This window comes from Intestinibacillus sp. Marseille-P6563, assembly GCF_900604335.1.
GTDB lineage: Bacteria > Bacillota > Clostridia > Oscillospirales > Butyricicoccaceae > Butyricicoccus_B.
Genome location: NZ_UWOD01000001.1, coordinates 510,868 through 567,161, shown reverse-complemented (window position 1 = coordinate 567,161; position 56,294 = coordinate 510,868). Strand labels below are relative to the sequence as shown.

Below are 56,294 nucleotides of genomic sequence, written 5' to 3'. Positions count from 1 at the left end.
CCATCTTCCGCTGTTTTCAGCTCGTAATGATCGTACCGCACCCAATGGGAACGGGACTGTTCAAACAGATTTTTCATCATACACGCCCTTTCTCCTTAATCGTCCCAATTATCAGGGGCGGTTTTTCTTTTTTCTGCGCTTAGTCTTGTTCTCCCGTCGGATCACAGCATCCTTACCCTGTTTTCTTGCGATTTTCGAGTATTCCTCCAAAAACTGGCGTTCCCGCAAGGTAAAGCTGCCGCCATGCTCCTGCTTGCCGCCCAGATGGTCATACATCTGGCGCTGCAATTTCTTGTGGATGGTTTTCCGCAGCTTGCGGATGTTGCGGTCAGACTGCCCACGCACAGTGGCAAGCCGGGTGGTGCTGTACAGCCGCAAAGAGAGGAAATACAGAACTTCCTTATGTTCCTCGCTCAGTTCCTCCACCATGCGGGAAATAAAGGGATTAGCGGTCAGGTTGTGCATCTCATAGGGGCAGTCAAACAGGATGTCCAGAAAGTTTCCGGCCATCAGCTGCCGGTATGCAGGGTTGTTCATCCACCGTGGAATGAGTTTCGGTTCAGGCACCGTCTGATATTCCAGCGGTACATCTCCCCGAAGGTTTTCGTGGTCCCGCTCCCGGCGCTCCCGGTTTCGATCCAGCCTGTCCCATTCCCCTACTACGACTTGAAAATCCTTTTCAGTGCGGGCTGCTTCCTCCAGCCGCCGCATGGCTTCCGCCCGAATCTCCCGTTTCAGTCGCTTTTCGCTGACCGGGGCGGATTCTTCTTCCTCGTTTTCCAGCTCCGCTTCATAGTCGATAGGATGCTCGTCCTGCTCCAGCTCGCTTTCCAGCTCTGCCAGACGTTCTTCCGCAAGCGCCTGTTCCAGCGTTTCCTCCGCCACACCAGTGCCTGTCCCATCGTCCCATACGGTGAAGCCACCCTCGGTATCCAGAAGCTCGTCATCAGACAGATACGCCATGACCTCACCTCTTTCAAAAAATATTTTGTGCTTTTTCAAAAAATGGTTCCGTTTTACACCCCGGATTTCTCCTATTAGTGAAAGGGTAATCTAAAATCGGATTACTTTTTGGGGAACTACAACAACATTATATAGCGACTGCGCCGGAAGCGCAAGAAAGAGAGGTTCTATGGTAAAAAACGGCACCCAGGATTTTCTTTCGGAAGGGAGTGAGCAGTAATGACATGGTTTGAGCTGATAAAACAAGTTGTCCGGGTTCCGGAGGCTGCGGCCTATTATGGGCTGCAAGTCAGTCGAAATGGCATGGTCTGTTGTCCGTTCCATGATGACCGACACCCCAGCATGAAGCTGAACGAGCGGTACTTTTACTGTTTTGGCTGCGGAGCCACCGGCGACGTGATCGACCTTGTGGCGAAGTTGTTCGGTCTGAGCAACTATGAGGCAGCGCAGAAGCTGGCTCATGACTTTGGCATTGACCCAGATAAGCCACCAGCGGCAATCGCCCTGCCCAAGCCAAAAAGTCCTCTGCTGAAAGCATACCGGCAGGAGGAAGTGCGCTGCCTGCGGGTGCTGTGCGATTATCTGCATCTTCTGGAATGCTGGAAGGTGCGGCACGCACCTAAGGCGCCGGAAGGTACTCTGGATGACCGGTTTGTGGAAACCTGCCAGATGATGGACTATGTGGAGTATCTGGCGGATTTGCTCATTGCCGCCGAGCTGGAACAGCGGGTGAAAATCGTAGAAATACTGAACAAGGATGATCTGATTGCCAATTTGGAGGGACGGTTAAAAAGATTGAAAAAGGAGGAAGTCACCTATGAAGAAAAACAAGCAGCCTGACGGAATGCCCGTTTGGTTTGATGGAAAAAGTATCAACGAAGCCCTGTTTTGTGAGGAGTTCTTGCAGACACACAAGATCATCTTCACAAACGGGGCTTTTTTCACGCCCGAAGGCCGTGTAACCGATGAACTTCCCCTGCGAGGAGAGATTTTTGAGGGGATGAAATACTGTGCGGTTAGCAACATTCCCCGTAAAATCAGCAACATTGTGGAGCTGATGAAGCTGGCAGCACTGGTGGAGGATTTTCCCCCGCAGGCGGACCGGATTCATCTTTCCAACGGGACGCTTTTTCTGGATGGGAGGTTTGTGGAGGGAAAAACTGAAATCGTCCGCAACCGCTTCCCTATGGCCTATAACCCCAACGCCCCGAAACCTGTCCTCTGGCTGCAATTTCTGGATGACCTTCTCTACCCGGAGGACATTCCCACCTTGCAGGAATACATCGGCTACTGTCTGATTCCCAGCAATAAGGGCCAGCGAATGATGGTGATTAAAGGCAACGGCGGCGAGGGGAAGTCTCAGATCGGCGCTGTGCTGGGAGTTTTGTTCGGCTCCAACATGAAGGATGGCAGCATCGGGAAAATATCCGAGAACCGGTTTGCCCGTGCTGACCTGGAGCATATCCTCCTGTGCGTGGATGACGATATGCGGATGGAAGCCCTGCGCCAGACCAATTATGTGAAATCCATCGTCACCGCCCAGGGTAAGATGGATTTGGAGCGCAAGGGCAAGCAGAGTTATCAGGGATGGATGTGCGCCAGGCTGCTGGCTTTCTCCAACGGAGATTTGCAGGCGCTATTTGACCGGAGTGACGGATTTTACCGCCGCCAGCTGGTGCTGACCACAAAAGAAAAACCGGCTGGCCGTGCGGACGATCCTGACCTGGCCGAAAAGATGAAAGCCGAGGTGGAGGGCATCCTGCTGTGGGCTTTTGAGGGATTGCAGCGGCTGGCCGCCAACAATTTCAAGTTTACCGAGAGCCAGCGCACAAAAGACAATCGGGAGGCCGTCAAACGAGATAACAACAATATCTTTGATTTTCTGGATTCGGACGGGTATATTCGCCGGAAAGCCGATCTATCTGCCAGCTCCAAAGAGCTGTATGAGGCATACCAGATTTACTGCACCGAAAATAATCTGCCCGCCCTGAAACCCCGCAGCTTCAGCGAAGCCCTGATTGCCTGCCAGAGCCGCTACAATCTGGAATACTGCAACAATGTGACCAATGCAGCCGGACGGCGGGTACGTGGCTTTCTGGGAATTGAGGTTCTGGTAAGAAATAATATGTCGGTGTTTTCCGGTGATTCGATGCGTACGTACGTACCGGAAGATGTGCCGGAAGAATGGCGGCGCTAATATCGGGGAGCGGACGCTGTACGTACGTACACTTTGATTGACCGCTGTACGCTCTTTATAGCAATTCACACAGTAATTTGAGAAACGGAAAAAGGAGGACAACATATGAGTAAGACGCAGTATGCCATTCTCCGCTTTGCCAAGTACAAGGGACCGGAGATCGGGAATATTGAAGCCCACAACGAGCGCACCAAAGAGAAATACGCCAGCAATCCCGATGTGGACATCAGCAGGAGTAAGTATAATTTCCATCTGATCGAGCCGAAACGAAAATATCGTGCGGAGGCGGAGCGGCAGATCAAAGAAGCCGGTTGCCGTACCCGGTCAGACAGTGTTCGAGTCGTGGAAGCCCTAGTAACGGCCACACCGGACTTCTTTCGAGGAAAGAAGAAATCTGAGATCAGAGCCTATTTTCAAGAGGCGCTGACCTTTCTCCAGCAAAGCCAAGACCCCAAAACAATCATATCAGCTGTGGTGCATATGGACGAGAAAACGCCCCATATGCACCTTTCTTTTGTCCCGCTGACTGCGGATGGCAGGCTCAGCGCCAAGGAAATCGTGGGAAACAAGAAAAAGCTGACCCAGTGGCAGGACAAATTCTGGGAGCACATGGTGCGGAAATATCCCGACCTCGAGCGTGGAGAAAGCGCCAGCCAGACCGGACGTGAACACATTCCGCCCAGAGTGTTCAAGGAGATGACCCGCCTGCTCAAACAGAAGGCCAAGCTGGAGGAACTGCTGGCCGGTATTGGAGCCTTTAACGCAAAAAGCAGAGCTGCCGAGATTGCCGCTTTTATGGATCAGTATATCCCGGCTGTGGAGCGGATGTACAACCTCATGAAGAAATATCAGGTGGCATTTACGGAAACCACCATGGAGAACAAAAAGCTGAAACAGGAGAATGCTCAACTGGAGCAGTCTCTGGAAAAAGCGACTCAGGAAAGCACTTTAAAGCAGCTGGCCGATGCCAAGCTGCGGCGGGACTATGCTGACGCTGTGGCGGTTCTTGATCGTATCCCAAAGGAAGTTCTGGATGTGTATACCCGCGGCTCCGGGAGAAAGGAGCGGCCTATTGAGCAAAACTTGTGACCGCCATATGTGGCGGCTTTTTCTTTGTACGTATATGCAAATCTATTATGGAGGTACACCATTTGGCAAAAAAGAAAAAGGTAAATGATTACGGTACCGGGATTCCGCAGCACGAGATGGAGGCTTTGGCTCGCGTGCTGCTGCCGGAGATTGAAAAGTTTTACGCCAGCGAAGAAGGACAGCGTCAGTTTGCCCAGTGGAAGGAGGAACAACAGCTGAAACAGCATATGGCTAAAGCTGGATAAAACGAATCAATCTCCGATCAAGTGCTCACTTCGGGCACTTGATATACATACTGCCAAATCATCTTTATGCCAAAGGGGACTTTCAAACAATATTTACTATATGAGATGTTTACACACGAAAAGGCGGGCTTTCCTCAAATCAACGAGGAAGGCCCGCCTTTTTTCCGTTTATCGGATTAAATCCAGATTTTCTGTAAAAAGAAGAAATCCGAACCCATCTCCAACTTGGAAGATTAAGTTCGGATTTCTATCTTTTGGTCCGAGTGACAGGACTTGAACCTGCGGCCTCTTGACCCCCAGTCAAGCAAAAATTACGGGAATACCTGATTTTTTTGCGTATACATTAGCAATACATTAGCAATAAGAAAATACTTGGTTTTCGGGAGTGTATCAGGCGGTATGTTGGCGTAAAAAAACTTTAAAAATGAAATGAAAAAATGGTTGACTTTCGCCAGAAGAAGGAATATAATACAGTTACAGACGGCGCAATCCGCGCCAAACCGCACTAAGTACGTGTGTAATGTACTCGTAGTGTGATTTGGTGGGGATTGCGCCGTCTTTTTTCTGTATGGCGCAACCATACACGCTTGGGCTACATGGATACATGCTGCCATGTGGTTCAGGCAATTCCCCGTACCCCAAAAGCGGGGACAGAATTTCCTACCTCTTTTTCTTTCTCTTTTCCCTATCTTTCACCTCCCCAGCAGCCGGGGAGGAATATGCGCCAATGTATGGCAAACATGTAACGTATAGTTGCGATGTGGAGTTCGATTCTCTAATGGCGCAATCCATATTCAAGCCTGTCGCTAGTTTCTGCGACAAAATATCTCCTTTCCTTATCATACCCATACCCTCCCCGCAGACGCGGGGAGGAACACGCAGCGTTGGTCAAGCGGGCAAGACTCTTGGTTGATCGCCGGATTTTTTCGTGTGGAGACTGGGCATCGCGGGTTCGAATCCTGCACGCTGCAATAAGGAGTGGTACCCAAGTGGTAAGGGAGCAGTCTTGAAAACTGTGAGGCGTGATGAACGTGCGAGGGTTCGAATCCCTCCTGCTCCGCCAGGATAGCGGCTCGATACTTTGTGTCGGACACGATGAAAACCCGTGGTGACAGCTGGAAGAGACGGCAATATGCCAATGTAGTTTAATGGTAGAACATCAGATTTCCAATCTGAGTGCGCGAGTTCGATTCTCGTCATTGGCTCCATTTAGGTATTGAGGGTATAGAATACGCCAAGGAACGCGGATGGAGGGAAGCTTCCAAGCGATGGGAGCATCAGTAAATACCTAATTTAATACAGCTATCCTGGTATATGACGATGTATGTTTTCGCAACACCCTCTATATTGGGATAACGGTTCCAAGCCCGTGTAAATGTAGATGAAGCTGTAAATGTTCTGATGCCGAAGGCCAAGGCTATAAACAGAAAGGAACGTCCTTAACACAGCACAGCCCTTGTATGCCGTTTATATACGGTATGCAGATATACTGAGGATAACTGTAACGATGGAGTCTGTGTATTTGCAGCGAAAGAAGATGAAAAGACTGCCTTTGGTGAACCTGCTCCCCTGATCTGGCACCGAGTAAGAGAAGTTCGATGCCGACAGGAGTAGAAGATGGTTAGCAGGCTGGCAGAAGTGACCTATCCAAAAGCGAGGTTCGATTCATATAATGGTCATGCCATTTAAGGTTGCTCAGCCAAAAATGAGTGTATGATGGCACGGTAAAATTCCGTGGGACAAGTGTTAAAGGCATGGAAACATATCCAAATAGTGTACACAGCTTGTCTAACGCTTATAACCAAACGGTCAGGTATGCGTGGCTCCATTCTCGCTTGGGTTGATCGCCAACATGAGATATAAAAAAGCTGCTGATTGTTTGGCGTAGTAGTCACACGATATAGTGATAGATGGGTAAGTGCTGACCTGTCGGTGGTAGAGTATATAATGTGCACCCTTTGGAAGTTGGGGTCTACTCGATGTAGAGTAGATAGGAATGCTGGTGAGAGAAGCGTTCTGAGGTTAAACTTATCCGCCACTAAATATGTCGCTATGCGGTTGAGTTAGACGATAGCGGCTCTGTATAGAGGTGATAAAAAATCATCAGATGCCGGATGCGATTGTGTGCGCTATCGTCCCATTGGAACGGCTGAAAGACGGAATACACACAGAATTTGTGCGGTGGCGGAAATAGACGGCCTACGTACCGCGTGGGACGGTAAAACCAGACGGGCGACAGCCTGAACGGTAATAGTAGACGCTTGACCGGAGGATGTGTAACCTTTTAAGGACACAAGACGGCTTGGATAAGTAAAAACATCCATCCAGGGTGCAAATCCTTGGCCGCATAATATGCCCGTGTAGCTCAGATGGCAGAGCAGGTGATTTGTAATCATCAGGTCGTGGGTTCGAGTCCCACCATTGGCTCCAGATGTATGATACCACAGGCGAAAAACACCGCGAACGGGTCTTGCGTGTGCGCTGTGCGAAAGCGGCACGTTGAAAATTATATGGGTTAACCTCAACCGAATGGGATAACGGTTGCGACATATGCACATGCGCGAGGTTGAAAAGTACCGTGATGAAAAGGGTGATTCCTGATTGCAAAGTATGTGAGGTGTGGAAGCAGAGTTTGTGTGTGGCAACGCAGACCAACACGGGAAAGTTCAGCTAATAGCATATAAGCTGACAAAAATAATGTGCGTCTAGGCGTTAAGTAGCAAAAATGTGAACAGGTTGTAGATTGTAATATCATCCTTTTTATTGTATTAAAAATGTAAGAGGTGAGGAAATGAGAGAAGCGATACCAAGAAAAGATATTCATGGTATAACGTTACGAGAAGGCGATATCATTGCCGAAGGTGTAGTTGGAAAAGAAATTTGGGATGGACAAGCAATATTGTTAAAAAGACCAATTGGCTATGTTATTGTTTATAAACAGCAACATAGCACAGAATGTATTTCACCAGAAGAAACAGACTGCTACAACATTATCCAATTGCTTCCAGGAGAAATTTCTCTTACTAAAAAGGCTGATGAATGGATGAAACAAAGATTGAACAAATCAATTCATTTAAGTAGGTACGATGGCAGGTTTTACGCATGGGAAAACATTGAAATAGTAGGTAGCTTATACGATTTGCAAAAGTAATCATGTCAGCGTAGCACAATGTTCGATCAAATGATTTACAATCCAGTATTGATTGTAAAATGAAATGGAGATTGATATGAAATATCGCAAGAAACCTGTTGTAATTGATGCAGTTCAATGGAATGGGTCAAACCATGCAGAAATATGCGAATTTATTGACCCGGAATCGTTTGAAATCATACCGAAAGTAGGTTTAGTGATTCATACACTAGAAGGGAACCTTCATGCAAGTGTGGGAGACTATATCATTAAGGGTGTAAATCGAGAATTTTATCCATGCAAACCGGATATATTTCAAAAGACATACGAGCCTGCGTGAAATACGTGAATAAATATGATCGCTTAGTCTGCATGAGGACGCGGCGATAGGTTTTACGGATAAAAGTCCGGGAAAGAAAGGTGAGAAAAATGAAACGATGTAGTCAGTTTGTTTGTGACGCAAAAGATATGAAGATGTAAGTCGGCTGCGGCGGGCCAGCGCGTATTTGCCAGATACGACAAATTCGCATTTCGCCAGAAGATTCATTCTAAAGTTTTGTAAGGAGGTAATCCGTGAACAGGATTAGAGATCAGGGTTATTTGAACACCGTTTGATTTTTGCTGCATACAGTTTTTGTGAATGAATATGGAATGCCGTTCCCGAAAAACGGATGACAGCCGGGAAAGACCGGCACATGCACGAATCGTACAGCGGTAGTACACCGGCCTTCCAAGCCGGGAACGCGGGTTCGACTCCCGTTTCGTGCTCCAATATGCGGTGGCGGAATAGAGCGTTAGTGTGTGGCGATGTAAAGCAACCGAATGGCCTGAACACACACAAATGGCGTGGTTGCAAAAGTAGACGCTTAAACGGAAGGTTCGATGAAAGTACGCTCCCGTACCCTGATGGGGTCTAGCAAATCCACGGGCAGTATCAACCATGTGATGTGCAAATCATCACCCGCATATAACAGAGAGGTCCGGTGGATGCCGGACGGGGAGTCGAGTAATGTTGACTCCCCACACATGTCATTGTAGCTCAGTAGGTAGAGCAATCGGCGTAAATGACCGTATGTCACTGGTTCAAGTCCAGTCAATGGCACCATCCGCCAAAGTACACGGCGGAGCTAGTTGACGAACTACCCGTGAAAGCCGGGCGGATAAAAACCGATAGAGCCGTCAGAATTTCGAACGTGGCGAATGAGTGGGTAAACGGCGATTTTTGAGACCCACAAACCACGGAAGGTCAAAGTTAGGACACTAGGCGGAATGAGCAACCGCCTATCCACAACAAATTTACCGTTCTGCTACTCAATCTCCCGTAAGGGATTTAAGGCACGAATGCGAATGGATGATAACGTATTACGGCCTGCACGCGTCGCCTAGCATCCTGAGTGGCGACACCAAGTACCGACCAAAAAGGGTCGGAAACCGAAAACAGCATGACTGATAATCGACTGTTTTTCAATTTCGTGGAAGCTGAGAACCCCGTTAAGCCGGGGCGCTGGTGGGCGTAAATCACGCATACCCCGCAAGGGGTATATAGGAGCACATGTTCCAAGGCTGGCGATGCGGTCTCCAAAACCGCGTGGTGAGGTTCGATTCCTCATGCTCATGCCATATATTGCGCGATAGCCGAATTGGGAGAAGCTTGCGTGGTTAAACGTAGAAGAAGGTTTCTGCTCAACGCCAAGCCGGATAGACGTTGAAATGCAGTTTCCTGTGTTGGTTCGAATCCAACTCGCGCAACCATGGGAGATACGGCCAAAGATAAATCGCGTGTCTTGTCGGTTCGACTCCGACCACTCCCGAATAGATGCGCCAAATCCGTGACGGAACACGCGATCTGACACCGGATGGCGCATATCTGGTTCCATAGTTCACTAGGCGAGAACAGGTGGCTCATAACCGCCCGGGCACGGTTCGAATCCGTGGGGAACCACCAATTTAAGATCGACTGTTATAATTTGCGCTGATTTTAACTCGGTGAAGAAGGAATAATCACCCTGCCGAGAACATGGGGTAATTCATGGAGTGGAAGCCAGAGGGATACTTTTGGTGAAAACTTTGAACCGATAGCGATACCGATTCAGAAGGCGTGAGAGCGCCAACTATGTACTATGTGTGCGAATTATATCGACATCAAAAGCAGCAACGCTGTGGCATGGATAATAGACGCTTCCTGTGGGAGAATAACCCTAGTTAGGGACGGCGTGGAAAACCGTTCAAACCTAGGGAATCCAATAACCATGTTTGCCGTGAACCTTAGAAATAAGGGTATAACATGGCGTTGCGTACCCGGCACAAGGCAGAAATAAAACAAGAATTATGTTTCAATTTCTGAATGATGTGTAAGGGCTGCGGGTGACAATCCCGCACGAGATTAGGCGGCTTGCCGCTTGGGTAAGAAGTGTGTGATCGACGGGTTGCATGCTCAGACTTATTCACTCGCTGGCTGAATATGGTGGCAAATATGATTTGTAAGGCGAAGGTCTAAAATTAGTGCAAATTATAGCAGCCGATAATATGGGAATGAGGATTGATAGAGGAATGTTTGAAACGATTATTGATGTTACAGGTATGGTTATGATGATTTCGCTGGCATTGGTGATGGCATGTCTTGCAGCAGGTTGCATCTTTTCTATTTTTTATTGTTTATGGAAGTGCAGGTAGAAAACATGAAAGTATCCGGAATTACGGTTACATACTGCATAAACAATATTAGACTTAGAATCAAAAAGCGGTATAAACTTGAACCATTCTAAATTTATATGATGTGATTTAGACGGAGCGGGGGTAAAACAATGGCAGAACTTGCAACTCCAAAACTGCAAGAAAAGAAAAAAATAATGACAAGATATGCACAAGTCATTGCAACAGAAAACAAAATCGGTACATACTTTGAAATTCTTTGGTATAACGAAGGAAAAAACGATTTTGATATTGGGTTTGGTTCTTATGAACTTGATTTCGTTCTGGAATGGCTAAAAGAAGAATTTGAGTTTACAGAAGATAAAACAATATTTCCCGTTGTTTGTGCAGAATGGAAAGATTTTAGAGGAAAGCCGCAATGTTCTCATTGCAAAAAAGTTTTCCAAGAATATTATTTTTCTCATAAGTTTTGCCCTGAGTGTGGCGCAAAAATGGGAATGTAATACATGAACTGACTACTACCTGAACTGCATAAAATCTCGCACAACATTGAGGAATGAAAGACAATGGAAAAGCGTAAAACGATTGCGTTCCCCACATTCAATGTATCCGACGGAATGGCAATCGACATTGTAAAAGATAAACTGAACGATGAAACAATTCCGTTCCAAACAAGGATTTTAGCGATTGACAATGTTGCAAATATGGCAACGCACAACAGCGTGTCGAAAGATGAACTTGTTTCTGCGCTAAAATGGATTTTTGAGCATTACGATTTTGAATGAGCAGATTGATTTATGAGTGTGATCCAATATGAACAAAAAAGAACTATGTAAAAAGGTATCTGAGCAGACAGGTGCATCGGCCTATGCAATCGAGAATATTGTAGACAGTGTATGCAAGTGCATTGTTGAAACAATATTTAACGGTGAAAAAGTACATATTGCAGATTTTGGAGTTTTTGAAGTGGCACAAACTAAGGAAAGAATCAGACAAAATGTATATAAAAATGTTCCGATCATGGTTCCAGCCAAGAAAATTCCAAGATTTCGCTTCAATGCTCAAATTAAGAAAGCAGCGAACGAGCCGAAAGAACAATAAATATTGGGGTATAGCCAAGCGGTAAGGCACGGGACTTTGACTCCCGCATGCGCTGGTTCGAATCCAGCTATCCCAGCCATGAAGAAAGGTAAAAAAATGATTAAGAAGAATGTGGTAAAAAAATGCTTTGAAGTAAATCTGGAAAATGATATTGGTGAAACGTGCAAGTTACGAATAGATGCAGAAACAGAAACATCTGCGCGTCTGAGATGCCAGCGAGATGGATGGCATGTGCTTTCTATATCGGAGGTGAAAAGATGAAAGTTGAAATTTTATATGAATATATCGAAAACATGATAAAAGAGGCAACAAGAGAATGCGTAAGTATGCCGATTCCTGTAATTGCGCACGAGATTTTGGGATTCAAAATTTCAGATGCGCATATATATGATGAGCAAAAGCGAGAAGTGGAAAAAGAACTTGGATTTACTTTATATCCTTGGCAATTAAACTATATATGGGGAAATGGTACTTTGCAATTCCCCATTGAAAAAGATTTTTTTATCCAAATAAGAGGAGCCGGAAAAACCACTGCGCAAATTTTAAAGCAACTTCTGGATGAAAAGAAGGTGTATGACTTTAGCACCAAGTTATATGAAGTTGCGACAGGAAACAGTATTCAAGAAATGAAATATTATAAAGAACTTGCAAAAGCGATTTATGATAAACTAAAACAAAATAAAAATATACCTCTTGCAAAGTGTATTTTTTAATATAATACATCATCCAGAGTGGAGGATGACGATAGCCAATCGGGGCTGTAAATCACAGAAATGTGGTTTACAGCCCCTTTTTTGTGTTTTTAGGAGGAAAACGGAGGACAGGATGTTAAATCGGGAACAACAGGATGCCGTCCAGCGTGGGAAACCAATCATGTGGAATGGCCTAACCCTGTATCCAATATTGGTATCAGACTATCTACAATTCTCTGATGCAAAAATGGGGCTTATGGTAGCGCAGCAAACGCTCCCTGTCAAATATGTTTGCATGCGATTCCTTGAGGCCTTGTACGCCATGGACTATGACGCGCGTATGAACGGAGAGCAAGAACGCGGATTGTTTTTACGCCTATTGATTTTTTTGAGACTGGCAATGCGGCTGCCTATTAAAAAATCAGAGGACGGGAAAGAATACGTGGAAATGTACATTGCTACTAGCCGTGACGAACCGCGCAAATTGGCATCCATCAAAGTGAAGCAAGGGGATGTGAATGCAGAGATCACCCCAAAGAACTTCGGGCAACTGCGTACTATCCTTGCTGCGCAAAATGGAATTGATCTGCCGGATGAAACGGACAACCCCGAACTCATTCAAGCAGAAAAAGACATTGCGGCGCATAACGCGCCAAATTTAAAACCTGACTTTGAAGCCCTACTGTATTCTGTCGCTGTCAAAACCGGAGCGCAACCAGAGGATATTTATGACTGGACAGTGCGCCGGTTCGCGCTAACCGAAGAAGCGATAACACGCACAACAGGACATTTGATTGCAGCGCTTACAGAAGCAAACGGCGGCAAATATAAGGAAGGCAATCCATTCCCATCGTGGAAATATGACCGAAACGAGGGAAGCCATGCACTGATAAGCTTTGAGTCGTTACAGGGCAGGCTTTCGGGTTCGGTAGAAAAACGTTAATAAGGAGGACACAAATGAACGTTTCTGGTACTATTAACGGCTTGACCGTTTATGCAAAAGGTACAATGTACCTCAAGTGCTTTGATCCAACCACAAACGATCTTATCTTCTATTCGGACAAGATCGTTACAAACCAGCTCCAATCCACTGTGAACCTGGGTGCGATCAATGCAGGCATCGGCAACCCGGTTGTTATCCAAATCCCCGACACTCCGTCCCTGACGCAGACGATTACTGCCGGTGACTTCTCTCTGCAAGGCCGCGCGCTGTCTGTTGGTTCTACGGTTGCATATAACGGCGTTGTGCCGGTTGATGAAGCTGTCGCTGCGACTGGTACTACACTGACCGTTGGACAGACTCCGTGTGCACCGCTTGGCGGATGTGACATTGTATGTACCATCAACAATGACAGTACGGCATATCTCATTGATGTTGAGTCTATGCAAGTACAAGGCTTCACAGCAACCGAAGGCACAACCTATTGCGTGCACTACTACACTCAGTCTGCAAATGCGATGCAAATGAGCGTCGATACCCTCATGTCCCCGGCGGTTGTCCGTTCGCTGTATACCATTCCGCTGTATGCAACCGAAGCAGGGCAGGGCGCAAGCAACAAGGGTTCGCATGTCGGTAACTGCTACATCACTGTACCGCGTATGCAGTTCAATGGCGATGTTTCGACCGAAGGTTCGCAGACTACGGCAGCAACCACCAACCTGACCGGCACAGCACTTTCTTACAACGAAGCGTGTGATGCTGGTATTCAGTGTGGTTCGTCTGCTTCCCCGAAGCTGGCATACATGGTTGTTGAAATTTTTGGCAACCCCGATCAGTTTGTGGAAAGTCTTGCGGTTGTAGGCGGAAACGAACTGGATGTTGCCTATGATGAAGGAACTACAATCCCGGTCAAGTATGTTATGCCGGATGGGTCCCTGGTTACTCCGCTTATGAGCAACCTTACCTTTGCGGTTGCAGATGGCAGCACGCAGTATATCAGCGTTTCGCCGCTCGGCGTTGTGACCGGTCTGTCCAACGGAACGGGCACGGTGAACATCACTTCCAACTACAATGCCAATCTGACCACATCGGTTCAATGCACTGTAACCGGCGCACCGACTCCGCCGACTGAAAATGTAACCTTTGCGCTGACTACACCGTCTGCTGGTGGTTCCAACACGATTGAAGGCGGCGGAGCAAGCATGACGGTAACAGTAAATGTTGAAAACTCCACTTCCAGCGTCGTTCTGACCGCGACCAAGACCGCTGCACAGAGCGTTGAAATTGGAGGAACCGACTCCGGCGATGTTTCTGCGGGTGGCACAGAAACCAACCCGACCTATACCGTGAACACCACAAGCGTTTCTTCCGCTGGTGGCAGCAAGTCGTTCACACTCACCGTTTCGGAAAGCAACAAGACATCGATTACATACAATGTGACTGTTACTGTGGCGGGGAGCTAATTGAAAAAGAGGGAATATTTAAAAAATATTCCCTCTTTTCTATTGACTTATCCGAATAAAAGAGTATAATATAATTATATCGGCGGCGCAGCACGCGCCAAAAAACACAAGTGTTATTCAGTGATATGCTGAATAATATGCTTGGTTGCGTTTTTTGGCATGTGCTGCGCTTTTTTTGTTTTTTCAATCGAGGTGAAGCTATGCAAAAAGCCACTATGGAAGCAGTGGACAAAGTCCTTGACCAAGGAAATGATGCGCTCATAAAAAAAGACAAAAGAAACGGAAAGGAAAAGGTATATTCCATTAAACTAGAATACATCCACGAACCGAAAACGAAAGGTTAAATTTTTCATTTTCCTCTTGACTTTTTGAGCCACACAAACCACAATATTGCTGTGGCACAGAAAGTGGGTGATGATATGTCGCCACGTACAGGGCGTCCAAAATCAGAGAAGCCAAAGAGCATCGAAGTAAAAGCCCGAATCGATGAAGATACGGACAAACGGCTACAATCATATTGTAAGAAATATGGTAAAAGTCGAACAGATGTTGTCAGAGAAGGATTAGAACTGGTTTTGGGACAAAAAAAGTGAAGTAGCCCGCCACCGTCGAAAATCGCGGACTACTTCACAGCACCACACCCGGAGGAATGGTAAATCCATTCTATCATTCCTCCCGGTGAAAATCAAGGAGGAAAAGCAAAATGAAAAACAGACCCTTTCCAGAGATCATAAACGCGCACCATGCGGATGCACTAAGCCGGATGGAAGAAGATGCGGAACTGAATGCGTTGTATGAAGCAGAATGGTCATTGCCGTGCGAAGATGTTCGCAGCATGCTAGATAGCGGCGACGTAAACACGGCTTCCGACTTCATCGCAATGCACCAAGTCAAGACCGAGCGCATGGGGTTCCTGCTGGGCTACCGCTACGCCATGCAGCTTGCACGGGAAATTTTTGCGTAAAAGAATGGAGGTAACGTTTTGGAAAACAAAATTGAACTGTTCAGAAATGAGGAATTCGGAGAAATCCGAGTGGTTGAAATCGACGAACAGCCGTGGTTTGTCGGGAAAGATGTAGCAAGTATTTTGGGGTATGCAAAACCACTCAATGCACTAGCTACACATGTTGATGATGATGACTCCCTAAAATGGGGACTCACCGACAGTTTGGGAAGAATGCAAGAAACTATCATCATCAACGAAAGCGGGCTATATTCTCTGGTGCTTTCGAGCAAGCTTCCCACAGCAAAGAAGTTCAAGCGCTGGGTGACATCCGAAGTCCTCCCCTCTATCCGCAAGCACGGCGCATACATGACGGATGACACCATCGAACAGATTCTTTCCGACCCGGATACGATTATTCGGCTGGCAACCGATTTGAAAGAAGAACGCGCCAAGCGCAAGGCGCTGGAATCTGAGAATGAGCAGCAGCGCCAAGTCATCAAAGACTTTGAGCCGATCAAGCAGTACGTGGATACAATCTTGGAAAGCACAGGGACACTGGCAACATCCCAAGTCGCGGCAGACTATGATCTCAGCGCCCGGATGCTGAACAAGATTCTGCATGAGGAAGGTATTCAGCATAACGTCAACGGACAATGGATTCTGTATCGCAAGTATATGGGCATGGGATACACAAAATCCAAAACCATTAATATCACGCGGTCAGATGGTTCGCCGGATACCAAACTGCACACACAATGGACGCAGAAGGGTCGAATGATGATTCACGAAATTCTGACGCGGCGCGGCATCCAGGCTGTCATGGACAGAAACATTGCATAAAAACTGAACATTGCTTTCTTAATCGGTAGAAAGTAAAAGCCAATCGGGGCTGTAAATCACAGAAATGTGGTTTGCAGCCCTTTTTTGTTTTTTAGTCCAATGGTATGAAGTCAAGTAGGTGATGCAAGAAAATTTCAAATGGGAATGAGTAAAAAGGACCATGTAGGCAGGAAAAAGACAACACCAATCCAAGCCCTGTCCCTGAGTTTTTTGAAACAGGGCCTATGCGCCAGAGCGGCAAGCGGTACGCTCAGCCCTCCGGCAGGATATACAGGCGGTTGTCCTTCAGCAGCCGAAAGATCAACCGAACCAGTTTTCTGGCAGTGAGAGCGAGTGCGCGTTTATGCTGATACTTGTTGACCTCTTGATACTTGAGGTCATAGTAGCGCCGGAACTCGGAATCGCATCTTCTCACAGAGTTGGCGGCTTCCAGCAGGTAGTAGCGGAGATAGCGGTTGCCGGACTTGATCATCCGGGAGTGTTCAGCCTCAAATTCACCGGACTGGTGCTGTGTCCAGACAAGGCCGGCGAACTTGGCAACCGAGGCTTGAGAGCTGAAACGGTGAATGTCGCCGATCTCGGCGATGATCCCGGCGGAGTAGACCTTGCCAATCCCGGGGATAGAGGTCAGGGTGTTGGGAATGATTTCAAACTGCTGTTCAATGGCCTTGTCCAACACCTTGACCTGCTTTTCCAGAGCCCGCATAGAGGCAATAGAGACTGCCATCGCCTGATTTACAGAATTGTTCACAGTAACAGGCAGGCGGTAAGAGTCTCTGGCGGCAGTTCGAATAACCTTGGCTTTGGCAGCCGGGTCAGCGAAGTTTCTGCCCTTCTCATCCAGAAAGGCAGTCAGTTCGTCCAGGTCGGCGTTTGCCAGATCATCCACAGTTTCAAACCGCTCCATGAGCGCGATAGTGGTGGCGCTGGTGTTCTGGATGTCCTTGTCCTGGGCTATGCCGGAGCATTTGAGGAATAAGTAGTTAGCGAATCTCTGTTTCTCCCGGGTCAGGTTTTGGATCACGTCAAACCTGGCCCTGGTAAGGGTCCTGAGCGCCTGGTAGCGGTAGTCGTCCATATAGACCTCCTTGGCGATCCTGCCGAAACGGAGATGGTCGGCAATCACAAAGGCGTCCACAAAGTCATTCTTGGGCAGGTCGGGATAGGCTTCCTTGAACTTTTTGACCTGCTTTGGATTCAGGACATGGATCTTCCGCTGGAACCGGCCCAGGCTGCCATCCTCCCGGAGAGCGTAAACCAAGCTGTCTCCGTAGATGGAGGTGGCCTCCAGGCCGATCACCACATCGCTGAGCTGCATGGAACGCAGTGCCGACACGATCTTCTCTGATAACAGTTTAGCACCACCCAGGTTGTTCTGTATGGAAAAGCTGGAGTGCTTGCTGCCGTCGGGTTTCATCAGGTAGGCCACATTGTTTCTGCTGCTCACATCAATGCCAACGAATAGTGGGTTCATAATTTTCACCTCCCCACATGGAGATTTCAGGCCAGCAGGCTTTGAGATACCCATGATAACCGAAGCATCCGCAACCTCGCGTATCAGAATCATTCCGGGGCAGACCAATGCGAAAGCCCTCACTGCTGAAAGGGCGGCCTTGCCTCCGGCAAACAGCCAATGAGTTTGCAGCTGACTTCCGGCTCAGGGGAACAGACTAAAAATGAAGCAGCCTTGTGGCTCAACAAGGAGGTGGAGAGCTTGACCCTGCTGTCCTACAGCTATTGTATCACGGGCATCTCAATGCCTGCTGATGCCTGAAATTATTAACTTTGAATCTTATTATACGAGGAGGTGAACAAAATTGAACGCAGAAGAAATGGAGCTTGATGTTGCGGTGCATTGCGTGCGATGCGGTGAAGAATTAACCGATGAAACCGGACGTGTGGCGTCACCCGAATGGTACGGTGATACACGATTTGTTCATTACTGCAAAAAATGTCAGCGAGAACAGTTCTCAGAATTTGCGTTCCTTGTATCTCCATATATGGCATTCTTCCTGTGCTGTGCTGCATATAACATTCCTTTCATTCCTGAACTCGTACCAAATATGGAACAAGTGTTTGATGATTATTCGTGGGATGTATACCTAAAAAATATCGATGCTGCGGAAAAAGGAACGCGAATTGATGGCGAACCGTGCGCGTTCTCAGATGGGATTACCGATGTGGAAAAACTGTTCGGAATCACGCAAAAGGTAAAGCTGAATCGTGAAATTGTTTCAGACAACTTGCAATATGAGAAGGCCGGAACAAAACGGCAGCGACGCGACTGGGGCGAGCGCGATGACTGGACAAAGGCAGATTACAACGAACTGGATCGGCTTTATTCCATCCAATCGAAATCATACGAAGCAAACGGCATTGATGCCGAAATGGAATTCAATATCCGGGAAATCTGCAAACTGCTTTTGGACTATCAAAAGCAATGCGCTTCCAGAAATACAAAAGAAGCGAAAGAAATCTACGGCATGATTTCCAAGATGAAAGCTGATAACCTGATGCGCAAGCGCGATGAAGCACCGGTTGCAGCAGTAAAGATTGATACATTGATGGCGGCTCTTGAACGAAATGGCTATGCGAAGAACGGAAAGTTGTTGCCTTACGATCAACTTCTTCCGATTCTACGCGCAGATCATCCGGTATACCCAATGGGGAAGGACATTATCGATCAGATTTTACTTGCCATTTGGAACGCATACCGTCGAAATTCGGGTATGAGCGAGACAGACACTTTGCCGGTTGAAATGCAAATTGATCCTCAACAGGGCGAATTTCAGGAAGGAAGCACAGAAGCCGAAAAGAAACTGATTGAAAGCTTGGAGTTGCCGCCCATGAAATATGAAAGGCCTGATACGTAATGCCTGCGGGTAAATACTGGAATCCAACATTACATAAATGGGTAAAAAGAGGGCAAGCGCGAGCTGCTAATTATGATGAAATCAGTGGCGACAACTGGGCACTCTTACTCTCATATTGGCGATGGTATCCCGATAGAATGCTTGCCGTTCTGGAAGGGGAGGATAGCGATTATACACTGGCGCTGATTCAAGCGATCAATATTCGTGTTATGGCACGGTATCAGCAGGTTTTCATTACTGGTTCGCGTGGCACAACAAAGACTTATTCATCCTTCTTGTCAAAAATGAGTGAAGGCGTTTTGTGGCCGGGGGAATTGATGCGATATTTCGGACCATCGCTCAAACAAACAGCAGAAATTGCAGATGCTACATTCACTCAGATTCGAAAAAATTATCCGGCTCTCGCTGACCATTGGTTGAAAACACAGAATGCCAAAGAGACATTCGAGATGAAAACCGAAACCGGTTCGGAATTCACCATTACTACCATGCGTGGCGATAACTCGCACCAAGTTTTGTGTGAAGAAGTGGGGCAGGAAGAACAGCCAGTTTTCGATCACCGAAACTATCGAAATATTATCCTACCATCTATCCGCTTGCGCCATCAGGTGGACCGCCAACCGGACCCGATGCACATTGACTTTAAAAAGCAGTATATTACATCTGCGTGTCGGCAACAGAATGAAACATACCAATACAGATGTGATGTGTTAAAGGCAATGCAAAATGGAGAAAGCGCATTTATAATCGATTATCCGTGGGAAGTGGCGGTTTTATCAGGTATACGCGATTTGGCATGGGCAGAAGATTTGCGCCGAAAGCTTACCCCCGAAGAATGGATGCGCGAAATGGAGAGCAGATATACTGGCGTAAGCGAAAACTCTGTAATTCGTGATGAAGTTCTGACGGAATCAAAAAAGATCATGGTCATGGAACGCCATCATTGCCAAGACCCGAACGCCATATACATTATTGGATATGACGTATCCCACGAAGAAGGTGCGCGGCACGCAATGTGTGCAGCAGCAATCGTAAAACTGACGACCCAGCATCTTCGCGGAAAGCAAGACACGTATCTCAAGCAGCTTGTGTATGTGCAGGATATGCGTCCGAAAGAAGCTTCTCTACAAGCACAATATCTGAAAGAACTATGGCGTCGATACTCCATGGAGGGCGGCGCTGGTACGTTTATTGCAATCGATAACAAACAGTACGGAAAATCGGTTACAGAGCAGCTAATGAAGGACATGGGAGATGGGCAGCCAATATGCTGCTGGAACCATGATTATCCTGAATTGGAGCAGCCGGACGCGCTTCCGGTTATTTATCCTGTTGTCGCAAGTAATGGTTATCGTGAAACAGGACATGGCGACCCTGACGGCGAAATGCTGAAATATGCAGAAGTGCAGTTTGAACAAGGGAATGTCCAAATTTTAACTACGAACATCTATGAGGGCATAGAAGCCTATAAAACATATCACCATTTGCAAACTTCGGATGAAGATGCGACATTTGCTATCCCCTATGCTAAATGTCGAGAAATGTGTGGACAAATTTCGAATTTGAAGAAAAAGCAAAGCGCAATGAACTGGTCAGAAACGCGCATTTCAAAATCAATTCAACGCGATATGTGGTCAGCTTTCAAATATGCCTTGCGTTTCGCTCAACTTTTAGAGCGAAAAAAGCTTATTGAATCTGTGCGAAAAGAATCCGACTGGACGCCGATGATCGAAAAGCTTGCAAGGCAGAAGAAATTTGCTCCGCAATACCAGAACTATCACCCACGAGTGCTGCATAAACGAGGAAGGTTGTTTTAATGCCTACACAGTATAAGATTTTTCTTCTGCCGACAACGCAGAACAATATTATGTATGCAAAAAAGCAAATATACAGCTTAATATCCCCTGATTATATCCTAATCTATACACCAAACAAACGTGTGCGTGGAGGGAAAAGAATATCAGGAGAAATGTTGAACGCGCGAGATCAATCGTGGGTGCAGCAATGTAATGATGCAATCATCCAGAATGCCATAAAAAGCAATCCAAATATAGCGGATTCGATGATGCGATTTTTGGATTGCTTTGAATCGGAGTTAAGTCAAATACAAAAATCAAAGGGGGTGACACATGTTGCCGAATCAAAGTGATGCACCACAGACGGTATATGAAAAAGTGCTTGCACGATTTAATGAGATAACAAATCAATATTCCCAGCTTCCTATGGGATGGATTATGCAAGCATATGACCGAGCTTCAAACAATCCTTGGATACAAAATCGTCGTGTCAAGCAGATTTCGTCACTTCCCGCAGAGTACAGCAAAGATGATGTAGCAGACGCAATCAGATCACCCGGAGAACATGAATTGATGCTTCGGCAGACGCACCATGCGTTGGAAGCGACTGCATATCCTATGCTCAAGATTCGGAAAGTATATACAGATATTATGACATATCGATATTATACTTCTCCCCATTATATCACTGAAACCGATGCGAAAGACCCAATGTTTCAACGGGAAATGCAGCTTTTGGATAAATTCAATCAAGAGATGGACCCGAAAGCGACAGCGCACAAGATGGCAGGACAGGCATTGCAGGAAGGGAAAGCCTTCTATGCGATACGATACAGTGTAGACAAGGCACATAATAAGGTGAATTATGTTTTCCCGCAACAACTGCCTTCAAACTGGGTAAAAATCATAGGGTTTAACAATATTTCAGGGTATACAGTATCTTTCAATATGTTCTATTTCCTGCAACCGGGCACAGACTGGCGGCAATATGGAGATTTGTTAGAACCGTATATCGGAGATTTTAAGAATGTTGTAGAAAAAGTTCCGTCCAAAGTGGTTTATGCGTCTCATGGCTCATATAGGATCAATTTGGAAAGATTCAACAAACTCAAAAAGAATGCACAAGGTGGCCTTGCCGGAAACCCTGATCCATACATGCAAAATGGACGCTGGGCATACTGGGTGACGTTGCCGGTTGACCGTGTGTTTGTATTCGAGATCGATGATACAAACCCGTTCGCATGTTCTCCAATGACTGGATTGTATTTGTCTATGCAGGCTATTGCTCAGTATGAGCAAGTGCAGCTTGAATTAGTACAGAACCCCCTTGTATCGGTTATGACCGGTGAAATTCCATACTCCAATGATAATACAAGTCAGCAAAAGGACTTGTATAAACTGTCAAACGGCGGACGAGAACTGTTTGAGTATCTTTGGTATCAAATGCTTGCGCAGAACAATACGTCCGGAATTGGACTGTACTTGGCACCGGCGGCGAATTTGAAACTGCATCAGCTAACCGAAGCACCAAGCGCCACTGAGATTTCAACCAACGGATATGCATACACAGTGGAAAAATCTGGACTGGCCGGTCTTATTCCGATTAGCGATAATCCGCGTGCGGGCACGGTAAACATTTCAATTCAGATCGAAGCGCGTTACTGCCTGAGAATCTATCAGCAGTTTGAAAAAATGATGAACTATCTATATTCTCGACTGAACTTGAAATATGAATGGCGATTCCACATGTTTGGTGACATCTATAACGATGAAAAAATGCGGGCGGAAATGCAGAAATCTATGACACTAGGATTGCTTCCAGATTTGTATGTATACAATGCGTTGATGGATAGATCGCTATTGGATGATATGAGCATGAGCGCCGCAGTAAAGGCAAGTGGAATTTTGGATAAACGAATGCCGCTGATTTCTAGTTATACAGCAAAAAATGGCAATCCGAAACTTCCTCCATCGCCTACGGATGATAAGGGTGGTCGCGCCCAAGTTGATGTATCTGATATGACGAGCGAAGGAACCGAAGATTTCAAAGACGCAGAATAATGCGAAAGCAACAATTCAATATTGAACCCTCTCTTACATTGGATTGAGAGTAGAGCCAATCGGGGCTGTAAATCACAGAAATGTGGTTTGCAGCCCCTTTTTTCATGCACAAAAGGATGGTGAAAATGACAAAACGAGACTATTTCAACTATGAAAACCCAAAGTTTTACGCTTTGCGCGACCCGATGCGTGAAGTCATGAAAGCATTCTTGGACGCAGAGCGTTATTTCGCAGCAATCAAAGAAGTGGTTTGGGGACGTTATGCAATGCCATATCTGGCTGATGCAATCCACTCGCTGGAACACAAACAGCCGCCGCGCATTGACCAGTTTTCGGATGCAATGCGGCAGGAAGGATTGGAAATCGAGTATCCAGGGACCGCAGAACTAGCCGAACCGCTTGAGTCGTTGGATGAAGTTTTCCGTGTTTGTGTAGAACTTACGGATTCTATTGACCGCAGGCTGCAAATGTTTATCGACGTTGCAGATAAACGTCGAGGGGCGAATGGTACAGCGCCCAGCGAAATGCAAGGGAAATTCCCAGCGCTGGCACGGCAGGCAGAACAACTGCAAATCGACAACAGCACAGATCGCACCAAACTGCTTGAATCATGGGCCATGTGGGGGAATCAGCCGAGCGCATCCAGCTTTGATAAGTGGGTGAAATCTCGATACGACTTGCCGGATTCTGGGGAGGATGACGATTGATGGGCATAAAAACCAAAAAAACGCCAGATTCGGTTGGACAAATCCGTGTATTGAGCCAAGACAAAAATCTCAACTACGAGATTGAAATGGATGTAATGCGGTCTGGATTGAATGACAACAACTGGGATTATCGCAATCTGGATAAATTTGCAAAAACATTTCGTGGGACTCCGATTTTATGCGCCTATGTAGGTGAACAAATCGGGGACGGCCACAACATGAAGGAAAAGATTGATCCGTTAACCGGAGAAGCATCTTATTCCTTTTTAGCACCTACGGCTGAACGCATTGTAGGTGAAATTTACGATAGACCCGACGCAATCCGTTTGGAGGAACGCGATGGGGAAACGTGGATTATCGCTAAAGGAAAACTTTGGCGTTTCTATAATCCTGAATTGGTAGACAAGATTGCGCGACAGGGGCGCATGGATGTGTCTGCCGAAACCAACGTCACAAAGGCTGTCCGTGCCGCAGATCGTGAGATTTATGAGGAATGGGTTGGCCTTGGCGTAACCATCTTGGGCGATGGCGTCGCTCCCGCAGTTCCCGGCGCACATATTCGCGCCATGAAGGAAATCCAAGGAAAGTTCCATGAACTGCAACTAAGAGCCGCCGCGCTCCAAACAAAGCCGCAAACCAATAACGAAAAAGGAGTGAAGAACACTGTGAATGCAATGAGCAACAAAAAGCTGTTGAAAGCGGTACAGGCGCGTTTCCCGGACTATCGTGTTCTTAACATGAACGATGATGGAACGCATGTCCTGTTGCTTTCGGCAGACGGTTCGCCTTGCGCATATAAGGGAAACGCAGAGGAACATGGTGTGGTTATCCCCGACCGGATTACTCCCATTACCCTGTCTGCACAGCACCAGTTTGATGACGATGTAGCGCTTTCCGTGGACATTTTCTCGATGCTTTCCGAAGCCGTAACGGAAACAAACGAACAATGCGAAACGATGAAGGCACGCTGTGAAGCCGCAGAAGGCCGCGTAAAGGAACTGGAAACCCAAGTTGAAGAAATGAAGAAGCAGGAAACCGCGCGCCGCATGAAAGCATGCGAGGATGCTGTCAAGGATGCCGCAGAGAAGGCAGTCTGCATGGGAATGGATGAAACGATTGCCAACGAAGTCATGGAAGATATCAAATCTGGCAAGTATACATCCATTTGCAATGCGGACGGAGATTGGATTGGCGCTGAAAAAGCCGTGGAAGCTGTAATGGCAAAGATCGGCACAATGGCAGTAAACCAAGCGCAGAACCAAAAGCCGGTCATCAACTACTCATTTGACCCGGATTTCATTAAGACAAACAGTGCCCAAGGCATTGTAGATTCCATCGATTCTTTGGTGCAACGCACCTGCAATTAAATGAAAGGAGATGTAAAAGTACATGGCTTCTATTGCAAATACCTTCTTCGAGGTTAAAAACTCGAATCTTATCAATAACGCAATGCAGAATATTGCCGGTACGTTTGAAACGTCCAGCGAACCGGACATTTGCGCGGCTGGTTTTCTTTGCGTAAAGACTGAACTCATCCCGTGCAGCGGATATACAAACATCAACAACGGCAACCAATGGGTGATGAACGCAGCCACCAGCGGCGCACCGGCGAGCAATGGCACCGCGCCGGAAATTTATGCATTCAACAGCTATGACATCAATACCGTTACCGGTTCCAATGGAAATACATGGAGACTTGGTGCAGAAACCGCAGGTCTTGAACTCCCGGCAGGCGAGATTGGTACATTTACCAAGATTATTGCGGGCGAGATTTATCGATTTGGAACCGGCAACTTCTCTACTACGCCGACTTCGCTTCCAGCATACAAGTATGTAACGATTGCAAACGGTCTGCTGGTTGCATCCAACTCGAAACCGGCTGCGGGTACTGGATTCTACTTCGAAATCCTCAATGCTTCTGGTGCTGAAAACTATACGGTTGCAACCTGGAACGGCGGTCAGTGCTATCGCATGATTGCACAGTACGCTCCGCAAGTTGGTGCATAAGAAAGGGGTTGAATAAAGAATGTCTTTGAAACTTAACAGCATTTCCAATGAAATTTTTGTTTCTCACAAGGGAAATCAAACGGCGGGTATTTCCCGCGATGACCTGATTGCAGGCGGTCGCCTGGTGGCAATGGAATATGCAGGACGCATGAGCAATCAGGTGCGCAAGAACAATGAATATCAGCCGGTACTGAAAGATCAGCTTACATACGCGACTATGGCAAAGGGCCATAAAGAAAAGCTCATGATGTTCTGCGCAGCGTGCGCATATGCACAGCAAGGCAAGCAACCGCCGTCCTCCTACCAAGAGGTCGTTAATGATGTTTCTTTGCAACGCAACGGAACATTTCTCGCTACTATGGCGGGCGTTGTTCGTGAGGTCATCACCCCGCTTCTGCCGTACACCATTGCGAATGCGGGCGGTATGTTGCTGGAAATGACTACTGTTCCCATGGGACAGACCAAGGAAATCACAATTCACAGCAACGACATTTTCTTGTTTGAGGATTCTGCACCGGGCGCAAACCGTTCGGCATCCACCAACTATCTGTACGATGGCACGGTAACACTCAATCCGCATTGGTATACAGCGAATGCAACCATCAAGTGGTATCAGATGGTCGCAAACGATACGGATATCGGCTGGTACTACAACGCAATCATGGCTGGCATGTATTCCAAGATCATGGCACTGTACACCCAGGCTATCTACATTGTTCTTAATTGCCATCCGCTTCACCAAATCCAAATAAATCGGCATCAGTTTCGGGTCGTCTGCGATAATATCTAGGCGGTTCAGCTTTCCCCGTCTTGATTTGCATATACCCTCTTCCGCCATACGCCGCCTACGATTTTCCACTCTGCGCTTTAAGTCCACATGCGCTGTTTGCTCAAGCAGTCGGTAGAGTTCATTATGTATGTCCTGTATATGTGCAGCACCGCCCCATCTATCTGCAATCTGGACATTGACACTCCCCATGCCTAAAGGCAGGGGATTCTCAGTTCAGCGACCGTTGCCTGCACCTGCGAGGTCTTACATAGTCTCCCTGAGCGTATGGGTTTGGGCGTGTCCCGCCCTACCATGCAAAATTTATGCCAACATGCGAAGTCCTTCTGCAAGGATATTCTTCGCTGCATTGACATCCCTATCATGTACCGTGCCGCAATCTGGACACGTCCATTTTCGAACAGCCAAATCCTTTGTGCCAGACCACAATGTACCACAAGCAGAACACATCTGACTGGAAGGATAGAATCGGTCTATGACGACCAGCTTCCGACCATACCATTCTGCCTTATAGGTTAGCTGTCTGCGAAACTCGCCCCACGAAGCATCTGCAATAGATTTTGCTAGTTTATGATTCTTGACCATATTCTTGACAGCCAAATCTTCCATGCAAATGATATCATTTTCACGAATTAGCTTTGTGGATAGCTTGTGTAGCATGTCCTTTCTTTGGTCTGCAATCCGTTCGTGCAGCTGTGCAACCTTTTGTTTTGCCTTATCCCTGCGTTTACTGCCCTTTGTTTTTCTGGACAACTGACGTTGGAGCTTGGCAAGCTTCTTCTGGTTGCTGGTAAGATGCTTATGGTTCTGATATGTGAAACCATCAGAAGAAACGGCAAAAGCTTTTATGCCGAGATCAATTCCGACAGACTTACCTTTTGAAGGCAAAGCATCTATGGATACATCCGTACAGCATAAAGAAACAAAATACTTACCACTTGGGTTTCGACTTACAGTGGCAGACAAAATCCGTCCCTGCACCTGCTTGGAAATGCAGCATTTGACTTTACCTAACTTTGGCAGCTTCACCGCATGTTCAAGAACCTGAATGCTCTTGCCCACACATTTGCTGGTATAACTTTGTCTGGGGTCGTGTTTTCTTTTGAATCTGGGATATCCAGGTTTTTCGCCCGTCTTCAAGCGGCGAAAGAAGTTCTGATACGCCGTATCCAAAAACTTCAATGCAGATTGTAAAGCCGTAGAATCCACTTCTTTCAGCCAATCCAAAGATTTTTTGAGTTCTGTCATATCTTTAGAACAAGCATTGTAGTTCATAGATTCTTTTTTGTCCTTGTGGATTTGTGTTCTCATGGCAAGATAGTGATTGTAAACATATCTGCAGCAACCAAGCGTCTTAGCAATCTGTGCTTCTTGCTCCTTTGTCGGATAGATTCGAAACCGATACGAATATTCCATAGTGATTCACCTCCTTATGATCGCAATTCTTAATATACGGCTTATATCCCCATAGCTGAAGCAAGGGGTATTACGCCGCCTTCGATAAAAGCATCAGCTTTTTCCTGTTGACTCCATCGGCAGATTTCCATAACGCCTTTTCTGTTGTAGATATACACATCTTGTTTTCCACCGGAGGGGTACGCAATCTGCGTTACCCTTGAGAACTTGTCCAGTCTTTCCTTGTGTCTCTTGTGAATATCTGAAATGGCGCGTTTGGGGTTGGAATATCCTAAAGCAGTTCCGATTTGCTCTCGGGTCATGTATACTTGATTTCCGTCGCCATAGAAATCACATTTTACTGTTCCAAATGTTTCGGACTTCAAAATTTGCAACGTAGACGTTTGATTCATTTCTGTGCTCCTTTCATAGAAAATGCATATTGAGTAGCTATATTCAATGCTAAAATTCTATGATAGGTTACGCAGCAATAAACAGCAGCCGAAACGTTTCACGTCCCTTCGGCGTAATGAGTGTTTGTGTTCCTCCCCATCCGGTCTTTTCATTCAAACACTCTTTCAGGCTGAATAGTCCGCTTTCTACATACTGCTGGTAGGGTTGGAGCTTACCTTTCTTATCTCGATAGGCATATTTCTTTTCGATCAGGAAGCTTACAAACTTTCTCGGCGGCACATTAAGTTGCTTTGCCGTTTCGCGGAAATTTGTAAGCAGGTTCCTATCTACGATTTCATCGAAATAGTCCGCTTTGGGTTTCATAATCTGGTTGTCCACAGTTAGTGCGGAATTGGCGATTTCCAATGCCTTGCGCTTCTCTTGTTCATCCTTGAGCGCGGTTGCAATCTTGATAAGGGTGTCTGGATTCATGATTGCGGCTTCGAGTGTTTCCGGTGTCATGTATGCTCCATGCTTGCGAATGGATGGGAGAACTTCATCAAAAATCCAGCTTTCAAACTTATCTGCGCCAGGTAACTCAGACTTTGCCGCCAAGCGGTAAATATCGCCTTCTGGAATGAAATTCATTTCTTGCGTCCCGCTCTTAGTGGGGGTATAACGTTTCGTTATACCCTTACAATGGTCTGAAAGTGCTTTACTGGGATTCTTATATCCCAATGCCTTAGCCACATCCGACCCACAGAAAAGCACTTTGCCGTTTTCCTCGATTGTTCGAATCGTTCCAAACTCTGCATTCTGGAAAATTTGCAATTCATTCATGTTATTGCTCCTTTCTGAGAAAACGAAAAACGGCGCACCCCGACCACTAATACAGATTGACTGTATGAGTGGCGCGGAAGTGCGCCGTTTGTGTGGTCATAGTATATGCGATTTTTCAGCCGAAGTCAAGGGTGTATTCTTTGTGTGAATTACACAAAGATTTCCCGTGCCAACTGCATGGCGTAGCGGTAGCCCAGCAGGAATCCCATGCGCTCGGTCTTGACTTGGTGCATTGCGATGAAATCAGAAGCCGCGTTCACGTCGCCGCTATCTAGCATGCTGCGAACATCTTCGCACGGCAACGACCATTCCGCTTCGTACAACGCATTCAGTTCTGCATCTTCTTCCATTCGGCTTAGTGCATCCGCATGGTGCGCGTTTATGATCTCTGGAAAGGGTCTGTTTTTCATTTTTGCTTTTCCTCCTTGATTTTCCCCAAGGAGGATGATAGAATGGATTTATCATCCTCTTTAGGATTGATACACTAGGCGTTCGTCAAGCTTTGTCACGGCAACGAACGCCTAATTTATTTGGAACTTTGGGCTTTTTCAAACATAATTTCCAATCCGTTCCGCAACACTTCTGCTTTTGTAAGACCTAATACCCTACAACAAAAATTCAGTTTATTAACTTCATCTTCGGTTAAGCGCAAACGATACTGCAAATCTCTTGGATTATTTGATTTCGGTCGCCCAATATTTGGTGACATCTTGCACCTCCTTTCTGGATATCCAAATTATATATCGGATATCCTGAAAAGTCAAGGCGTTTTCCCAAAAATATTTCTTTGCATTTGTATTGGAAATGGATTCTTGATATGGTAAAATAAAAGTAGGGTATAGAGATTGATTAAAAGGGAGGATAGCTATGGAAAACAGAGATAAAGTGGTTGTAGCCTGCCCGAAATGCGGACAAAAACTGCGGTGCGAATTTGGCGGGGCTGGAACATGCCCGAAATGCGGAACTCGCGTAGAATTTCCAGAAAACATTTATCAGGCAGACCCGGCGTTAAATCGTGATGCCATGCAGCGAATAGTTGCCCAACAACGTACAAAAGAATCCGAAAGTATCCAGCCCGATAAGAAGCGCGTGAAAAAGAAGAAAAAATCCATTATGAAAAAAATCATAGTCACCATATTGGCTCTTGCGATTATTGGCGGTGGTGCTTTTGGCGCATTAAAATTAAAAGACTTTCTTTCAAACAAGAACGCCGCAAGCATGGATGAACCTGCGGTTAGTAGCCAAGAATCGGATGATTCTGATGTACAAACAGATGAATCGGGGAATACGGATTTTTTGAAAATATCATCAGATTTTGGACACATTGATTACAATGGGCCTGTCGTTGACCCAACCGAAGGAACAAACGGTTCGGGGTTAGAAGATTCAACACAAAGCTATGAATTTTCAGCGGGAGTTTACGAGATTGGTAAAGATATTGCACCTGGCGTGTATAATATCACATTGGTGTCCGGAAGCGGCAACTGCTTTGTACGAAAGCCAGATGGTAGAAGCGTCGTGAATGAGATATTTGGCGATACTTCACAGACCGGACATATCGCGGTATATCGCAATGCTAAGTTAATGACCGGCGGTGAGGTAGAGATCGGCGGTGGTTTGACCGTATCATTTGGCCCTCCTTCATAATTGCTCTTGCATTTTCCGTTTATGTGTGATATAATAATATAAAATAATATGATTGATGCGGCGCGGAACGCGCCAAAACGTACCAGAATACAAGTCTAGGTATGCTTTGGTGAGTTCTGCGCCTTTTCAGTTTCTTTCCGGTTGGGGATAGAAGAAAGTCGATTGGGGCTGTAATCTGCATTGGGCAGGTTGCGGCCTTTTTTTATTATAGAAAGGCGGTGATGTGATGCCACTATTCCAGCCGACCAACATATTTCCGTCCTCTTTCGCGGGTGTGGGTGGTGGCGTTATTGATGTCACGCAGGACTTAACAATATCATGGCAAGTCAATGGTTCGTCTGCGTTGACAGCATACCAGATTCAAATTTTCGAGAACACAGAAGAATCATCTAAAGTGTTCGACAGCGGAGAAACGCCAGTCAATCCACCATTTTACGGCACAAGCAGCACTGGAACAGTGCAGTTTTATAATGTTCCGGTCCAAGCATCAGCACTGAGCGGTCTTTCAAACGGATTCGAAAGCGGATATAAAATGCTTATCACGCAATGGTGGAGTGGAGGGTCGCTCGAACAGATTTCGCCATCCTTCTTCTGGACAAGATCAGAGCCGACCATTTCAATTCAAGCATTTACGTCACCGGTTACAAGCCGAATGGCAACATTTACAGCCGACTACTCTCAAGCGCAAGGCGATTCTCTGGATTGGTTCCGATGGCAGCTTGCAGTTAAAGGAAGCGAAGATTCTCCGATCCAAGATTCAGGAGAAATCTTTGGAACAGAGGATATCCAAGTCACTTATGACGGTTTGTTGGTTGGAACTACTTATGAAGTACGCTGCCAGATTCAGACCGAGTATGGAATGCAAGCAGATACGGGATGGCAAGAATTTACTGTTCAATATGCAGTAAGCGACTTCACCGGATATGTCGAAGCCTGTCCGGGAATTTATGACGGCATATTGGTTCGGTGGTCGCGTGTGTCGTACATCCCTGGGACAGCTAATGGGAACTATACGATTGAAAACGGCAATTTGAATCTTCCGCTAGGTTCGTCTGTGACTTGGGATGAAAAGAACGGCGCACCTATGGACTTCGAAACTCCGTGGTCGATTGCGTGGTCATCGTTCTATCCACCAAACGGAACATCTCCGGCTCTATCCATAAACGGAACGATCAATGTTAACGTAACGCCAGAGTCCATTTCAATCATGAATGGAGATGTCATAGTTGGTTCTGTAACAATCGATTCTATTCAATCGTCGCTGCCGCTCCGCATTGTAATTACACCAAGAGAACTTCATGTATACTATGCGACCTATAAAGGAGGGCTGTTCCCTAGCGAATCGCTATATCCGTCCAATATATTGTATCCTGATTCTGGAATGATTATATGGAATGCTGTCAAGTCCCCATTGACATGGGTGCAGCCGAACATATCAAGCATTACACTCTATGGACAACAAATATGCCAATGGATAACAGCCCTTGATGGAGAGGTTTCGGGTGATTCACTCCATGACCTACTCTATGATTTGCAATATGAACCCACATGGGGGCTTGATACGTTATTTCTTGCCACATTCAACGATACCGGCCTAAATGCTGGGAACATAACTCCAAATGAAAATTTGGTAGGCGTGGCATTATATCGGCAAGCGCAAGGTGACAGCGCTCTATCTCTGGTAGCAAACTTAGACATATCTACCACAGAAATTGTGGATGAAGGATATAGAAATCAGGTGAATTATACCTATTATGTGTTTGCGCTAGGAGAAACACAGTATGTATCAGATGCTTTGCCATCCAATATAGTATTCCCAATGCACTGGAACTGGACCGTATTAGACTGCATACAAAATTCAGATGGTGTGTATCATGTCAATGGTGTGCATATTTTCCGCAACAATGTGTCTACGGATGCACTTACAAACAACAATACACCGAATATGTTACAGAATTTCACTCCGTATCCGACTCGCCAACCTACCTCGTATAATTATATTTCGTCTACATTAACCGGATATATCGGGAAAGTAGATATGGTAAACAATCGTTATATTGATACAGTTGAGCAAGCCACTGCATTGTGGGAGTTATCTACCAGCACCGACCCTAAGTTCCTGCGAGACAGAAAAGGAAACTTTTGGAGAATAGAAACCCAAGCAGCGATCACCATGCAGACAGGAGATAATCAAGCGCCACAGCCGTATTTCGGGTCTATTCCATGGATGGAAAGTGGGCCGATAAATGGTGCATCTGTAATCTGTCAAAGTGGAGATAACGGATGGAATGATCTTGTGCCACCCGTACAGCCTCAAAGCGATACACAGATCATTGTTACTGCTCCCGTTGGAAGTGAAATCACAATATCGAATGGGACTTATTCGTTTGTTTCTATCTATACTGCTCCGATTCAATATGATCCGCCCACGGCCGGAGAATGGACGGTATCCGGTATGTTAGACGGGTCGGTTGAAACCAAAACAATTACCATAAGTCAAGGACAAACCTATTATGTAGGGCTTGAAATTCGACCTGTTTACGCATATCTTACTGTAACTGCTCCCAGCGGAACCACAATTACAGTCGCAATGGGAGAGTATACCGAAACGCAGCAAGTACCATGAAAGGAGGAAAAATATTTGGGACAAGTAACATTTGAAGTTCCGGGTCCTGGACAATATATCATAGCCGCTGACCCGAATTTGCCGCAACTTGAAAACGCAGGCGCGGATGCAGATGTTTTGCTTGGAAAACAATTCTATTTGGCCAACAACTCGCCTGTCACCGGAACTATGCCAAATTGCGGCGCAGTATCGGCAGAATTGAATGCCGGAGAATCGTTTGACATTCCATATGGATATCATGATGGAGAGGGGAAGATATCTTCCAAATCCCTTGAGAGCCAAACCCAAGGAACGGCAACAGAAAATAGTATTTTATCTGGCGAAACTGCTTGGGTCAATGGGCAACAAATTACAGGAAACGTGACCCCCGGTTCACTGGCATCTGATGCAACCGCCACAGCAAATACCATACTTTCGCCATATACAGCTTATGTTGGAAGCGGCAAAATTACTGGAACAATACCAACAAATAATGATGAAAGTGTAACAATTAGTGGCGCATCCATTTCCGTTCCTGCTGGATACTATGCGCAAGCCGTATCAAAAGCAATTGATACCGTTTCGCAAGCTATACCATCGATCACTGTTAATAGTAGCGGATTGATTACAGCAAGTGCAACACAAGATGCTGGGTATGTGGAGCAAGGCACAGAAAGTGCCACTCAACAACTCGCAGTCCAAGGCGCACAAACCATCACTCCATCCACGTCAAATCAAACCATCGCTGCTCAACAGTATCTTACTGGTGTGCAAACGATTGAGGGCGATACAAACTTGCTTCCCGCTAATATAAAAAGTGGAATTAGCATTTTTGGAGTCCAAGGAACCTATGAAGGAAATACCTTTGCAGTCCCACTAGTGGTAACGGTGGATTCAGGAGCAACCGTTACTGCTATAAATGGCGCAACAGAACTTACCGCAGTTTCGGATGGAACAGCAACTATTCTACTTACATCGCCAGGAGATTGGGAAGTCTCTGCGCAGCTTGCGGATGGAAGATCAACGAATGTTGTAAATATAAGTGTTCCCGCCTCCTATACCGCAACATTGGAGCCAGTTCCGACGGCACAATATTATGGACGGGCTACGTCTCTTACTGCTGGCAGAACTAATTCGGTAAGTACATTAGCAGGAGAATATATGATAATTACCGGAGGTCTCACATCTACGGCTAATTCAGGTTTAGGAATTGAAACTGTGGCATACGATTCGTCTCTCACACAAAATGTTGCATCCGATCTTTATGGATATTCCGTTGCAAATGGGGCAGCAACTTACAATTCGGATTATGGAATTATAGGCCAATCTGAGTATGTAACAGCTTATAATACAAATTTGACGCGAACACAACCAGAAAGTCTAAATGGAGGGGCATTTCAGTCGAGCGCAGAACCAGTAGGAATATATGCCCTATTTGTTTCAGCGCAATCTAACAATTATGCTGGAGCATCGACTGCATATGATGATAATTTAACAAAGACAACCCCCGCATCGGATTCAACATTACGGGTAAATAACTCTAGCGGTCATGTAGGGAATTATGCATTGTTTGTAGGAGGGTATTTTGGAAGCACCCCACTAGATAATGCAATATCCTATGATGAAAACCTTACACAAACTTCATGCATGCCCCTCAGTGAACCATTGAGTTATTTAACTGCTGCCACAAACGGAAACAATGTAATATTTGTGTCCGAACAAATTGTAAATGTATATGACTCGTCCTTGACTCGTACCATATTAAACGAATTGCCCAAAAACATAGGAACTAACGGAGCATCTAGCACTTGCGGATTTTACTCTATTTTCTGCTCAAAAGATATTGCTTATGCTTTCAATTCATCATTGACACGTTCTACTCCAACATCATTGCAAGTTCCAAGGGACCTACTTACATCCGTTTCTAATGGATACTACGCCTTGTTCGCCGGAGGACGAAAGAGTGGATCGAGTTCAGGAAATCCAAATGCTTATTGGTCAAATATCGTTGAAGTATATACAGGAAATTAAATATAACAAAAGGAGGACGCTATGAATAAGTACAAACTTTGGGATAAAAAATCTGACATTTACACACCGGGGCGGGATAAGGATACAGGTAAAAATCATTTTACTGCGGAAGAATGGCTTGAACGATATGCATGGGCGCAGAATCCAGATGCCAAAATGATAATTTCAAATAGCGTTATCAATGGTTCTGTTGCGATGGAATTCAATGCAACTGTTGAGCATTACAAGCGGATCGGATGCGATTTCAGCCAATGTCAATCTGACGATGACTATTTACAGGCAATCAGTGATTTTGAGGATAATCCTCCTTTTGCTAATGAACCTACTAACGAAGAACGTATTGCCGCAGCATTGGAAGCGCAAGTAATGATGGCATTGCCGGCCTCAGAAGCTACGCCTCAAGTTATGGCAATGACTATGACTTCGGAAACTATTTCCGCTGAAACAGAACTTTCCAGCGCTGCGATAAGAGTTCAGAAGAATTATACTCGTGGACTTTGGACAAAATCATTGGTTGATATAGCTGTTCAAAAAGGGGACATTACCTTGGCAGAACGCGATAAGATTTTGAACGGGTGATGAAGATTGGCAATCAATCAAACCACATGGGATATGTACTTAAATGCAATTAAAGGCGGTAGCTTTTACAAACTCGCCCGGCTGGATTTTTTACAGCCGGACGGGTCTATTGCATTTTCTGTTTCAAACAATCCTCAAAATCCTAGATCGGGAGCATTCATACAAGAAGGGGAACTGGCTGTAAATCTCCAAAATGGGCAGCGTAGACAAGCAACGGTCACACTTTCCAACATAAACCAAGAGTATGACTACAATGTCAATAACGTGTGGTTTGGAACACAAATACGCCTGATGGAAGGTCTTGTTATGCCAGACGGGTCAGACTTCTATCTTCCTCAAGGCGTGTTCTATGTCAAAAATCCAGAAGAAAGCTTTCTTCCAAACCAAAAAATAGTGCGTTATACATTGGTGGATAAGTGGGCAATGTTAGATGGAACATTGTTTGGTAATCTTGAGGGATGGGCGCTGATTGAGCGCGGAGAAAATATTTTAACGGGCATTTCGGGAATATTGAAACGAGATCGTGGCAATGGTCTACCGATAGACAGTTTACCCCCGATATACACCACATACTACAACAACAAAACAATTACATTAGCAGATGGCACCACACAACCGTGGGTAAATGCGCCCTATACTGCACGTTTCGATAGCAACAATGTTACATTTGCGGATATATTGCTTGAACTCAACAAAATGCTTGTGGGTTGGATTGGATACGATCAAAACGGTCAACTTCGTGTTGATGCAGCCTATGAAGATATTCTTGATAGTGACAAGCCTATTATATGGAACTTCTCCCCCATGACTGGCGAGTTTTTGGGAGCCACCTATGCCGTTCAAAACACAGAAGTATTCAATGACATTATTGTTATTGGACAGGCCATCAATGGAAATCATGTTCCGTCCGGACGTGCAGTAAATCAAGACCCTTCGAGCGATACCAACACTGGAATTTTAGGAATGCGTACCAAAATATTTGATGAAACAAGCTATTACGCAGACGAGCAATGTCAAGAACTCGCTGAATACTATTTGAAGCGAAATACCGTACTCAAAAAATCTGTTACTATCGAATCATCCCAGCTTTTCCATATCACCGAAAACAATTTGGCGACGGTTCGCAGGATGGACAAAAGCGGTAATCCAATAGAACGTCATTTGATTACAGGTTTTACGCGCTCCATCGCGCAAGGTGGTAAAATGCAGATCAACTGTACCAGCGTGAATGATTTTCCGTCTGCATCCCCATATCCACTCCCGTCCACACAGATTTATGCAACAGTCGTAGTTACTGTTACTGCCGGGGCAGTAGTAACACTTACATTAAGTGACACCACATTAACAGCGGTTTCAACCGGAACAGCTACATTCACAGTTCCTACCTATGGTGAGTGGAATGTATCTGCCAAGACACCCGATAAAAGCGGTGCTACCACAGTGAACGTTGGGAATCCGGGGCTTTATACCGTAGATGTGACTTTGATTGCAAACGAATAGAGGGATACCACAACATGCAAAATCAAGATCAGGTGGAAGCAGTACGAGCATGGAACGAATTGCGACCTAAGATTATTCAAGAAATTCAAAATCAAACAAAAAACTGCATTCGCATGAAAAAGGTGACTGTTGTTACTACCCCTAATGGTACAACACTTGGAGTTATGCAGCCAAATGATACCCAGATATTTAATATTCCATATGTAGCAGCGCTATCATCTGCTCAAATTGGCGATATGGTTTTGGTGCAATATTGGTATGGCATGAGTAATGCAATTGCAGTCAGCTTTGGAATAGGCGATCAGCTTTAAGAACAGAAAGGGATGAATTATACATGCCAATTTCAAACGGAAGATATATAAGCCCTACATGGATAAACAATCAATCGCCACCGATCAATGCATCAGAGTTACAAGCAATCACTGATACATTGCAAAATTTGGATGGAATCGGCGGATCTGGACGAGGATATATTATTGTCGGAACAACACAAAGCGGTGCCACGCTTTCTACTTGTGATTATATATGTGACGGGGCTTCGGACGAAGTGGAGATCAACCAAGCTATTCAAAAGGCGACAGAAATAGGAGCAAACATTTTACTTCTTGATGGCACGTATACTGTTTCCAATCCAATCTTACCACTATCGAATATTATGATTGAAGGACAACAATATGGTTCAAAAAATGATGGTGGAACATATTTCCCAAACACTGTGAAGATTACATCATCAGATCAAAATGTTTCTTCGCTTATATATATGGACAATTCATTTGACAATACTCTATATATGAGGGGGATTACTTTATCTAACCTTTCATTTCCGTCACAGTTTTTAATTAAATATGGAACTTCCACAGGAATTTTATATCTTTCGAATGTATATATGGAAGGAGAAAGTGTGAATGCCATCATTCCGCCTTCCGATGAATTTTCTCTCCATGCATATAATAGCGCACTAATATCTAGTACGCTTTCACTCAGCAATTCATATATTGAAAACTGCTCACTTAATGGAATTTCATTTGTTGAATGTGGTGCAATCGCTCAAAAAACGGATACATTTATGCATTTCAATAGTTTTTTTGGAAATGTAACTATGACTGACTGCCAAAAATGCACTTTGATCGGAAATATTTTTTATGGTTCGCTTTCTTTGCAATCAGGATCAGGCTCAACTACAAACCATGTGTGTGCTTGCAACAACATTATGGGGAATACTTTTGCAGCAGGAAACGGAATTACATTGGGAACAGGAACATCGTATAATAATGTTACATGCAATGGCGGTGTGGCATATCAAGGTGGTACATCATTCACACATTGGTCTGGCGTAACAGACAATGGCACAAACAACTATGTTTCAAACAATATGCCAACATCTTGACGCACAAAAAAATCCCCACGGAACTCAAACAGATGTTCCGTGGGGATATACTTTGTCAAACGCTGTTGATGCTGAATTGATCGGAGTGACATCGGGCGCGAGAAGCTTCGCATAATGTTCTGTGATTGCACTTGTAGAATGTCCAAGCAGTGCTTGAATCTCTGCCATTGGAACACCATTCGATAACATATATCTAGCAGCAGTATGACGAAGCGAGTGGGGAGAAATATCCGTCCGTCCTGTTGTGCTTCGAATGTATTCTTTTACATCCGTAATGATGCTGCGCCGGTCCAACTTATGTGCACCTCTCCAATCATTTGCCAAGAATACTGCATCTTGGTCTGTGGCAGATTCGGGACGAAACTTCATATATTCCTTTACGGCTTCCTGCGCAACACTATAAAATAGCACAGTACGATCTTTTCCGCCTTTACCATTAGCAATATATATTGTGCCTTTATCCCAGTTTAAATCAATGGGACGCAATTCGATCAACTCAGATTCGCGCATGGCAGATGTGACAAGCAGCAGAGTAATAGCACGTCTACGTAAGTATACAATACTCTTTTCTGCATCTTCGCGTCTCCTGACAATTCGCATCATATCGTTATCGTTCAGAACATTCTTGATTTCGTGCTGATGCTGAGGAACTTCCATGTTCTTTCTCACCGGATTTCCTCCATACCATATACCCATATCAAGCATCCAAGCGAAGATAGATTTTAGGATACGCATATATTTGTTTATCGTGCTGGGCTTAAATTCATCCATGCTGTTGCGGAAGTCAATCAATGTTTCGACGGTGATTTGCTCATTCTTTCTGTCGCTCATATATTCGATCAGTTTATCACATACAAGACGACGTTGGGTTACGGATGAATCAGCTAAAAAAGCGCACGACCGAAAATATTTTTGAATCCCTTTTTCGAAATCTTGAATTGTAGGCATAATAAAACCCTCTTTCTCAATACTCATTTCACTGTTCTTGCGCTTCCTTAGCCACACTTGACACTCCCCATGCCTAAAGGCAGGGGATTCTCAGTTCAGCGACCATTGCCTGCAAGCAGGTCTTACACGATCTCCCCGAGCGTATAGGTTTGGGCGTGTCCCGCCCTACCACATTGAGGCGGCTTATATCCCCATAGCTGAAGCAAGGGGTATTACGCCGCCTTCGATAAAAGCATCAGCTTTTTCCTGTTGACTCCATCGGCAGATTTCCATAACGCCTTTTCTGTTGTAGATATACACATCTTGTTTTCCACCGGAGGGGTACGCAATCTGCGTTACCCTTGAGAACTTGTCCAGTCTTTCCTTGTGTCTCTTGTGAATATCTGAAATGGCGCGTTTGGGGTTGGAATATCCTAAAGCAGTTCCGATTTGCTCTCGGGTCATGTATACTTGATTTCCGTCGCCATAGAAATCACATTTTACTGTTCCAAATGTTTCGGACTTCAAAATTTGCAACGTAGACGTTTGATTCATTTCTGTGCTCCTTTCATAGAAAATGCATATTGAGTGGCTATATTCAATGCTAAAATTCTATGATAGGTTACGCAGCAATAAACAGCAGCCGAAACGTTTCACGTCCCTTCGGCGTAATGAGTGTTTGTGTTCCTCCCCATCCGGTCTTTTCATTCAAGCACTCTTTCAGGCAGAACAGGCCGCTTTCCACATACTGCTGGTACGGTTGGAGCTTACCTTTCTTATCTCGATAGGCATATTTCTTTTCGATCAGGAAGCTTACAAACTTTCTCGGCGGCACATTAAGTTGCTTTGCCGTTTCGCGGAAATTGGTAAGTAGGTTCCTATCTACGATTTCATCGAAATAGTCCGCTTTGGGTTTCATGATCTGGTTGTCAACAGTTAGTTCGGAATTGGCGATTTCCAATGCCTTGCGCTTCTCTTGTTCATCCTTGAGCGCAGTTGCAATCTTGATAAGTGTATCAGGATTCATGATTGCAGCTTCCAGTGTTTCAGGTGTCATGTATGCGCCATGCTTGCGGATAGAGGGGAGGACTTCATCAAAAATCCAGCATTCAAACTTATCTGCACCCGGTAACTCAGACTTTGCCCCCAAGCGGTAAATATCGCCTTCGGTGATAAATTTCATATTCTGCTGACGACCTAACGAATCGTTAGCCCGTCTCTCCACAGTTCCTTTGCAGTGGTCTGCAATGGCTTTTGTAGGATTCTTATATCCCAATGCCTTAGCCACATCCGACCCGCAGAACAGCACTTTGCCGTTTTCCTCGATTGTTCGAATCGTTCCAAACTCTGCATTCTGGAAAATTTGCAATTCATTCATATAGCATGCTCCTTTCTGAGAAAACGAAAAACGGCGCACCCCGACCACCAATACAGTTTGACTGTATGAGTGGCGCGGAAGTGCGCCGTTTGTGTGGTCATAGTATATGCGATTTTTCAGCCGAAGTCAAGGGTATATTCTTTGTGTGAATTATACAAAGATTTCCCGTGCAAGCTGCATGGCGTAGCGGTAGCCCAGCAGGAATCCCATGCGCTCGGTCTTGACTTGGTGCATTGCGATGAAATCAGAAGCCGCGTTCACGTCGCCGCTATCTAGCATGCTGCGAACATCTTCGCACGGCAACGACCATTCCGCTTCGTACAACGCATTCAGTTCTGCATCTTCTTCCATTCGGCTTAGTGCATCCGCATGGTGCGCGTTTATGATCTCTGGAAAGGGTCTGTTTTTCATTTTGCTTTTCCTCCTGGTGTCTTGTAAACCCCGAAGGATATGGTATAATAGATTTACCATCCCTTCGGGATTGGTGTTCTAAGGTGTCGTATTCTTTGTCAGGGAGCCGACACCTTATTTTTCTTGTTCCAAAAGCAAATGTATCCCACGACGAATCGCTTCTGTGCGTGTAACCCCATGCTTTTCGCAATAATCCAACAATCGATTATTGGTTTCTTGGTCAAAACGCACCTTTAAATTTACATTTAATGGATTTTCTGCTTTTGGACGCCCTGTGCGAGGGCTCATTTTAATCACCTACTTTCTGCACTCTCTAAATACAGTATAATTGTTGGAGCACAAAAAGTCAAGGTGTTTTTAGAAAATATTTCTTTGTATTTGTATTGGAAATAGATTCTTGATATGGTAAAATAAAAATATGATATTGGAGGTATATCAAATACATGTAAATCATTACAAGGAAATTAGGGTTTGAAAGAGGTATTATTATGAAAAACTTTGACAGAAAAAGTTTTTTTGCGGGGATTTTTTGCTCATGTGCTATATCCGGACTAATAATCCCGGCATTTGCTGCCGTAACAGGCTCAATGACTCCAAACTTAGTGAATGTAATAGCTGATGGCAAGACAATTTCTAAAGAAGGAGAAAATTATACACTTCAAAATGGAACATCTGCTCCTGGAAGTATTACGTATGAGGATGAAAATGGAGGGTGGACGGTATATTTACCTGTACGTAAATTATCCGAAACATTGGGTGTCGAAATTGGGTGGAATGAGAGCCAGAATGCGGTTGTAGTAGGTGACGGAGCCAGCGATATCCCGCAAAATGAGACAAGTGATTTTTCTGGATACAAAGACTATCCCTCTGTTCCTGACTTTGCAACGCTTTATCCAGATGATACAACATTACAAGATATTAAGACATCCAATGATGGAAGTGCAACGGTGTATGTCTACAACGGTACTTCCGGAACCATTGGCACCATACCGTATCGAAGGTTGTTGGAATCTGCTGGATTCCAGTTTGTAAATAAATTCGATTTTGATACAAAATGGGGAGTCGTTCAAGTCGGAAAGGTCGATCAGTATAAAAAGGACGGATTGTATGTTTCGTTTGGGTATTCTCCAGAAGGCACGTTTTCTGTGATGATTTCCACCTATCAAACAGATGGCAATACGTTCTTTTATATGGGAGAGAGTGCAGGAACAGAGGATATAGCTTATTATAGTCGATATCCAAGTGTTCCTGATTTTGGAGCGTTTGCGGGTATTCCAGAGTCGGATATTGGTAAACTTGCCGGTCTGGATGGATATTATTATGATGTACTCGATCTGGATGACGCACTTTCACAGAATGAAAACCTTTTAATTGATTACCATTCCCTTTTACTGAAATGCGGATTTATTTATGTCGGCGACTTTGAGGGTGGTAATGGCCCGATAGAATGTTATACAGATGGGCAATATTCGATTGGGGTAGGGATTATAGATTCAAGATTCTTTGCTGTTGTTGCCCTGAATGACTAATACCACGACAATCCACAAAGAATTTGCATCACACGATATTTTATAAATTTTTCTTGCCCCGGATGCTCCACTTATGATATAATGGGTGTAATCCAATATGATTATTACGGCGCGGAACGCGCCAAACCATACTAGCTAAGTAGTAGTTGAGTATGATTTGGTGTGTTCCGCGCCTTTTTAATTTCCAAAAAAAATGAAACACTTGAAAGGAGAAAATAGTATGGAAGAAAATTACATCACCGAGATTATCAACATCAGTGGGGTCGAGTGCTTTGAAAAAGATGGCACGGCCTATCTCAAACTGGAAAGTGTGGCACGCGGATTAGGATTCACTAAGACGGAAACCAAAAATGGGGTTGAGTACAACACGATTCGTTGGGAGCGCGTCTTTGGATTTTTGGATGAATTTGGTTTCGACCACAAGTGGGCGAAAGATGGTTTCATCCCGGAAAACATTTTCTATCGCCTTGCGATGAAAGCGAAGAACGCCGCAGCCGAAGCTTTCCAAGCGAAGATCGCAGATGAAGTTATTCCTTCCATCCGCAAGCACGGTGGATATATCGCTGGTCAAGAGGAAATGAGCGCCGAAGAACTAATGGCAAAGGCGTTGATGGTTGCGCAAAAGACGCTGGCCGAGCGCGAAGCCCGTATCTCTGCACTGACAGTAGAAAATCAAATCATGGCTCCCAAAGCTGCATACTTTGATGAACTGGTTGATCGTAATTTGCTGACCGGTTTGCGTGAAACCGCAAAAGAACTTGGCATCCAGCAGAATAAGTTTGTTTCATTCCTGTTAGAGAAAAAGTATTTGTACCGAGACAGGAAAGGCAAGCTAATGCCGTATCAGACCCATGTGGATGATGAAATTTTTGAGTTGAAAGAATGCTACAATGAAAAAACACAATGGGGCGGTACGCAAACTATGGTCACGCCCAAAGGGCGTGAGACATTCCGACTCTTGATGGTAGGAGTCGCTTAAAATCTTCTGCAATCGCTTGCTTTTTGTATATGAATGCTGTATAATATAAATAAGCTACATATTCAAGCTACAGGATTCTTTGATTGTTCATAGTGTTATGAATAGAGTTCATTTTTCTGTATCAGCATGAGGGTCTTTCTGAGTATTCCACCATTCGGAAAGGTCCTTTTTATATTCAAAAATAAAAAGAGCAACATCCCACAAGTACCAGTCGTAGGATGTTGCTCTTTTCGTTTGTGCATAGATCAGTCAAAACTGATACAAGCGCCGTTTTCTCTACACGATTGATTATACCACACAATCGAATTACTTACAACCTATCCCCCGCTTTTGGTTATGATCGTGAGTGGAGGGAGTCGGTCTTATCCCCACTTTTGGTTATAGCAGTATGCGGAGCGAGTCAAGCTTTATAGGTACTTTTGTTTATGATCGTAGGCGGAGCGACTTTTGTTTTTAATTCACAGTATTATTATATGAATTAAATGTTTGCCCCATTCTTCTTATCATATCGAATGGAATCCTTCTATTCGGTCTATGCAACTCTTTATATATATGATGCCATGGCGAACCCTCCATGCGCGTCCATTCACTCAGATCATGAGTGGATATATGCGCATACTTTCCAACAATTCGGTCAAGGAAATCTATATCTTCGGTATCTAAGTGCAGCCTATCTTCATATAGTAAAGCTTCGCTCACAGATATATCCATCCCGCCCCATGCGCAGTATTTCCAATATACATCAAGGCACGCTGGCCCAAAATTCATCGCATAGAAATCTTCGTTGAACAAACTCCTATTATTATGGTATGAATACTCAATCCATGCTGCATACAATATGTACTGCAATCGCAGATTTTGAATCGCAATCCGATATTGATTGTGTCGTAATATAATGTAGCCCGCGATATGCTTTACTTTGTATGGAGCCGTACCACGTAGATAATCGGATGAACTCGCTTTGGAGTCTTGCACATTGATATTTATTGCATCGAATCCAACAAAGTGATCGTTATTATATGCACATCTGTCACGGGCTGCATCTCTATCCGCATTGTATTTTTCGCAAACATAGCTATGGAAACAGCGCGTACAAATGCAATTGGATGTTTTCTCAGACATTCATTCCATCTCCGTTCCACATTGCGCAGTCATCGGAACCCATACATACTCAAACACAAATGTGCAAAAGGCTTGCATTAACGATTTATCCGGGTCGTATCCGCATGCTTGATCTATCGCAATCTCGATTGGATTTCGGCGTTCTCCCAAATGATTTCCAGTAATGCGATTGAATTGCTTTACAAATTCCGCATTTGAAACACATACCTTGCAACATCCTACAAAATCCATATCATCAAACCTCCATAAAATCGGAAAGTGTACTTGCAAAATTCTTACGAAAAATGCTAAGTACACTTTTAATATTTCCTATCAAACTTTGATTTTTTTGATTTTGTGTTGGAAACACATTAAAGTCCCGTGGAATTTTTTATCGCGCCCTAACGATATATTCACCGGTTCGATCCCGAAAACAATATATCATATCCAGTGCCGGGGGGATTTTTGAACCGCGTGTTACCCCTACGCGCAAGCGCGAGAAATTCAAGGTTATTTCTAATTTATTCCATTGAATTATTTTCCATCAAACATGTAATTTTTTTCGTAAAATTCTATTTAATTACACATATACCATTATTTATCATCGGGCAACCATTCCAACAAATCGCCTGGTTGACATTGTAACATTCCACATAGTTTATTGATCGTCAATACACTAATATTGCAATCGTTTTCCCGCAGCTTTTGCACTATTGCTGGGGACATTTTATAGATTTTTGTTAGTGAATACGTCGTGATTCCGGTTTTCTTCAAACTTTCCAGCACGTCAAACTTATATCTAATCATTTACATCACCCTTACACTATATATAGCCATTAGCACCCATCATTTTTTCTGGTCATTATAGACAAAATTATAGCTATATATTTAGCAGAAATATAGTCATAAAAATATCTATTACCTATTGCGTGTAGTCATAAAATAGACTATAATATATTTGTAAGGCAGAGGCGCAAACCTCTTATGAAAGGAAGTGAGGTAATGACCGAAGGCATGACGAATGCAGAGTTCAACGCATTCTTGGAAACCTTGGCGAAGCTGATCGAAGCAACCGCCAAGACGCCAAGCGAAGCCGCTGAAATCATCCGGCAGGCTAAAACAAATTAAATAACGGCTTGCGGTAACGCCCGCAAAGCAACACCGCAAGCCAACGCACAAGGCAAGCCGGGAGCCTTACCCCGGCTACCTTGATTATAAACCAAGTAAGGCAACGAAATCAAGACGCCTTTATATAAAATGGAGCGATAACAATGCACAAAGGTAAATGGTATATTCTCCCGCTAGATGCTTTCGGCCAGCCTTCCGGCGATGTGCAAGAAATTCACTTGACCAAAGCAGAAGTCGAGCAGATGCGAAAAGCAGGACAATACATTTTTAAAAGCTATGCCGCCGCGCTTTCTCGCGCGCAGGACTAAAACAAAGCCCGGCGATCACTCGCCGGGCTGCTCTTATTCTTGCATGAAATCATCAAGCGCTTTTCTCAATATCGCATTCACTGTCGTTCCCTCTGCTTTCGCCTTTTCTCGTACCGTCTCGGCATAGTCTTTGCGAACCTTACAACCTAAAACGGTCATGTGTTTGGCAATATATTTATTGTTTGCGCGTCGCTGTGATTCTGTCAAAGCCACGGTATCACCTCCCGGCAACATTATACACGCTATTCATTAACTTAACAATACATAAATTATGCAAAATACATGGTTTAACTTTGTGCAAATTTACTACTTGATAATATGGTTAAACCATGTAATAATATAGACACAACGAAAGAACAGAACACAATACAGAAAGTGCGGTGCGAATAATGAAAACTATGATTTTTGAAAACTTCGATGCGTTTTGCGAATGCGAACATAAACAAGACTATGAATTGGTCGCCATCGTCAAGAATCCTAAATACGGAACAATTTGCGCAGACCTGATGACGGATTGCAAACGCTGGAAAACGGCAGTAAATCGCTTTTTTAACGCGATTGAGAAAACCGAATTTGCCGAGCATTTTGTCGGATGGAAAGACGGAATCATCGAAAGCATTGAAAACGGTTGTTGGAACGACCGGGAAGCGTATTGGAACGAAAGCACTGGGCGCTGCGAGTATTACCTTGGCGGGTACCATTGGTGCGTCGAAGATTGCGACGGCTCATTTTACATCGAACTGACGGCATAAGGGGGTATACAGTTGAAAAACATTTTAGTATTTTTACTTTTCACGTTTATTATTGCCGCGCCGCTGCTGTGCATGGCGTGGGGGATTTAAGAAAGGAGAAAACAACAATGAACGCAACATACACACTGAACGCCGAAAAGAATGGCGTAGAAATCCGCTTTGACAGAAAGCCCGCCGCCGATGTGCTGGAAGCAATCAAGGCCGCCGGTTATCGGTGGAGCCGCGCGCAGCGTTTATGGTGGGCGCGGCAGTCTGAAAAGACTCTGAAAATCGCAATGCAGATTGCAAACGCTGAGAGCGCGGAAACCGTTACAAGCGTAACCGCCGAAAGCATTCCCGATCTTTGGGAGCGCACGCGCTGGACCCCCGGCCCTGGTGGCGATGATTGCCACGCGCGTTTTGTTGGCAGCAACTACAAGCGCGGCATGTCTAACAAGGAAATTGCCGCAACGGTCAAAAAGCATCTGTCCCAGCGTTTTCCCGGTACAAAATGGAGCGTGACGACGGCGGGTTATAACTCCGTTAATGTCTATCTTGTTTCGGCCCCCTACGAAAACGCTAAAGGCTGTGAAAATATGCGGGAATGGGCTGAAAAGTCCCCGGAATTATCTGCTATTGAAGATTACGCGCGCCAACTGCTGAAATCTTATAACTACGATGATTCGGACAGCATGACAGACTATTTTGATGTTAACTTTTATGAGACTGTCGGAATCGCTTACAACTACAAACAGACCGAACCCACCGAAGCACAGACGCAGGAAATCGAAGCTTTCCGCGCCCGAATTGCAGAAGAACAGCGCAAGGAAGAAGAACGCCAGAAACGCGAATGGGAAGAAGAAAAAGCACGCCGCGCAGAAGCCGCAAAAGAATTTGAACGGCGGGAAGCCGAAGCCCATGCAGCTATTGAAGCATTGAAAGCAGCGGCGACCGTCCGCGCGCTGGAAGAATCAGAACAATATATCATCCCCAGCGCACCGCTTACGCGTAAAGCGTCCGATCTGAATGAAGCTCGCGAAGCCGCAGAAGAAAACGCGGTTGATATTTCTGATTGCATTATTTTGGAAGAAATCACCGCACCCGCCGAACTGCTCAACGCATGGGGCGAAAAAGCTTTGTTGCATGATGTACCCGAACTTTTCCGCGCCGTAGGCGGTAGCCGCACATTTGACGCCCGTATTGGCTCAATGATTGACTGCCATAACATGGACGCAGACGAGCGCGAAAGCGTGAAATGGTATACACTCGCAACCGCTATCTATACCACGACCGGCGAACTTTGGGCGGTTGTAGATGATGAAGGCTATAACTATGCCCGTTATATCGCCGTCGCGCCGTGGGATGGTTGCGCCGAACGTCTGCCCATCCCCGCCGAACCGGAACAAAACCCGGAGGTTCTCGACGCGGCGCGCTGCATTGAGGACATCAGCGCAGAAACCATTGAAAAATTAGACTTATGCGGCGGCGATTGGAAAACGTCAGAGGACTACAAAAACGCAATGGAGCCGCATATGGACACGATCACAAGGGAAATTGTCCAAGCGGTATCTATTGATGATCTTAAAATGTGGCTTTATCGCCGCATGTCTGAACGCAACTCAATCCGCGAACGGCTTACACGCGCAAACATTCCCACCGGCGAGCGGGTGACGATCATCAAAGAAAGTGAATTCGGTGGCGTATCGACTACGGCTGCAACGTGGTCGAGCTGGGAGCCTGTACGCTATGCGCAATATGATGACGCGGCTAAAATCATCGTCAAGCCCAAACACAAGCGCGGATTGCATTACATGACGCTGCACCGTGGGCCGTCCGTGCTAATTGTGTCCGGTAATATCAATTTACCTGATTCGCTCTTTTGGGAGGATTTGCCCGGCACTATGGAAGGCGTAACAATGCGGAAAAGCCGCTTTACATCATGCGACCCGGCAGCAATGGAAGCGGTACGCGAGTATTTGCGCGAGCATGGCGCGAAAATCTATATTGACTATAACGGGAAATAAGGGGGGAGTACCTAATGAAAAGATACAGAGACAAAAGCGGAAAGCTTACGAAAACAATAGAGGAACTAGCCGCAGAAACGCGCGCGGACGCGACTGCTTATTATATCGATGGGGCGCGTTATCTGTACGCCGGGCGCGAATATGTTTTACATCTGTGCGACAAAGAAACAGAGCTTGTATGTTTTGAAAGCGCGGACGGTTACAAAATTTATACAACTCCGGAAATGCTGGGGACATTTTTGCCCGATGTAGCAGACGAAGGATTAGAGATAGTCAGAGTGGAGATATAAAGCGATGAAAGACAACAAACAAAAAGAAACCGCGCAGCGGTTCGGCATCTTGAATCAGTGTGAAGCGCTCGAAAACGATCTTTTGAAAATTCTGGGCGTGGTTTCCGTAGATTTCGACCTTGACGGATTTTTTGATAACTTGCACCAAGTTATTTTGCTTGTCGAATACGATATTGACGCAAGGCGAGACGATTATTTCGCAGCACTGCGAGAACTGAAAAAGCATTGTATTATGGCAATGCTGTCGCACGGACTGAACCCGTCCGGCGATGCAATCGAAGATTATGGGCGACACCTTTATTTTGTGCGCCAGTGTGGCAAGCATTGGACCGCCACTAAAAATAACAATCACTAAAAAATTTTGTATGGAGGGCTAAAACCATGAAAAAGACCATCATTGCTATCATCATCACCGCCGCTATGGCATTCACCGCCGGACACCTTGCAACCATCAAAACGCTGGACATCCAGACCGACGGCGACGGGGACAGCGCATTTGTAAACACTATGGGCCAGGAATATTTTGTCGGCATCAATGGCTATGAGGTGGGATAAATGATTGACTACAACGCCGAGCGGGAGAGGCACGCCGCAGAGTTGCGGCAATATAACGCACTTGTGGAGGCCGTAAAAATTGCGGCCTCCAATTATGCACGACGCACGGGAAGCCAGCTAAACCGCACATACACAACTTACGCCGATCTAGCCGCGGACGCATACATTATTATGCAGGAGTCATCGAACCAGACAGACGATACACCAGATTCAAAAATCCGGCGGGCAGCATATGAAGCAGTGCGCCGCGCTATCAGGGCACAAAAAAAACATACCCATTATTTAGATCTCGATGACATCGACGCCCCCGAACCCGATACAATGGTCGATGCCATCGCAATACGCGACGCAATAGACAGGGGCGGCGAGCTGGTGCAAATGCTGTCCTATGGATACACGATCACAGAAATATCACAGCACATAGGCGCAGCACCATCCACCACTTGGCGCAGGATTGAGCAGGCAAGAGGACGCACAAAAAAATATTTGGAAAATGCAAAATAAACTTTGGATTTCCTATTGACTGCCACGTCTATACGTGGTATAATTTAACCATACTAAAGGAAAGGAGGTAGTCCGGTGGGCAAAAGGACAAAAAAGAAAAGGCCATCAACCATAGACATAATTGAACTGATAATCGAAGCAGTATTTGCACTAGCGGCTTTGATTACAGCATTAAAGTCTTAGTTGACAGCCAGGGCGGAGGGCGGAAGCCCTCCACTTCTTTATTCTATTCTATTCCACCGGATAAATCAATATGAATAAACGAAAATTCCTTGTCTTACTCCTGATAGCGAATCTTATCGCTGCTGTCGCGTGTCAATGGCAACCAGCTAATCGGACATTAGTTATCATAAACGCTCTAGCCGTTTTTGTGCTTGTAATACGAAAAGCGGCACGCGGAAAGGATTGATGCACATATGCTTATGCTCAAGCAATTACGCCAACAGGCTGGTCTATCACAATCCAGGCTTGCAGATTTATGTGGCCTGTCACGAAGAACCATAGAAGATATTGAGCGACGCGGAGATTGCCGCATATCTACGGCGCGCATAATATGCGATGCACTCAATATCAGTCTGGATGACTTTTATACTACGGATGAGGAATAATCTATGTATATGGTTTTTGTTGAGGACTCTATGCGCTATCGCCATTGTATTTTGCAGACCGATGATAGATTCAAAGCTATCGCTGAAATGGAATGGAACAACGAACACGACCCCGACAAGCGGAAATTTGGAGTCGTTGAAATATCATAACTGTACGCCGCCCCATCCGGGGCGGCTTTTCTTTTGTCTTGCATCCGTTCCAACATGCTATCACAATACGCGCAACATATACAGAGCCACTTGCAGAGCGTATAGGGAGAGAGCCAGCCAGGGCGCAGCACAAACCACGATCAGCAGCAACGGCACAAGCCCAGATCGAACCGGCCTTGCATTTCACCCCATGACCCGTATATGCCACTTTGTGCGGTCCTTGTGTACAGAGTGTATAGGGTATGAGTAGAGCAACCACGGGGCAGCTCAGAGGGATAGACAATAAGCATATCATTATGGTATCATCAGTACATACACACAAGCCAACCGCATACAGCCGCGCAGAACGCGCAGAAACAACGTAAGCCAAACAGGCATATAAACACATACCCGAAAAGCGAAAATCAAATACAGCGCAGGAAAACCGCTTTATATACAAGACATCCAGGCAAAGACCTTGTTTGTATGCGGAGCAGTACAGGCCTTGTCTTTGGGGTGCGGAGCAAATACAGATTGTCATACGCCCTGTATTTTATTTTTTGGGGAATGATGTGAAAAGTGAGAACGGGTGAGAATGAGAATGAGAATGAAGTGAGAATGGTTTGGAAAAGTATGTAAAATCATGACATCGGCTGTTACCCGGATTTCGGGATAATACTCGTCTGGAATTTATATCCATTTTACAGAATCAGGATATTTACAAATTTTCTCATTTCTCGGAGGGTCATCAATTCATACCTGATAAGTATGAAATAGGCTTTTGGTGATTTTGCTAGTTGCAACTAGTGAAATCATTCCAGAAATCGATAATTTTGTGGTCATTTTATACAAAAATCCGGCCTTTTAACTTCTCATTACACATTGGAATGAGAAGTCTCACCCTTGAATTTTCCAGAACAGGAGGACTTTTTCACATTTCGCCTGCTGTGGGAGGGGGTAGTTTTCAAGTAGCCTCCAGTTTTGGAAACACGAAACATGTGTGTGCTATACTCTCCACACACCCCTTGACCCACATTTCATTTTCCCCGCACTGCATATCAGGAAGCATGATACCAGCGTTCTAGGGCAATGCGGAGGGTAAATTCTTCGTGATGGCAGATTTCCCCGGTGAAGATCGGACAGGTTCCACGCATGGTTCACATGGTGTCCGGGCATGGGGCAGGGGCGTTGCAGATAGGTGGCAGCGTGGGAGCGGGTGAGGGGCGGAGGCACCAAAAACGAATTTATAACTTTGAACTTTTTCGGATGGTAAAGGTAGGCATAGATTATATAAGAGGAAGCGATTCGGAAAAACCTCAAAAAATCGGTTACAGTAAATGATTTTTTGAAAAACTGTATAGTAGTCTGGACTATGGTAGTATGGTAGTGTAGACTATGGTAGTATGGTAGTCTGGACTACAACACAAAATTTTCCATATGCGTTTAGAGCGCGAAAAAGTTCAGAAAATTGGATTTTGGAGGTGGACGAAAATCGGCATGCGAAAGAGGATACAGACGTATACGACGGTTGATAATTTGACGGGGGAGATAACGAATCAATACTCTGTCTTTACTTCGGGGAAGGAGCCGGAGCAGCCTTATGTGAAGGTGTACATTGGGAGCGGGGTAGATGTATTCTCACGTTCAAAGACTGAAAGCTTGATCTTGCAGTACATCATCCAGCAAAGCGCGCCCACGGGGAGGAAACCGGAGGTCATTGTAAATTCCCATATCAAGCGAGAGATTGCGGAAGCTGCCGAATGCACGGTTGGCAATGTCGAGTATGCTTTGAAGAAGCTGATTGCTGCTCACATCATCATCCGAGTGGCGAAGGGGACGTATATTTTAAATCCGTTTGTTCTTGGTAGGGGGAGTTGGGAACGTATTCATAGCATGAGGGTAGGAATTGAAGAATCACCGACCAAGCCAAAAGAGAAACCGGCCACTACCGATTGAATGGTAATGGCCGGTTCTTGTTTTACTGGTTCAGTTTCTTTTGTTCTCTTCCTTTGCGGAGCCGTTCTGCTGCCGCTGCGCGTTCTTCGTCCGTCATGGTGCGAGTGCGTTTGGGGTGAATCCGCATCCAGGACAGCGGCACTTTGGCATAGATGGAGCCGTCCTTGTTTTGGGTGATCTCCACTTCTTCTGGGTGCTTTTCGTGGAGTTTCTTAATCATACTGATACTCCATCTTTCGGCTGCTGTGATGGCGAAATACTCTCTGCCTGCTTCGTGTTCGTAAGTAGTTTCCTTCATTTGTTTTAACTCCTTTTAATATAGTATGTATTTGAAGCGCTTTTTGATTTTGCGCGGCTTCACGTACCCTTTCCTACCTACTTACGAATTTTCTCAAAATCCTACATTATTTATGTGAGTTTATTTTATGTGCATTATTCTCTTGATTGCAGCGAATTACACTAAACGCACTGATTGACCGGGTGCAAGTGAAGGGAATGCGTCTTTGTTCAGCTTTATCTTAGTGCATTCGTTATCTTGCAGGAATATAATTCTTTCATTGCATGCAAACAAGCACAGGATTTTATCAAATTTTACATCAAACAGACGCTTTAATACTTTGATATCCTCCACTTCTGATGGAGTCAATTTAGGTTTCCGAATAATCTTTTCAGGGTGCTTTGTAAGCTTTTCAGTGTTTGTAAATATTCCAATTTCATCTCTGATTTGATATTGTTCTTCCGCGATCATAACATACCCCTCTTTCGTTACAACTAATGGTCCCGCTTCTCCTGGATACCAAAATTTTTCGCCTACATCAACGCCAAGGATTTCACAAATTCTAGGCTTATCGCCTTCTTCCTTCTGCTTGTCCTCGATTACTTCATAGCCCATCAGGCGTGCGGCTTCTGCTGGGTGTTCAACACAGAACGCTCTGCAACTGTATGAATACCCAGTTGTCTTGTTTGGTAGTTTACATAATCGTTCTTTCGAAATTTCTCCATCATCTTTGCAGTATTTACATCTGCAATATCTGTCTTTTGCTTTCATAATATCGTCAAACACTTCACCGGTTTTCGGGTCTCTGAACTTCATGGTTATTTACCTCCATCCATCTTTGCGCCACAGTTCGGGCAACGCTTATAATATTTGAGTTGCGATTTTACGTCGTACTTGCAGTTCGTACATGCAACCCTTGGACGATGTGTACCATATACAGATTTCCATTTTGCATGCACCACTGGCTCAACGTCGGCAGTTGGAACATCACGCACTGCCTTGATTGCATCGGCACACATTTCCTGTGCTGCCAAAATCAAATCGTCGTTTTCACCTGAACCATCTGGTGTTGACATAGACGGGTATAGCGCACGAATCGCGTTCTCTACTTCCGATCTCTCAATGTACTCTTTCTTTTCAACATCGTTTTTCATATCATTCACCATTAATCAAATCATATCTCAACGGAAGCAACACTGTTGTTCTCTCTTGAAGATAAGGTTTATCTTTCGGAGCAAACAAATCCCTGTTCTCGTCAAACTCGTTAAGCACCACGAAGTTTCCAATGGTGTATTGAATGGTATCTCCGGGTTGGGGCTTTCCCTTCTTTGTGTAATAGGTTTCAGCTAAAATCACTCTTTTCGCGCAATTCTCCATGTTTTCAAACACGAATACCATCGTTCCATCATGTATGCTGCGCGAACTGGTAAAATAATCAAAATCTGCATCAGGGTCAAAGATCAAAGAAATGGTAAACTCCCTCGCTTCTCCATCTTCTTCACCCTTGATTTTATATTTCCTGTTTCCTTCAAGGATTCTTTCAAACAGAGCAAGCGACTCTACCTCTCCTGCATCGTCCCAATTTCTGTCAAACAAGCAGGATATCTCTTTGTTCTTCGCTCTTTCTTTACAAAATTCAAGCGATTTACTCATTTTTATTTATTCCTCCATCATTGCTGTACAAATCGGGCAGCAAATAAACTTCTCTGCCTGCGTCCCTGTTTCGTATCCGCACGCCGAACATTTATATTTCCTTTCTTTGTAGTTCTTTCCGATTGATTCGCAGAAACCGTAATCAGTTTCCGAAATAATCCAATGTGCGCGTTTGACAGGAATAACATTGACGGCTGGAATTGAGCTAATCTCAATATCCTCTGTACAATATCCGCAATTTTCTCCGTCTGAAATGATTTGTGCATCTTCAATCATTTCTTCTACCGCTTTTCGGCTAATATATTCATCCATTTGTTTCTCGCAACTCCTTCCAGTCAATCTTCTTCCCGCAAACAGGACAATAATTAAAATGCGATAGTCCAGTATTGAATCTGCGATCCGCATACTGATCGAACGTGTATTCTGTGACTATGAAGTAACTAGAATAATGTGTATTTTCTTTTTTTCAAAAAACGTTCATCCGTTTCCGTTCGTCAATTTCCTGTTTCAAACCAGACAACGTAATCAAATCTGCATAATCGTCATACTGATATAGTCCAATGATGCATTCATGGTCAGCCATCTTGTTCTCCTTCCCAATATAGTGCTTTCCCGGTCACAAGATCGGAGTATATCTTTTGGGCTCTTGGAGATAATTCTTTTATCTGGTCAGCGCATTCAACGGATTCTTTACCTTCGTGGTCAGGTAGTTGTGGTGACTTGAAATCTTCTGGCCCCAATTCATCCACAGAATAGATGCCGCTGTCAGTTTCGATCTCTACAACAATTTTCTCGACGATTTCGACCCCCATTGAATCTGCGTCGTCCATATACTGCATTTTGTCACCGACCTTACATGGCAGTATAATGCAACGGCCATCTTTTTCGGCATCGGCTATCTCATGGAGTCGTTTTGTTGGAATTTCCCGCATCAAAGAAA

64 protein-coding genes and 10 tRNA genes (2 of these 74 only partly in view) are annotated in these 56,294 nt (G+C 45.1%); 50 read left to right on the top strand and 24 right to left on the bottom strand.

What is annotated here, in order from left to right:
- Positions 1-80: the beginning of a hypothetical protein gene (locus EFB11_RS03055; RefSeq protein ID WP_122788875.1), read on the bottom strand. It extends 832 nt beyond the left edge of the window; the window shows 80 of its 912 coding nt (coding positions 1-80); the start codon lies at positions 78-80; the stop codon falls past the left edge of the window.
- Positions 81-111: 31 nt separating this feature from the next.
- Positions 112-963 carry a sigma-70 family RNA polymerase sigma factor gene (locus tag EFB11_RS03050; protein WP_122788874.1) on the bottom strand — a complete coding sequence of 284 codons (852 nt, stop codon included), beginning with the start codon at positions 961-963 and terminating at the stop codon, positions 112-114.
- Positions 964-1,182: 219 nt separating this feature from the next.
- Between EFB11_RS03050 and EFB11_RS03045 the strand changes: the two genes are divergently transcribed.
- The 4 genes from EFB11_RS03045 to EFB11_RS03030 all read left to right on the top strand — a co-directional run bounded on the left by EFB11_RS03045 (position 1,183) and on the right by EFB11_RS03030 (position 4,494).
- The gene (locus tag EFB11_RS03045) at positions 1,183-1,803 is read left to right on the top strand and encodes a CHC2 zinc finger domain-containing protein (RefSeq protein WP_122788873.1); all 621 of its coding nucleotides are present in this window, start codon (positions 1,183-1,185) and stop codon (positions 1,801-1,803) included.
- The gene (locus EFB11_RS03040; RefSeq protein ID WP_122788872.1) at positions 1,781-3,160 is read left to right on the top strand and encodes a DNA primase family protein; all 1,380 of its coding nucleotides are present in this window, start codon (positions 1,781-1,783) and stop codon (positions 3,158-3,160) included. Before EFB11_RS03045 ends, EFB11_RS03040 begins: the two co-directional genes overlap by 23 nt.
- 105 nt (positions 3,161-3,265) lie before the next feature.
- On the top strand, positions 3,266-4,249 hold the full coding sequence (gene mobV / locus EFB11_RS03035) for a MobV family relaxase (protein WP_122788871.1): 984 nt from the start codon (positions 3,266-3,268) through the stop codon (positions 4,247-4,249).
- A gap of 62 nt (positions 4,250-4,311) precedes the next feature.
- Positions 4,312-4,494 (top strand): hypothetical protein, encoded by a 183-nt coding sequence (locus tag EFB11_RS03030; RefSeq protein ID WP_243115194.1) that lies wholly within the window; start codon positions 4,312-4,314, stop codon positions 4,492-4,494.
- A gap of 255 nt (positions 4,495-4,749) precedes the next feature.
- Here EFB11_RS03030 and EFB11_RS16720 read toward each other — a convergent pair.
- Positions 4,750-4,853: transfer RNA gene (locus tag EFB11_RS16720), tRNA-Leu, on the bottom strand.
- A gap of 519 nt (positions 4,854-5,372) precedes the next feature.
- Here EFB11_RS16720 and EFB11_RS03020 point away from each other — a divergent pair.
- The 19 genes from EFB11_RS03020 (at position 5,373) to EFB11_RS02930 (ending at position 16,258) form a co-directional block, all read left to right on the top strand.
- Positions 5,373-5,465: transfer RNA gene (locus EFB11_RS03020), tRNA-OTHER, on the top strand.
- Positions 5,466-5,469: 4 nt separating this feature from the next.
- Positions 5,470-5,557: transfer RNA gene (locus EFB11_RS03015), tRNA-Ser, on the top strand.
- A gap of 71 nt (positions 5,558-5,628) precedes the next feature.
- Positions 5,629-5,702 (top strand) — tRNA-Gly (locus tag EFB11_RS03010).
- A 1,146-nt stretch (positions 5,703-6,848) separates the two neighbouring features.
- Positions 6,849-6,924 (top strand) — tRNA-Thr (locus tag EFB11_RS03005).
- 361 nt (positions 6,925-7,285) lie between these two features.
- Positions 7,286-7,645 (top strand): hypothetical protein, encoded by a 360-nt coding sequence (locus EFB11_RS03000; protein ID WP_122788869.1) that lies wholly within the window; start codon positions 7,286-7,288, stop codon positions 7,643-7,645.
- 76 nt (positions 7,646-7,721) lie between these two features.
- Positions 7,722-7,964, top strand: coding sequence for a hypothetical protein (locus EFB11_RS02995; RefSeq protein ID WP_122788868.1), 243 nt, complete (start codon positions 7,722-7,724; stop codon positions 7,962-7,964).
- A gap of 357 nt (positions 7,965-8,321) precedes the next feature.
- Positions 8,322-8,395, top strand: a tRNA-Gly gene (locus EFB11_RS02990).
- Between the two features lie 257 nt (positions 8,396-8,652).
- Positions 8,653-8,729 (top strand) — tRNA-Leu (locus EFB11_RS02985).
- Between the two features lie 520 nt (positions 8,730-9,249).
- Positions 9,250-9,376, top strand: a tRNA-OTHER gene (locus tag EFB11_RS16715).
- Between the two features lie 117 nt (positions 9,377-9,493).
- A tRNA-Ile gene (locus EFB11_RS02980) sits at positions 9,494-9,569 on the top strand.
- Positions 9,570-10,428: 859 nt separating this feature from the next.
- On the top strand, positions 10,429-10,779 hold the full coding sequence (locus EFB11_RS02975) for a hypothetical protein (protein WP_122788867.1): 351 nt from the start codon (positions 10,429-10,431) through the stop codon (positions 10,777-10,779).
- 63 nt (positions 10,780-10,842) lie between these two features.
- Positions 10,843-11,061: a hypothetical protein gene (locus EFB11_RS02970; protein WP_122788866.1), complete on the top strand. Its 219-nt coding sequence runs from the start codon at positions 10,843-10,845 to the stop codon at positions 11,059-11,061.
- 28 nt (positions 11,062-11,089) lie between these two features.
- A complete protein-coding gene (locus EFB11_RS02965; RefSeq protein WP_122788865.1) occupies positions 11,090-11,377 on the top strand; it encodes an HU family DNA-binding protein in 288 nt (95 codons plus the stop codon).
- A gap of 4 nt (positions 11,378-11,381) precedes the next feature.
- Positions 11,382-11,456: transfer RNA gene (locus tag EFB11_RS02960), tRNA-Gln, on the top strand.
- Positions 11,457-11,634: 178 nt separating this feature from the next.
- Complete coding sequence (locus EFB11_RS02955) at positions 11,635-12,090, top strand: hypothetical protein (RefSeq protein WP_122788864.1); 456 nt, start codon at positions 11,635-11,637, stop codon at positions 12,088-12,090.
- A gap of 112 nt (positions 12,091-12,202) precedes the next feature.
- Positions 12,203-13,012: a hypothetical protein gene (locus tag EFB11_RS02950; protein WP_122788863.1), complete on the top strand. Its 810-nt coding sequence runs from the start codon at positions 12,203-12,205 to the stop codon at positions 13,010-13,012.
- Between the two features lie 14 nt (positions 13,013-13,026).
- Positions 13,027-14,472 (top strand): hypothetical protein, encoded by a 1,446-nt coding sequence (locus EFB11_RS02945; protein WP_122788862.1) that lies wholly within the window; start codon positions 13,027-13,029, stop codon positions 14,470-14,472.
- 703 nt (positions 14,473-15,175) lie between these two features.
- Positions 15,176-15,436: a hypothetical protein gene (locus EFB11_RS02935; RefSeq protein ID WP_122788860.1), complete on the top strand. Its 261-nt coding sequence runs from the start codon at positions 15,176-15,178 to the stop codon at positions 15,434-15,436.
- A gap of 18 nt (positions 15,437-15,454) precedes the next feature.
- Positions 15,455-16,258 carry a phage antirepressor gene (locus EFB11_RS02930; RefSeq protein WP_122788859.1) on the top strand — a complete coding sequence of 268 codons (804 nt, stop codon included), beginning with the start codon at positions 15,455-15,457 and terminating at the stop codon, positions 16,256-16,258.
- 250 nt (positions 16,259-16,508) lie between these two features.
- Here the strand turns inward: EFB11_RS02930 and EFB11_RS02925 are convergent, their stop codons facing one another.
- On the bottom strand, positions 16,509-17,732 hold the full coding sequence (locus tag EFB11_RS02925) for an IS110 family transposase (RefSeq protein ID WP_122788753.1): 1,224 nt from the start codon (positions 17,730-17,732) through the stop codon (positions 16,509-16,511).
- A gap of 343 nt (positions 17,733-18,075) precedes the next feature.
- Here EFB11_RS02925 and EFB11_RS02920 point away from each other — a divergent pair, with 343 nt between their 5' ends.
- The 8 genes from EFB11_RS02920 to EFB11_RS02885 all read left to right on the top strand — a co-directional run bounded on the left by EFB11_RS02920 (position 18,076) and on the right by EFB11_RS02885 (position 26,492).
- Entirely contained in the window at positions 18,076-19,131 is a 1,056-nt protein-coding gene (locus EFB11_RS02920; protein ID WP_122788858.1) for a hypothetical protein, read from the top strand.
- Positions 19,131-20,948: a hypothetical protein gene (locus tag EFB11_RS02915; RefSeq protein WP_122788857.1), complete on the top strand. Its 1,818-nt coding sequence runs from the start codon at positions 19,131-19,133 to the stop codon at positions 20,946-20,948. The genes EFB11_RS02920 and EFB11_RS02915 overlap by 1 nt, the downstream gene beginning before the upstream one ends.
- The gene (locus EFB11_RS02910; protein WP_122788856.1) at positions 20,948-21,280 is read left to right on the top strand and encodes a hypothetical protein; all 333 of its coding nucleotides are present in this window, start codon (positions 20,948-20,950) and stop codon (positions 21,278-21,280) included. The genes EFB11_RS02915 and EFB11_RS02910 overlap by 1 nt, the downstream gene beginning before the upstream one ends.
- Complete coding sequence (locus EFB11_RS02905) at positions 21,261-22,988, top strand: hypothetical protein (protein WP_122788855.1); 1,728 nt, start codon at positions 21,261-21,263, stop codon at positions 22,986-22,988. The genes EFB11_RS02910 and EFB11_RS02905 overlap by 20 nt, the downstream gene beginning before the upstream one ends.
- A 125-nt stretch (positions 22,989-23,113) precedes the next feature.
- Positions 23,114-23,695 (top strand): hypothetical protein, encoded by a 582-nt coding sequence (locus EFB11_RS02900; RefSeq protein WP_122788854.1) that lies wholly within the window; start codon positions 23,114-23,116, stop codon positions 23,693-23,695.
- Positions 23,692-25,062, top strand: coding sequence for a hypothetical protein (locus EFB11_RS02895; RefSeq protein WP_164706579.1), 1,371 nt, complete (start codon positions 23,692-23,694; stop codon positions 25,060-25,062). Before EFB11_RS02900 ends, EFB11_RS02895 begins: the two co-directional genes overlap by 4 nt.
- Positions 25,063-25,084: 22 nt before the next feature.
- Positions 25,085-25,702, top strand: a complete 618-nt coding sequence (locus EFB11_RS02890; protein WP_122788852.1) for a hypothetical protein — start codon at positions 25,085-25,087, stop codon at positions 25,700-25,702.
- 19 nt (positions 25,703-25,721) lie between these two features.
- On the top strand, positions 25,722-26,492 hold the full coding sequence (locus EFB11_RS02885; RefSeq protein WP_122788851.1) for a hypothetical protein: 771 nt from the start codon (positions 25,722-25,724) through the stop codon (positions 26,490-26,492).
- A 300-nt stretch (positions 26,493-26,792) separates the two neighbouring features.
- Here the strand turns inward: EFB11_RS02885 and tnpB are convergent, their stop codons facing one another.
- The 5 genes from tnpB to EFB11_RS02860 form a co-directional block, all read right to left on the bottom strand.
- A complete protein-coding gene (gene tnpB / locus EFB11_RS02880; RefSeq protein WP_122788850.1) occupies positions 26,793-27,905 on the bottom strand; it encodes an IS200/IS605 family element RNA-guided endonuclease TnpB in 1,113 nt (370 codons plus the stop codon).
- 41 nt (positions 27,906-27,946) lie between these two features.
- A complete protein-coding gene (locus tag EFB11_RS02875; RefSeq protein ID WP_122788841.1) occupies positions 27,947-28,297 on the bottom strand; it encodes a BRO family protein in 351 nt (116 codons plus the stop codon).
- A gap of 67 nt (positions 28,298-28,364) precedes the next feature.
- A complete protein-coding gene (locus tag EFB11_RS02870; protein ID WP_122788849.1) occupies positions 28,365-29,117 on the bottom strand; it encodes a phage antirepressor KilAC domain-containing protein in 753 nt (250 codons plus the stop codon).
- 149 nt (positions 29,118-29,266) lie between these two features.
- Entirely contained in the window at positions 29,267-29,527 is a 261-nt protein-coding gene (locus tag EFB11_RS02865) for a hypothetical protein (RefSeq protein ID WP_122788839.1), read from the bottom strand.
- A gap of 116 nt (positions 29,528-29,643) precedes the next feature.
- A complete protein-coding gene (locus tag EFB11_RS02860) occupies positions 29,644-29,826 on the bottom strand; it encodes a hypothetical protein (RefSeq protein WP_122788848.1) in 183 nt (60 codons plus the stop codon).
- 158 nt (positions 29,827-29,984) lie between these two features.
- On the opposite strand from EFB11_RS02860, the gene EFB11_RS02855 reads away from it, so the two are divergent.
- From EFB11_RS02855 to EFB11_RS16705, 7 genes are all read left to right on the top strand, one after another.
- Positions 29,985-30,764, top strand: coding sequence for a zinc ribbon domain-containing protein (locus EFB11_RS02855; protein WP_122788847.1), 780 nt, complete (start codon positions 29,985-29,987; stop codon positions 30,762-30,764).
- A 226-nt stretch (positions 30,765-30,990) separates the two neighbouring features.
- Positions 30,991-33,390: a hypothetical protein gene (locus EFB11_RS02850; RefSeq protein WP_122788846.1), complete on the top strand. Its 2,400-nt coding sequence runs from the start codon at positions 30,991-30,993 to the stop codon at positions 33,388-33,390.
- Positions 33,391-33,405: 15 nt separating this feature from the next.
- Positions 33,406-35,400: a hypothetical protein gene (locus tag EFB11_RS16710; protein WP_164706578.1), complete on the top strand. Its 1,995-nt coding sequence runs from the start codon at positions 33,406-33,408 to the stop codon at positions 35,398-35,400.
- A 21-nt stretch (positions 35,401-35,421) separates the two neighbouring features.
- Positions 35,422-35,979, top strand: a complete 558-nt coding sequence (locus EFB11_RS02845) for a hypothetical protein (RefSeq protein WP_122788845.1) — start codon at positions 35,422-35,424, stop codon at positions 35,977-35,979.
- A gap of 6 nt (positions 35,980-35,985) precedes the next feature.
- Positions 35,986-37,479: a hypothetical protein gene (locus tag EFB11_RS02840; RefSeq protein WP_164706577.1), complete on the top strand. Its 1,494-nt coding sequence runs from the start codon at positions 35,986-35,988 to the stop codon at positions 37,477-37,479.
- A 14-nt stretch (positions 37,480-37,493) separates the two neighbouring features.
- Positions 37,494-37,790 (top strand): hypothetical protein, encoded by a 297-nt coding sequence (locus EFB11_RS02835; RefSeq protein ID WP_122788843.1) that lies wholly within the window; start codon positions 37,494-37,496, stop codon positions 37,788-37,790.
- A gap of 23 nt (positions 37,791-37,813) precedes the next feature.
- Complete coding sequence (locus EFB11_RS16705; protein ID WP_164706576.1) at positions 37,814-38,866, top strand: hypothetical protein; 1,053 nt, start codon at positions 37,814-37,816, stop codon at positions 38,864-38,866.
- A 24-nt stretch (positions 38,867-38,890) separates the two neighbouring features.
- On the opposite strand, the gene EFB11_RS02830 is transcribed toward EFB11_RS16705, so the two are convergent.
- The 5 genes from EFB11_RS02830 to EFB11_RS02810 all read right to left on the bottom strand — a co-directional run bounded on the left by EFB11_RS02830 (position 38,891) and on the right by EFB11_RS02810 (position 41,870).
- The gene (locus EFB11_RS02830) at positions 38,891-39,814 is read right to left on the bottom strand and encodes a tyrosine-type recombinase/integrase (protein WP_164706575.1); all 924 of its coding nucleotides are present in this window, start codon (positions 39,812-39,814) and stop codon (positions 38,891-38,893) included.
- A 183-nt stretch (positions 39,815-39,997) separates the two neighbouring features.
- Positions 39,998-40,348: a BRO family protein gene (locus tag EFB11_RS02825; RefSeq protein WP_122788841.1), complete on the bottom strand. Its 351-nt coding sequence runs from the start codon at positions 40,346-40,348 to the stop codon at positions 39,998-40,000.
- A gap of 67 nt (positions 40,349-40,415) precedes the next feature.
- Entirely contained in the window at positions 40,416-41,171 is a 756-nt protein-coding gene (locus EFB11_RS02820) for a phage antirepressor KilAC domain-containing protein (RefSeq protein WP_122788840.1), read from the bottom strand.
- A gap of 150 nt (positions 41,172-41,321) precedes the next feature.
- On the bottom strand, positions 41,322-41,582 hold the full coding sequence (locus tag EFB11_RS02815) for a hypothetical protein (RefSeq protein WP_122788839.1): 261 nt from the start codon (positions 41,580-41,582) through the stop codon (positions 41,322-41,324).
- Between the two features lie 114 nt (positions 41,583-41,696).
- Positions 41,697-41,870, bottom strand: coding sequence for a CopG family transcriptional regulator (locus EFB11_RS02810; protein ID WP_122788838.1), 174 nt, complete (start codon positions 41,868-41,870; stop codon positions 41,697-41,699).
- A 200-nt stretch (positions 41,871-42,070) separates the two neighbouring features.
- On the opposite strand from EFB11_RS02810, the gene EFB11_RS02805 reads away from it, so the two are divergent.
- Positions 42,071-43,111 (top strand): hypothetical protein, encoded by a 1,041-nt coding sequence (locus tag EFB11_RS02805; protein ID WP_122788837.1) that lies wholly within the window; start codon positions 42,071-42,073, stop codon positions 43,109-43,111.
- 220 nt (positions 43,112-43,331) lie between these two features.
- On the top strand, positions 43,332-44,090 hold the full coding sequence (locus EFB11_RS02800; protein ID WP_243115150.1) for a phage antirepressor KilAC domain-containing protein: 759 nt from the start codon (positions 43,332-43,334) through the stop codon (positions 44,088-44,090).
- Between the two features lie 453 nt (positions 44,091-44,543).
- Here the strand turns inward: EFB11_RS02800 and EFB11_RS02795 are convergent, their stop codons facing one another.
- The 3 genes from EFB11_RS02795 to EFB11_RS17330 form a co-directional block, all read right to left on the bottom strand.
- Complete coding sequence (locus EFB11_RS02795; RefSeq protein ID WP_122788835.1) at positions 44,544-45,212, bottom strand: Panacea domain-containing protein; 669 nt, start codon at positions 45,210-45,212, stop codon at positions 44,544-44,546.
- The gene (locus EFB11_RS02790) at positions 45,213-45,443 is read right to left on the bottom strand and encodes a hypothetical protein (RefSeq protein ID WP_122788834.1); all 231 of its coding nucleotides are present in this window, start codon (positions 45,441-45,443) and stop codon (positions 45,213-45,215) included.
- A 342-nt stretch (positions 45,444-45,785) separates the two neighbouring features.
- A complete protein-coding gene (locus EFB11_RS17330; RefSeq protein WP_122788833.1) occupies positions 45,786-45,998 on the bottom strand; it encodes a helix-turn-helix domain-containing protein in 213 nt (70 codons plus the stop codon).
- Positions 45,999-46,193: 195 nt separating this feature from the next.
- On the opposite strand from EFB11_RS17330, the gene EFB11_RS17325 reads away from it, so the two are divergent.
- Both EFB11_RS17325 and EFB11_RS16700 read left to right on the top strand, forming a co-directional pair.
- Positions 46,194-46,319: a hypothetical protein gene (locus tag EFB11_RS17325; protein ID WP_279220522.1), complete on the top strand. Its 126-nt coding sequence runs from the start codon at positions 46,194-46,196 to the stop codon at positions 46,317-46,319.
- Positions 46,320-46,462: 143 nt separating this feature from the next.
- Positions 46,463-46,627 (top strand): hypothetical protein, encoded by a 165-nt coding sequence (locus EFB11_RS16700; protein WP_164706574.1) that lies wholly within the window; start codon positions 46,463-46,465, stop codon positions 46,625-46,627.
- Positions 46,628-46,660: 33 nt separating this feature from the next.
- Here EFB11_RS16700 and EFB11_RS02780 read toward each other — a convergent pair whose 3' ends face one another.
- Positions 46,661-46,840 (bottom strand): hypothetical protein, encoded by a 180-nt coding sequence (locus EFB11_RS02780; protein ID WP_122788832.1) that lies wholly within the window; start codon positions 46,838-46,840, stop codon positions 46,661-46,663.
- A 176-nt stretch (positions 46,841-47,016) separates the two neighbouring features.
- On the opposite strand from EFB11_RS02780, the gene EFB11_RS02775 reads away from it, so the two are divergent.
- The 8 genes from EFB11_RS02775 (at position 47,017) to EFB11_RS02740 (ending at position 53,424) form a co-directional block, all read left to right on the top strand.
- Positions 47,017-47,379 carry a hypothetical protein gene (locus EFB11_RS02775; protein WP_122788831.1) on the top strand — a complete coding sequence of 121 codons (363 nt, stop codon included), beginning with the start codon at positions 47,017-47,019 and terminating at the stop codon, positions 47,377-47,379.
- On the top strand, positions 47,343-49,382 hold the full coding sequence (locus EFB11_RS02770) for an LPD29 domain-containing protein (protein ID WP_164706573.1): 2,040 nt from the start codon (positions 47,343-47,345) through the stop codon (positions 49,380-49,382). Before EFB11_RS02775 ends, EFB11_RS02770 begins: the two co-directional genes overlap by 37 nt.
- A gap of 14 nt (positions 49,383-49,396) precedes the next feature.
- On the top strand, positions 49,397-49,672 hold the full coding sequence (locus tag EFB11_RS02765; RefSeq protein WP_122788829.1) for a hypothetical protein: 276 nt from the start codon (positions 49,397-49,399) through the stop codon (positions 49,670-49,672).
- A gap of 4 nt (positions 49,673-49,676) precedes the next feature.
- Complete coding sequence (locus EFB11_RS02760; RefSeq protein ID WP_122788828.1) at positions 49,677-50,027, top strand: hypothetical protein; 351 nt, start codon at positions 49,677-49,679, stop codon at positions 50,025-50,027.
- A 26-nt stretch (positions 50,028-50,053) separates the two neighbouring features.
- On the top strand, positions 50,054-50,227 hold the full coding sequence (locus EFB11_RS16695; protein WP_164706572.1) for a hypothetical protein: 174 nt from the start codon (positions 50,054-50,056) through the stop codon (positions 50,225-50,227).
- A complete protein-coding gene (locus tag EFB11_RS02755; protein ID WP_122788827.1) occupies positions 50,228-50,731 on the top strand; it encodes a hypothetical protein in 504 nt (167 codons plus the stop codon).
- Between the two features lie 416 nt (positions 50,732-51,147).
- Complete coding sequence (locus EFB11_RS02750) at positions 51,148-51,339, top strand: helix-turn-helix transcriptional regulator (protein ID WP_122788826.1); 192 nt, start codon at positions 51,148-51,150, stop codon at positions 51,337-51,339.
- Positions 51,340-52,965: 1,626 nt separating this feature from the next.
- A complete protein-coding gene (locus EFB11_RS02740) occupies positions 52,966-53,424 on the top strand; it encodes a replication/maintenance protein RepL (RefSeq protein WP_164706571.1) in 459 nt (152 codons plus the stop codon).
- A 22-nt stretch (positions 53,425-53,446) separates the two neighbouring features.
- Here EFB11_RS02740 and EFB11_RS02735 read toward each other — a convergent pair whose 3' ends face one another.
- From EFB11_RS02735 to EFB11_RS02710, 6 genes are all read right to left on the bottom strand, one after another.
- A complete protein-coding gene (locus EFB11_RS02735; RefSeq protein ID WP_122788823.1) occupies positions 53,447-53,722 on the bottom strand; it encodes a hypothetical protein in 276 nt (91 codons plus the stop codon).
- A 156-nt stretch (positions 53,723-53,878) separates the two neighbouring features.
- Positions 53,879-54,517: a hypothetical protein gene (locus EFB11_RS02730; protein ID WP_122788822.1), complete on the bottom strand. Its 639-nt coding sequence runs from the start codon at positions 54,515-54,517 to the stop codon at positions 53,879-53,881.
- Positions 54,518-54,519: 2 nt separating this feature from the next.
- On the bottom strand, positions 54,520-54,855 hold the full coding sequence (locus EFB11_RS02725; RefSeq protein ID WP_122788821.1) for a hypothetical protein: 336 nt from the start codon (positions 54,853-54,855) through the stop codon (positions 54,520-54,522).
- Position 54,856: 1 nt separating this feature from the next.
- A complete protein-coding gene (locus EFB11_RS02720) occupies positions 54,857-55,354 on the bottom strand; it encodes a hypothetical protein (protein ID WP_122788820.1) in 498 nt (165 codons plus the stop codon).
- Between the two features lie 6 nt (positions 55,355-55,360).
- Positions 55,361-55,666, bottom strand: a complete 306-nt coding sequence (locus EFB11_RS02715) for a hypothetical protein (RefSeq protein ID WP_122788819.1) — start codon at positions 55,664-55,666, stop codon at positions 55,361-55,363.
- Positions 55,667-55,929: 263 nt separating this feature from the next.
- Positions 55,930-56,294: the 3' portion of a hypothetical protein gene (locus tag EFB11_RS02710; protein ID WP_122788818.1), read on the bottom strand. The gene runs 205 nt beyond the window's last position; the window shows 365 of its 570 coding nt (coding positions 206-570); its start codon lies beyond the right edge, outside the window; the stop codon is at positions 55,930-55,932.

Excerpts from the sequence above, each read along its gene's own strand:
- EFB11_RS03045 (WP_122788873.1), top strand. The coding sequence starts at position 1,183 with ATGACATGGTTTGAGCTGATAAAACAAGTTGTCCGGGTTCCGGAGGCT.
- EFB11_RS02760 (WP_122788828.1), top strand. The coding sequence starts at position 49,677 with ATGAAAGACAACAAACAAAAAGAAACCGCGCAGCGGTTCGGCATCTTG.
- EFB11_RS02915 (WP_122788857.1), top strand. The coding sequence starts at position 19,131 with ATGCCTGCGGGTAAATACTGGAATCCAACATTACATAAATGGGTAAAA.
- EFB11_RS02820 (WP_122788840.1), bottom strand. The coding sequence starts at position 41,171 with ATGAATGAATTGCAAATTTTCCAGAATGCAGAGTTTGGAACGATTCGA.
- EFB11_RS02885 (WP_122788851.1), top strand. The coding sequence starts at position 25,722 with ATGTCTTTGAAACTTAACAGCATTTCCAATGAAATTTTTGTTTCTCAC.
- EFB11_RS02825 (WP_122788841.1), bottom strand. The coding sequence starts at position 40,348 with ATGAATCAAACGTCTACGTTGCAAATTTTGAAGTCCGAAACATTTGGA.
- EFB11_RS02835 (WP_122788843.1), top strand. The coding sequence starts at position 37,494 with ATGCAAAATCAAGATCAGGTGGAAGCAGTACGAGCATGGAACGAATTG.
- EFB11_RS02765 (WP_122788829.1), top strand. The coding sequence starts at position 49,397 with ATGAAAAGATACAGAGACAAAAGCGGAAAGCTTACGAAAACAATAGAG.
- EFB11_RS02950 (WP_122788863.1), top strand. The coding sequence starts at position 12,203 with ATGTTAAATCGGGAACAACAGGATGCCGTCCAGCGTGGGAAACCAATC.
- EFB11_RS02750 (WP_122788826.1), top strand. The coding sequence starts at position 51,148 with ATGCTTATGCTCAAGCAATTACGCCAACAGGCTGGTCTATCACAATCC.
- EFB11_RS02845 (WP_122788845.1), top strand. The coding sequence starts at position 35,422 with ATGAATAAGTACAAACTTTGGGATAAAAAATCTGACATTTACACACCG.
- EFB11_RS02910 (WP_122788856.1), top strand. The coding sequence starts at position 20,948 with ATGCCTACACAGTATAAGATTTTTCTTCTGCCGACAACGCAGAACAAT.
- EFB11_RS02790 (WP_122788834.1), bottom strand. The coding sequence starts at position 45,443 with ATGGATTTTGTAGGATGTTGCAAGGTATGTGTTTCAAATGCGGAATTT.
- EFB11_RS02945 (WP_122788862.1), top strand. The coding sequence starts at position 13,027 with ATGAACGTTTCTGGTACTATTAACGGCTTGACCGTTTATGCAAAAGGT.
- tnpB (WP_122788850.1), bottom strand. The coding sequence starts at position 27,905 with ATGGAATATTCGTATCGGTTTCGAATCTATCCGACAAAGGAGCAAGAA.
- EFB11_RS02890 (WP_122788852.1), top strand. The coding sequence starts at position 25,085 with ATGGCTTCTATTGCAAATACCTTCTTCGAGGTTAAAAACTCGAATCTT.
- EFB11_RS16700 (WP_164706574.1), top strand. The coding sequence starts at position 46,463 with ATGCACAAAGGTAAATGGTATATTCTCCCGCTAGATGCTTTCGGCCAG.
- EFB11_RS02740 (WP_164706571.1), top strand. The coding sequence starts at position 52,966 with ATGCGAAAGAGGATACAGACGTATACGACGGTTGATAATTTGACGGGG.
- EFB11_RS02970 (WP_122788866.1), top strand. The coding sequence starts at position 10,843 with ATGGAAAAGCGTAAAACGATTGCGTTCCCCACATTCAATGTATCCGAC.
- EFB11_RS02830 (WP_164706575.1), bottom strand. The coding sequence starts at position 39,814 with ATGCCTACAATTCAAGATTTCGAAAAAGGGATTCAAAAATATTTTCGG.
- EFB11_RS02925 (WP_122788753.1), bottom strand. The coding sequence starts at position 17,732 with ATGAACCCACTATTCGTTGGCATTGATGTGAGCAGCAGAAACAATGTG.
- EFB11_RS02995 (WP_122788868.1), top strand. The coding sequence starts at position 7,722 with ATGAAATATCGCAAGAAACCTGTTGTAATTGATGCAGTTCAATGGAAT.
- EFB11_RS02860 (WP_122788848.1), bottom strand. The coding sequence starts at position 29,826 with ATGTCACCAAATATTGGGCGACCGAAATCAAATAATCCAAGAGATTTG.
- EFB11_RS02955 (WP_122788864.1), top strand. The coding sequence starts at position 11,635 with ATGAAAGTTGAAATTTTATATGAATATATCGAAAACATGATAAAAGAG.
- EFB11_RS03000 (WP_122788869.1), top strand. The coding sequence starts at position 7,286 with ATGAGAGAAGCGATACCAAGAAAAGATATTCATGGTATAACGTTACGA.
- EFB11_RS03050 (WP_122788874.1), bottom strand. The coding sequence starts at position 963 with ATGGCGTATCTGTCTGATGACGAGCTTCTGGATACCGAGGGTGGCTTC.
- EFB11_RS02935 (WP_122788860.1), top strand. The coding sequence starts at position 15,176 with ATGAAAAACAGACCCTTTCCAGAGATCATAAACGCGCACCATGCGGAT.
- EFB11_RS02805 (WP_122788837.1), top strand. The coding sequence starts at position 42,071 with ATGAAAAACTTTGACAGAAAAAGTTTTTTTGCGGGGATTTTTTGCTCA.
- EFB11_RS17325 (WP_279220522.1), top strand. The coding sequence starts at position 46,194 with ATGACCGAAGGCATGACGAATGCAGAGTTCAACGCATTCTTGGAAACC.
- EFB11_RS02815 (WP_122788839.1), bottom strand. The coding sequence starts at position 41,582 with ATGAAAAACAGACCCTTTCCAGAGATCATAAACGCGCACCATGCGGAT.
- EFB11_RS02810 (WP_122788838.1), bottom strand. The coding sequence starts at position 41,870 with ATGAGCCCTCGCACAGGGCGTCCAAAAGCAGAAAATCCATTAAATGTA.
- EFB11_RS02730 (WP_122788822.1), bottom strand. The coding sequence starts at position 54,517 with ATGAAGTTCAGAGACCCGAAAACCGGTGAAGTGTTTGACGATATTATG.
- EFB11_RS02965 (WP_122788865.1), top strand. The coding sequence starts at position 11,090 with ATGAACAAAAAAGAACTATGTAAAAAGGTATCTGAGCAGACAGGTGCA.
- EFB11_RS16705 (WP_164706576.1), top strand. The coding sequence starts at position 37,814 with ATGCCAATTTCAAACGGAAGATATATAAGCCCTACATGGATAAACAAT.
- EFB11_RS02795 (WP_122788835.1), bottom strand. The coding sequence starts at position 45,212 with ATGTCTGAGAAAACATCCAATTGCATTTGTACGCGCTGTTTCCATAGC.
- EFB11_RS17330 (WP_122788833.1), bottom strand. The coding sequence starts at position 45,998 with ATGATTAGATATAAGTTTGACGTGCTGGAAAGTTTGAAGAAAACCGGA.
- EFB11_RS02725 (WP_122788821.1), bottom strand. The coding sequence starts at position 54,855 with ATGAAAAACGATGTTGAAAAGAAAGAGTACATTGAGAGATCGGAAGTA.
- EFB11_RS02975 (WP_122788867.1), top strand. The coding sequence starts at position 10,429 with ATGGCAGAACTTGCAACTCCAAAACTGCAAGAAAAGAAAAAAATAATG.
- EFB11_RS03040 (WP_122788872.1), top strand. The coding sequence starts at position 1,781 with ATGAAGAAAAACAAGCAGCCTGACGGAATGCCCGTTTGGTTTGATGGA.
- EFB11_RS02905 (WP_122788855.1), top strand. The coding sequence starts at position 21,261 with ATGTTGCCGAATCAAAGTGATGCACCACAGACGGTATATGAAAAAGTG.
- EFB11_RS02800 (WP_243115150.1), top strand. The coding sequence starts at position 43,332 with ATGGAAGAAAATTACATCACCGAGATTATCAACATCAGTGGGGTCGAG.
- EFB11_RS02865 (WP_122788839.1), bottom strand. The coding sequence starts at position 29,527 with ATGAAAAACAGACCCTTTCCAGAGATCATAAACGCGCACCATGCGGAT.
- EFB11_RS16695 (WP_164706572.1), top strand. The coding sequence starts at position 50,054 with ATGAAAAAGACCATCATTGCTATCATCATCACCGCCGCTATGGCATTC.
- EFB11_RS02850 (WP_122788846.1), top strand. The coding sequence starts at position 30,991 with ATGCCACTATTCCAGCCGACCAACATATTTCCGTCCTCTTTCGCGGGT.
- EFB11_RS02720 (WP_122788820.1), bottom strand. The coding sequence starts at position 55,354 with ATGAGTAAATCGCTTGAATTTTGTAAAGAAAGAGCGAAGAACAAAGAG.
- EFB11_RS02855 (WP_122788847.1), top strand. The coding sequence starts at position 29,985 with ATGGAAAACAGAGATAAAGTGGTTGTAGCCTGCCCGAAATGCGGACAA.
- EFB11_RS02755 (WP_122788827.1), top strand. The coding sequence starts at position 50,228 with ATGATTGACTACAACGCCGAGCGGGAGAGGCACGCCGCAGAGTTGCGG.
- EFB11_RS02870 (WP_122788849.1), bottom strand. The coding sequence starts at position 29,117 with ATGAATGAATTGCAAATTTTCCAGAATGCAGAGTTTGGAACGATTCGA.
- EFB11_RS02775 (WP_122788831.1), top strand. The coding sequence starts at position 47,017 with ATGAAAACTATGATTTTTGAAAACTTCGATGCGTTTTGCGAATGCGAA.
- EFB11_RS02900 (WP_122788854.1), top strand. The coding sequence starts at position 23,114 with ATGACAAAACGAGACTATTTCAACTATGAAAACCCAAAGTTTTACGCT.
- mobV (WP_122788871.1), top strand. The coding sequence starts at position 3,266 with ATGAGTAAGACGCAGTATGCCATTCTCCGCTTTGCCAAGTACAAGGGA.
- EFB11_RS02875 (WP_122788841.1), bottom strand. The coding sequence starts at position 28,297 with ATGAATCAAACGTCTACGTTGCAAATTTTGAAGTCCGAAACATTTGGA.
- EFB11_RS02715 (WP_122788819.1), bottom strand. The coding sequence starts at position 55,666 with ATGGATGAATATATTAGCCGAAAAGCGGTAGAAGAAATGATTGAAGAT.
- EFB11_RS02735 (WP_122788823.1), bottom strand. The coding sequence starts at position 53,722 with ATGAAGGAAACTACTTACGAACACGAAGCAGGCAGAGAGTATTTCGCC.